At 59.9% G+C, this 57671-nt stretch carries 46 protein-coding genes and 1 pseudogene (2 of these 47 only partly in view); 25 read left to right on the top strand and 22 right to left on the bottom strand.

The annotated features are described in order from the left end of the window. From ACP7D9_RS19580 to ACP7D9_RS19530, 11 genes are all read left to right on the top strand, one after another. Positions 1 to 741, top strand: the final stretch of a protein-coding gene (locus tag ACP7D9_RS19580) for an alginate export family protein (RefSeq protein ID WP_426159226.1). Its footprint begins 741 nt before the window's first position; the window shows 741 of its 1482 coding nt (coding positions 742–1482); the start codon falls outside the window, past its left edge; the stop codon is at positions 739 to 741. A 26-nt stretch (positions 742 to 767) separates the two neighbouring features. After that, positions 768 to 2339, top strand: a complete 1572-nt coding sequence (gene algG / locus ACP7D9_RS19575) for a mannuronan 5-epimerase AlgG (protein ID WP_101159386.1) — start codon at positions 768 to 770, stop codon at positions 2337 to 2339. Positions 2340 to 2350: 11 nt separating this feature from the next. Then, on the top strand, positions 2351 to 3817 hold the full coding sequence (locus tag ACP7D9_RS19570; protein ID WP_312995313.1) for an alginate O-acetyltransferase: 1467 nt from the start codon (positions 2351 to 2353) through the stop codon (positions 3815 to 3817). A gap of 8 nt (positions 3818 to 3825) precedes the next feature. Further along, entirely contained in the window at positions 3826 to 4950 is a 1125-nt protein-coding gene (locus tag ACP7D9_RS19565; protein ID WP_101159310.1) for a mannuronate-specific alginate lyase, read from the top strand. 209 nt (positions 4951 to 5159) lie between these two features. Then, complete coding sequence (locus ACP7D9_RS19560; protein WP_101159309.1) at positions 5160 to 6725, top strand: MBOAT family O-acyltransferase; 1566 nt, start codon at positions 5160 to 5162, stop codon at positions 6723 to 6725. A gap of 10 nt (positions 6726 to 6735) precedes the next feature. Beyond that, positions 6736 to 7908: an alginate O-acetyltransferase gene (locus ACP7D9_RS19555; RefSeq protein WP_426159223.1), complete on the top strand. Its 1173-nt coding sequence runs from the start codon at positions 6736 to 6738 to the stop codon at positions 7906 to 7908. 14 nt (positions 7909 to 7922) lie between these two features. Then, entirely contained in the window at positions 7923 to 8579 is a 657-nt protein-coding gene (locus ACP7D9_RS19550; RefSeq protein ID WP_016771605.1) for an alginate O-acetyltransferase AlgF, read from the top strand. A gap of 210 nt (positions 8580 to 8789) precedes the next feature. Continuing rightward, positions 8790 to 10241 (top strand): mannose-1-phosphate guanylyltransferase/mannose-6-phosphate isomerase, encoded by a 1452-nt coding sequence (locus ACP7D9_RS19545; protein WP_101159306.1) that lies wholly within the window; start codon positions 8790 to 8792, stop codon positions 10239 to 10241. Between the two features lie 209 nt (positions 10242 to 10450). After that, positions 10451 to 10915 (top strand): multidrug transporter, encoded by a 465-nt coding sequence (locus ACP7D9_RS19540; protein WP_426159220.1) that lies wholly within the window; start codon positions 10451 to 10453, stop codon positions 10913 to 10915. A gap of 35 nt (positions 10916 to 10950) precedes the next feature. Then, positions 10951 to 11775, top strand: a complete 825-nt coding sequence (locus tag ACP7D9_RS19535) for an SDR family oxidoreductase (protein WP_426159218.1) — start codon at positions 10951 to 10953, stop codon at positions 11773 to 11775. 235 nt (positions 11776 to 12010) lie between these two features. After that, positions 12011 to 13009, top strand: coding sequence for a sel1 repeat family protein (locus ACP7D9_RS19530; protein ID WP_426159216.1), 999 nt, complete (start codon positions 12011 to 12013; stop codon positions 13007 to 13009). Between the two features lie 123 nt (positions 13010 to 13132). On the opposite strand, the gene ACP7D9_RS19525 is transcribed toward ACP7D9_RS19530, so the two are convergent. From ACP7D9_RS19525 to ACP7D9_RS19510, 4 genes are all read right to left on the bottom strand, one after another. After that, positions 13133 to 13996 (bottom strand): efflux RND transporter periplasmic adaptor subunit, encoded by an 864-nt coding sequence (locus ACP7D9_RS19525; protein WP_426159214.1) that lies wholly within the window; start codon positions 13994 to 13996, stop codon positions 13133 to 13135. A 25-nt stretch (positions 13997 to 14021) separates the two neighbouring features. Continuing rightward, positions 14022 to 14222 (bottom strand): DUF1656 domain-containing protein, encoded by a 201-nt coding sequence (locus ACP7D9_RS19520; protein WP_041479478.1) that lies wholly within the window; start codon positions 14220 to 14222, stop codon positions 14022 to 14024. After that, positions 14212 to 16404, bottom strand: coding sequence for an FUSC family protein (locus ACP7D9_RS19515; RefSeq protein WP_312995291.1), 2193 nt, complete (start codon positions 16402 to 16404; stop codon positions 14212 to 14214). Before ACP7D9_RS19515 ends, ACP7D9_RS19520 begins: the two co-directional genes overlap by 11 nt. Positions 16405 to 16543: 139 nt before the next feature. Then, positions 16544 to 18043: an efflux transporter outer membrane subunit gene (locus ACP7D9_RS19510; RefSeq protein WP_426159211.1), complete on the bottom strand. Its 1500-nt coding sequence runs from the start codon at positions 18041 to 18043 to the stop codon at positions 16544 to 16546. 275 nt (positions 18044 to 18318) lie between these two features. Between ACP7D9_RS19510 and ACP7D9_RS19505 the strand changes: the two genes are divergently transcribed. The 4 genes from ACP7D9_RS19505 (at position 18319) to ACP7D9_RS19490 (ending at position 22367) form a co-directional block, all read left to right on the top strand. Continuing rightward, positions 18319 to 19287: a LysR family transcriptional regulator gene (locus ACP7D9_RS19505; protein ID WP_039759257.1), complete on the top strand. Its 969-nt coding sequence runs from the start codon at positions 18319 to 18321 to the stop codon at positions 19285 to 19287. A 391-nt stretch (positions 19288 to 19678) separates the two neighbouring features. Further along, positions 19679 to 20053 (top strand): DUF6124 family protein, encoded by a 375-nt coding sequence (locus ACP7D9_RS19500; protein WP_312995283.1) that lies wholly within the window; start codon positions 19679 to 19681, stop codon positions 20051 to 20053. Positions 20054 to 20734: 681 nt separating this feature from the next. Further along, complete coding sequence (locus ACP7D9_RS19495; protein ID WP_426159208.1) at positions 20735 to 21709, top strand: 2-hydroxyacid dehydrogenase; 975 nt, start codon at positions 20735 to 20737, stop codon at positions 21707 to 21709. A gap of 148 nt (positions 21710 to 21857) precedes the next feature. Next, positions 21858 to 22367 carry a DUF2165 domain-containing protein gene (locus tag ACP7D9_RS19490; protein ID WP_426159206.1) on the top strand — a complete coding sequence of 170 codons (510 nt, stop codon included), beginning with the start codon at positions 21858 to 21860 and terminating at the stop codon, positions 22365 to 22367. A 17-nt stretch (positions 22368 to 22384) separates the two neighbouring features. On the opposite strand, the gene ACP7D9_RS19485 is transcribed toward ACP7D9_RS19490, so the two are convergent. After that, positions 22385 to 23287: a DMT family transporter gene (locus ACP7D9_RS19485; protein ID WP_426159203.1), complete on the bottom strand. Its 903-nt coding sequence runs from the start codon at positions 23285 to 23287 to the stop codon at positions 22385 to 22387. Positions 23288 to 23423: 136 nt separating this feature from the next. Here ACP7D9_RS19485 and ACP7D9_RS19480 point away from each other — a divergent pair, with 136 nt between their 5' ends. Next, entirely contained in the window at positions 23424 to 24299 is an 876-nt protein-coding gene (locus ACP7D9_RS19480) for a helix-turn-helix domain-containing protein (protein WP_101159295.1), read from the top strand. Between the two features lie 117 nt (positions 24300 to 24416). Here the strand turns inward: ACP7D9_RS19480 and ACP7D9_RS19475 are convergent, their stop codons facing one another. The 6 genes from ACP7D9_RS19475 to ACP7D9_RS19450 all read right to left on the bottom strand — a co-directional run bounded on the left by ACP7D9_RS19475 (position 24417) and on the right by ACP7D9_RS19450 (position 30777). Further along, on the bottom strand, positions 24417 to 26846 hold the full coding sequence (locus ACP7D9_RS19475; RefSeq protein WP_426159200.1) for a TonB-dependent siderophore receptor: 2430 nt from the start codon (positions 26844 to 26846) through the stop codon (positions 24417 to 24419). 165 nt (positions 26847 to 27011) lie between these two features. Further along, on the bottom strand, positions 27012 to 28001 hold the full coding sequence (locus tag ACP7D9_RS19470; RefSeq protein ID WP_426159198.1) for a FecR family protein: 990 nt from the start codon (positions 27999 to 28001) through the stop codon (positions 27012 to 27014). Then, positions 27998 to 28564: an RNA polymerase sigma factor gene (locus ACP7D9_RS19465; protein WP_371918388.1), complete on the bottom strand. Its 567-nt coding sequence runs from the start codon at positions 28562 to 28564 to the stop codon at positions 27998 to 28000. The genes ACP7D9_RS19470 and ACP7D9_RS19465 overlap by 4 nt, the downstream gene beginning before the upstream one ends. Position 28565: 1 nt before the next feature. Continuing rightward, positions 28566 to 28892 (bottom strand): DUF3325 domain-containing protein, encoded by a 327-nt coding sequence (locus ACP7D9_RS19460; RefSeq protein WP_426159195.1) that lies wholly within the window; start codon positions 28890 to 28892, stop codon positions 28566 to 28568. After that, positions 28892 to 30475 (bottom strand): PepSY-associated TM helix domain-containing protein, encoded by a 1584-nt coding sequence (locus tag ACP7D9_RS19455; RefSeq protein ID WP_426159193.1) that lies wholly within the window; start codon positions 30473 to 30475, stop codon positions 28892 to 28894. Before ACP7D9_RS19455 ends, ACP7D9_RS19460 begins: the two co-directional genes overlap by 1 nt. Next, complete coding sequence (locus ACP7D9_RS19450) at positions 30472 to 30777, bottom strand: DUF3649 domain-containing protein (RefSeq protein ID WP_101159384.1); 306 nt, start codon at positions 30775 to 30777, stop codon at positions 30472 to 30474. Before ACP7D9_RS19450 ends, ACP7D9_RS19455 begins: the two co-directional genes overlap by 4 nt. Positions 30778 to 30965: 188 nt before the next feature. Here ACP7D9_RS19450 and ACP7D9_RS19445 point away from each other — a divergent pair, with 188 nt between their 5' ends. The 3 genes from ACP7D9_RS19445 to fecA all read left to right on the top strand — a co-directional run bounded on the left by ACP7D9_RS19445 (position 30966) and on the right by fecA (position 34895). Next, a complete protein-coding gene (locus ACP7D9_RS19445) occupies positions 30966 to 31454 on the top strand; it encodes a sigma-70 family RNA polymerase sigma factor (protein ID WP_426159191.1) in 489 nt (162 codons plus the stop codon). Continuing rightward, positions 31451 to 32383: a FecR domain-containing protein gene (locus ACP7D9_RS19440; protein WP_426159189.1), complete on the top strand. Its 933-nt coding sequence runs from the start codon at positions 31451 to 31453 to the stop codon at positions 32381 to 32383. Before ACP7D9_RS19445 ends, ACP7D9_RS19440 begins: the two co-directional genes overlap by 4 nt. A gap of 178 nt (positions 32384 to 32561) precedes the next feature. Then, positions 32562 to 34895, top strand: coding sequence for a TonB-dependent Fe(3+) dicitrate receptor FecA (fecA, locus tag ACP7D9_RS19435; protein ID WP_426159187.1), 2334 nt, complete (start codon positions 32562 to 32564; stop codon positions 34893 to 34895). A gap of 88 nt (positions 34896 to 34983) precedes the next feature. On the opposite strand, the gene ACP7D9_RS19430 is transcribed toward fecA, so the two are convergent. Together ACP7D9_RS19430 and ACP7D9_RS19425 are read right to left on the bottom strand one after the other, a co-directional pair. Beyond that, a complete protein-coding gene (locus ACP7D9_RS19430) occupies positions 34984 to 35391 on the bottom strand; it encodes an HPF/RaiA family ribosome-associated protein (RefSeq protein ID WP_016771629.1) in 408 nt (135 codons plus the stop codon). 200 nt (positions 35392 to 35591) lie between these two features. Continuing rightward, complete coding sequence (locus ACP7D9_RS19425) at positions 35592 to 36539, bottom strand: LysR substrate-binding domain-containing protein (RefSeq protein ID WP_101159287.1); 948 nt, start codon at positions 36537 to 36539, stop codon at positions 35592 to 35594. 135 nt (positions 36540 to 36674) lie between these two features. Between ACP7D9_RS19425 and ACP7D9_RS19420 the strand changes: the two genes are divergently transcribed. Beyond that, complete coding sequence (locus tag ACP7D9_RS19420; RefSeq protein ID WP_426159184.1) at positions 36675 to 38051, top strand: L-serine ammonia-lyase; 1377 nt, start codon at positions 36675 to 36677, stop codon at positions 38049 to 38051. Between the two features lie 263 nt (positions 38052 to 38314). Next, positions 38315 to 38632 carry a DUF3509 domain-containing protein gene (locus ACP7D9_RS19415; RefSeq protein WP_016771632.1) on the top strand — a complete coding sequence of 106 codons (318 nt, stop codon included), beginning with the start codon at positions 38315 to 38317 and terminating at the stop codon, positions 38630 to 38632. On the opposite strand, the gene ACP7D9_RS19410 is transcribed toward ACP7D9_RS19415, so the two are convergent. Next, positions 38629 to 39129 carry a phosphate-starvation-inducible protein PsiE gene (locus tag ACP7D9_RS19410; RefSeq protein WP_101159285.1) on the bottom strand — a complete coding sequence of 167 codons (501 nt, stop codon included), beginning with the start codon at positions 39127 to 39129 and terminating at the stop codon, positions 38629 to 38631. The genes ACP7D9_RS19415 and ACP7D9_RS19410 overlap by 4 nt on opposite strands. Before the next feature lie 347 nt (positions 39130 to 39476). On the opposite strand from ACP7D9_RS19410, the pseudogene ACP7D9_RS19405 reads away from it, so the two are divergent. Next, positions 39477 to 39716: pseudogene (locus ACP7D9_RS19405) on the top strand (YebG family protein); the annotation flags it as partial. Positions 39717 to 39888: 172 nt separating this feature from the next. Here the strand turns inward: ACP7D9_RS19405 and ACP7D9_RS19400 are convergent. Next, entirely contained in the window at positions 39889 to 40908 is a 1020-nt protein-coding gene (locus tag ACP7D9_RS19400) for a Glu/Leu/Phe/Val dehydrogenase dimerization domain-containing protein (RefSeq protein ID WP_426159181.1), read from the bottom strand. Positions 40909 to 41093: 185 nt separating this feature from the next. Between ACP7D9_RS19400 and ACP7D9_RS19395 the strand changes: the two genes are divergently transcribed. Beyond that, positions 41094 to 41897, top strand: coding sequence for a SirB1 family protein (locus ACP7D9_RS19395; RefSeq protein WP_101159283.1), 804 nt, complete (start codon positions 41094 to 41096; stop codon positions 41895 to 41897). 75 nt (positions 41898 to 41972) lie between these two features. Here ACP7D9_RS19395 and maiA read toward each other — a convergent pair whose 3' ends face one another. From maiA to hmgA, 3 genes are read right to left on the bottom strand one after another with little or no spacing between them, the layout of a single operon-like run. Then, positions 41973 to 42608, bottom strand: coding sequence for a maleylacetoacetate isomerase (gene maiA, locus ACP7D9_RS19390; RefSeq protein WP_426159179.1), 636 nt, complete (start codon positions 42606 to 42608; stop codon positions 41973 to 41975). A gap of 12 nt (positions 42609 to 42620) precedes the next feature. Continuing rightward, positions 42621 to 43925 (bottom strand): fumarylacetoacetase, encoded by a 1305-nt coding sequence (gene fahA, locus ACP7D9_RS19385; protein ID WP_426159177.1) that lies wholly within the window; start codon positions 43923 to 43925, stop codon positions 42621 to 42623. A gap of 3 nt (positions 43926 to 43928) precedes the next feature. Further along, the gene (gene hmgA, locus ACP7D9_RS19380) at positions 43929 to 45233 is read right to left on the bottom strand and encodes a homogentisate 1,2-dioxygenase (RefSeq protein ID WP_426159175.1); all 1305 of its coding nucleotides are present in this window, start codon (positions 45231 to 45233) and stop codon (positions 43929 to 43931) included. A 164-nt stretch (positions 45234 to 45397) separates the two neighbouring features. Here hmgA and ACP7D9_RS19375 point away from each other — a divergent pair, with 164 nt between their 5' ends. Then, positions 45398 to 46177 (top strand): IclR family transcriptional regulator, encoded by a 780-nt coding sequence (locus ACP7D9_RS19375; protein WP_426159174.1) that lies wholly within the window; start codon positions 45398 to 45400, stop codon positions 46175 to 46177. 27 nt (positions 46178 to 46204) lie between these two features. Here the strand turns inward: ACP7D9_RS19375 and ACP7D9_RS19370 are convergent, their stop codons facing one another. The 4 genes from ACP7D9_RS19370 to ACP7D9_RS19355 all read right to left on the bottom strand — a co-directional run bounded on the left by ACP7D9_RS19370 (position 46205) and on the right by ACP7D9_RS19355 (position 55717). Beyond that, positions 46205 to 49669, bottom strand: a complete 3465-nt coding sequence (locus ACP7D9_RS19370) for a dermonecrotic toxin domain-containing protein (protein ID WP_426159172.1) — start codon at positions 49667 to 49669, stop codon at positions 46205 to 46207. Between the two features lie 169 nt (positions 49670 to 49838). Then, positions 49839 to 52394: a LuxR C-terminal-related transcriptional regulator gene (locus ACP7D9_RS19365; RefSeq protein ID WP_426159170.1), complete on the bottom strand. Its 2556-nt coding sequence runs from the start codon at positions 52392 to 52394 to the stop codon at positions 49839 to 49841. 138 nt (positions 52395 to 52532) lie between these two features. After that, positions 52533 to 53900 (bottom strand): DUF1329 domain-containing protein, encoded by a 1368-nt coding sequence (locus tag ACP7D9_RS19360; RefSeq protein ID WP_426159169.1) that lies wholly within the window; start codon positions 53898 to 53900, stop codon positions 52533 to 52535. Between the two features lie 23 nt (positions 53901 to 53923). After that, entirely contained in the window at positions 53924 to 55717 is a 1794-nt protein-coding gene (locus ACP7D9_RS19355) for a DUF1302 domain-containing protein (RefSeq protein ID WP_426159167.1), read from the bottom strand. Positions 55718 to 56326: 609 nt separating this feature from the next. Here ACP7D9_RS19355 and ACP7D9_RS19350 point away from each other — a divergent pair. Then, positions 56327 to 57671, top strand: the 5' portion of a protein-coding gene (locus ACP7D9_RS19350) for an S-type pyocin domain-containing protein (RefSeq protein ID WP_426159165.1). It continues 836 nt past the right edge of the window; only the first 1345 of its 2181 coding nucleotides appear in the window; its start codon is at positions 56327 to 56329; the stop codon falls past the right edge of the window.

Genomic DNA, 57671 nt, shown 5'->3' with positions numbered 1-57671 from the left:
GGCCTGACCGCCGACAGCGACGCCTACAACTGGCGCAACACCAACACCGTCAACTACTGGGGCAGCATCACCGGCATGAGCGGCGACCGCGACACGGTCAACGCGCTGAATGCCGATGGCACGCGCCCGACACAAGCCAAACGCAGCGATGACATCAGCGGCTGGGCAGCCGATATCGGCGTGCGTCTGCGCCTCGATCCGCAATGGCAGGTCGGCGGTGCCTACGCCCGCGCCAGTGCCGATTACGAGCAGAACGGTCTGGAGAGCAACCGCTCCAACTACACCGGTACCCGCTCGCGCGTGCACCGTTTCGGTGAAGCGTTCCGTGGCGAAATGAACAACATGCAGACCGCCACCCTCTTCGGCTCATGGATGGTCAACGACGAGTACGACGCCAGCCTGATCTACCACAAGTTCTGGCGTGTCGACGGCAACAAGCCGGTCGGCAGCAACGGTATCAACGCGGTGGAAAACAACACCGACGACGTCACCGGCGCCATCCTCTCCAGCACCTCACTGCCGCTTGAAGATGGCAACAAGGACCTGGGTCAGGAAATGGACCTGGTCGTCACCAAGTACTTCAAGCAAGGCCTGTTGCCGGCGGCATTGAGCCAGTCGATCGACGAGCCTTCGGCACTGGTGCGTTTCCGTGGCGGTGTGTTCAAACCGGGCGATGCCTATGGCAGCCAGGTTGATTCGTACATGCACCGCGCATTCATCGACGTGATCTGGCGCTTCTGATGCAAACCGCCAAGGGAGTGCCCGACATGATCAGCACCAGAACAGGCTCACTCAGCCTGCTGGCCGGCGCGATGCTGCTGGCCAGCGCCGGCGCCTTCGCCAATGTTGAACCGGCGAAACCTGCGACCGTAGCCAAGGAACTGCAACAGGCCAAGACCTACACCGTCAGCAGCGCGCCAACCGACGCGCTGCAACTGGCCAAGCCGACACTGCCCGACCTTTCCGGCTTCACCGCCGAAGCCGCTGCCGCGAAGATCGTGCGCAGCAAGCCGGGCAAGATCAGCGTGCGCCGGATGATGCAGGAAAACGCCCTGAAGGACTTCATCGGCGGCGATAACAAGATGGCCGAATGGGTGGTGCGTCAGCACGGCATTCCGCAGGCGATCTTCATCGACGACGGCTACATGAACCTCAAGGATCTGGCGAAGAAACTGCCCAAGCAGTACTTCAGCGAGACCGCTCCGGGCGTGTACCTGGCTAAATTGCCGATCGTGGTCGGCGAGAAAGGCACCCTCGAAATCGACGGTCAGACCCAGGAACTGCGCCTGTCGCAAGAGGCCGGTTCGTTCCTGGTCAACGACGGCAAACTGTTCGTGCGTGACACCAAAGTCACTGGCTGGCGCGAGAAGGACAACGGCCCGGCAACCTTCCGTTCGCCGAAGGAATTCCGTCCGTTCCTGCTCGCCTGGGGTGGCACCGAGACCTACATCGTCAACAGCAAAATGGCCAGTTTCGGTTACGCCAACAGTAAGTCGTACGGGGTGAGTATTTCCCAGTACACGCCGAACATGGCGAAGGTGCTCAAGCGCCCGGAGCCGACCGGCTGGATCGTCGGCTCCGAGTTCTCGGACATGTGGTACGGCTTCTACTGCTACGAAACCAGCGACTTTGTGGTCAAGGGCAACACCTACAAAGACAACATCGTCTACGGCATCGACCCGCATGACCGTTCGCATCGGCTGATCATTGCCGAGAACACCGTGTACGGCACGAAGAAGAAGCACGGGATCATTATTTCCCGTGAGGTCAACGACAGCTTCATCTTCAACAACAAGAGTTTCGACAACAAGTTGTCGGGCCTGGTGATCGACCGGAACAGCATCAACAACATCATTGCCTACAACGAGATCTACAAGAACCACACCGACGGCATCACGCTCTATGAGTCTGCCGACAACCTGTTGTGGGGCAACAAGGTCATCAGCAACCGGCGCCACGGCATTCGTATTCGTAACAGCGTAAACATCCGCCTCTACGAAAACGTTGCCATGACCAACGGCCTGACCGGCATTTACGGCCACATCAAAGACCTGACCGACACCGACCGCGACATCAAGCTCGACCCGTTCGACGCGCAGGTCTCGCTGATCGTCGTCGGCGGCGAACTGGCGGCCAATGGCAGCGGCCCGCTGTCGATCGACTCGCCGTTGAGTGTCGAGCTGTATCGCGTGTCGATGCTGGCGCCGACCAAGTCCAGCGGCATCAGCTTCAACGGCATCCTCGGCGAGCGCCAGGATGAAATTCTCGATCTGTTGGTGCGCCAGCAGAAAGCCGTGCTGATCGACCCTGTCGAACGCCAGACCGAAATGCAGGACTGAGGATAATTTTTATGCACCCACACATGATCAAACTGCTCAGCCTCTCGGCCCTGACCCTCGGCATTCTCGCTGCCGGCAACGCCCGCGCCGACGCTGAAGGCGCAAGCGCCACGCCACCGAAGTTCACCGCCGAGCCATGCTGCAACCTGTGCCCGGCTGCCCATGACGCGAAGAACTACACCACGCGTTATCAGCAGAACTTCACCACGCTGGTGCAGGCTCAGGGCGACTGGCTGTTCCGTACCCAGGAAGACCTGCGCACCGAGTTCAACACCACACCGGCCGGCTACAAGCGCTTGCAGCAGTTGCACGATGCGTTCAAGAGCAAAGGCGTGGAACTTGTGATCGTTTACCAGCCGACCCGTGGCCTGGTGAACCGCAACAAGCTCAACCCGCAGGAAAAAGCCGCGTTCGATTACGAGAAAGCGCTGGGCAACTACAAGACCATGCTCGGCCGTTTCGCCAAGATGGGTTACGTGGTCCCGGATCTGTCGCCACTGACCAACGAATCGCTGCCGGACACCCTGCCCGCCCACGATTTCTACTTCCGTGGCGACCAGCACTGGACGCCGTACGGTGCCCAGCGCACGGCCAAAATTGTTGCCGAGAAGGTCAAGCAGATCCCGGCCTTTGCCGACATTCCCAAGCGTGAATTCGAGACCAAGCGCTCCGGACGCATGGGCAAGACCGGCACCCTGCACAACATGGCCGGGCAGCTGTGCGGCACCAGCTACGCGATCCAGTACATGGACCAGTTCACCACCGAGCCGAAAGGCGAAGCTGGCGACGGCGACCTGTTCGGCGACTCCGGCAATCCGCAGATCACTCTGGTCGGCACCTCGCACAGCGGCAAGAACTACAACTTCGCCGGTTTCCTCGAAGAAGCCATCGGCGCCGACATTCTCAACGTGGCCTTCCCCGGCGGCGGTTTCGAAGGTTCGATGCTGCAATATCTGGGCAGCGAAGAATTCCAGAAGACCCCGCCGAAGATTCTCATCTGGGAATTCTCGCCGCTGTATCGCCTCGACCAGGAAACCATCTATCGCCAGATGATGGCGCTGCTCGATAACGGCTGCGAAGGCAAAGACGCGCAGATGACCGGCAGCGCCACGCTGAAGCCGGGCAGCAAACAGGAACTGCTGGTCAACAGCAAGAACCTGAACCTGCAGAACGCCAACCATCAAGTCGACATCCGCTTCGCCGACACCTCGGTGAAAACCCTGCAAGCCACCCTCTGGTACATGAACGGTCGCCACGAGGACATCAAGATAGAGAAACCGGAAACCTCCGACACCGACGGTCGTTTCGCCTTTGAGCTGCGCACGGACGAAGACTGGGCCTCGCAAAATCTGCTGGCCGTTGAAGTCCAGGGCCCCGAAGCCGGTCCTGGCGCCGCGCCACAAAAAGTCGAAGCGAAAATCTGCAAACGCAACGTATTCCCGGGCGCCGGTCAACAGACCGCGCAGCTTGGGCAATGAGGTCTGCTATGCGAAATCGAACGATCAAACACCTGCTCGCGCCTTCCCTGCTGACCCTGGCGATGTTCGCCGGGGCGACTCAGGCCGCCGCGCCACTGCGTCCGCCACAGGGCTACTTCGCCCCGGTGGATAAATTCAAGAGCGGCGACAAAAGCGACGGTTGCGATGCGATGCCGGCGCCGTACACCGGCCCGCTGCAATTTCGCAGCAAATACGAAGGTTCGGACAAGGCCCGCGCGACACTGAACGTCAAGTCGGAACAAGCCTTTCGCGACACCACCAAAGACATCACCACGCTGGAACGCGGCACCGCCAAGCGCGTCATGCAGTTCATGCGCGACGGTCGTGCGGAGCAGCTCGAATGCACGCTCAACTGGCTGACCGCGTGGGCCAAGGCTGATGCGTTGATGTCCAAAGACTTCAACCACACCGGCAAGTCGATGCGCAAATGGGCGCTGGGCAGCATGGCGTCTTCGTACATTCGCCTGAAGTTCTCCGACTCGCATCCACTCGCGCAGCATCAGCAGGAAGCACAGTTGATCGAGGCGTGGTTCAGCAAAATGGCCGATCAGGTGGTCAGCGACTGGGACAACCTGCCGCTGGAAAAAACCAACAACCACTCGTACTGGGCCGCCTGGTCGGTGATGGCCACCGCCGTCGCCACCAACCGCCGCGACCTGTTCGACTGGGCCGTGAAGGAATACAAGGTCGGCGTCAATCAGGTCGATGCCGACGGTTTCCTGCCTAACGAACTCAAGCGCCAGCAACGCGCCCTCGCCTATCACAACTACGCCCTGCCGCCGCTGGCGATGATCGCCAGTTTCGCCCAGGTCAACGGTGTCGATCTGCGTCAGGAAAACAACGGCGCGCTCAAGCGTCTCGGTGATCGTGTGTTGTCCGGGGTGAAAGACCCGGATGAATTCGAGGAAAAGAACGGCAAAGAGCAGGACATGACCGATCTGAAAGAGGACATGAAATTCGCCTGGCTCGAACCGTTTTGCACGCTCTACACCTGCGCTCCTGATGTGATTGAGAAGAAGCGCGACATGCAACCGTTCAAGACTTTCCGTCTTGGCGGCGACCTGACCAAGGTCTACGACCCGTCGCATGAAAAGGGCAACAAAGGTTCGTAAGGCCAGACGCAAAACCCTGTAGGAGCTGCCGGAGGCTGCGATCTTTTGATCTGGCTTTTGAAGATCAGGATCAAAAGATCGCAGCCTCCCGCAGCTCCTACAGGGATCGGTGTCAGGTTTGAGATTTTTGAGTTGAACCTCCGGTTTTACGTGGGGGGTTTGGGGGGGCTTTGGCCCTTGACTGTTGGTTCAAACATGGAGAGATCGGGATGGTATTTTCATCCAACGTGTTCCTGTTTCTGTTCTTGCCGATCTTTCTCGGCTTGTACTACTTGAGCGGGCAACGCTATCGCAACCTGCTGCTGCTGATCGCCAGCTACGTGTTCTACGCCTGGTGGCGTGTGGACTTCCTCGCGCTGTTCGCAGCCGTCACGCTGTGGAACTACTGGATCGGCCTGAAAGTCGGTGCCGCCGGCGTCAGGACCAAACCGGCGCAACGCTGGCTGCTGCTCGGCGTGGCCGTCGACCTGTGCATCCTGGGCTACTTCAAGTACGCCAACTTCGGTGTCGACAGCATCAACGCGATGATGACGTCGGTGGGTCTTGAGCCGTTCATCCTCACGCACGTGCTGTTGCCGATCGGTATTTCGTTCTACATCTTCGAATCGATCAGCTACATCATCGACGTGTACCGTGGTGACACTCCGGCGACGCGCAACCTGATCGACTTCGCAGCGTTCGTGGCGATCTTCCCGCACCTGATTGCCGGCCCGGTGCTGCGCTTCCGCGACCTGGCCGACCAGTTCAACAACCGCACGCACACCCTCGACAAGTTCTCCGAGGGCTGCACGCGGTTCATGCAGGGTTTCATCAAGAAAGTCTTCATCGCCGACACCCTCGCGGTTGTTGCGGACCACTGCTTCGCCCTGCAAAACCCGACCACGGGTGATGCCTGGCTCGGTGCGCTGGCGTACACCGCGCAGCTGTACTTCGACTTCTCCGGTTACAGCGACATGGCCATCGGCCTGGGCTTGATGATGGGTTTCCGTTTCATGGAAAACTTCAAGCAGCCGTACATCAGCCAGTCGATCACCGAGTTCTGGCGCCGCTGGCACATCAGCCTGTCGACCTGGCTGCGTGACTACCTGTACATCACCCTCGGCGGTAACCGTAAAGGCACGCTGATGACCTATCGCAACCTGTTCCTGACCATGCTGCTCGGTGGTCTGTGGCACGGCGCGAACATCACCTACATCGTCTGGGGCGCCTGGCACGGCATGTGGCTGGCGATCGAAAAAGCGCTGGGCCTGAACACCTCACCGCGCAGCCTCAACCCGATCCGCTGGGCACTGACCTTCCTGCTGGTGGTAATGGGCTGGGTGATCTTCCGTGCCGAGAACCTGCACGTTGCCGGGCGTATGTATGGCGCAATGTTCAGCTTCGGTGACTGGTCGCTGTCGGAACTCAATCAGGCCAGCCTGACCGGTCTGCAAGTGGCGACTCTGGTGGTGGCTTACGTGACGCTGGCGTTCTTCGGCCTGCGTGACCTGTACACCAATCAGCCGCCAGCCAAGACCAAACCTGCGGTCAACGTCGAGGCCGATGGTCCTGCGACTGCGACGCCTGGAATGATCAAGGCAGCGCCTGGCGAAAACCCGGCGAGCATCCATGAACCTGGCTACACCGTCGGCGTCGAAGCCCAGGTGCAACCGGCCTACTGGACCGCGGACTGGTCGCGCTACGTGATGCGCGGGCTGATCCTGCTGCTGTTCATTGCCTCGATTCTCAAACTCTCGGCGCAAAGCTTCTCGCCGTTCCTTTACTTCCAGTTCTGAGGGATCTGACATGACCCGCTCATTACGCATCTTCTACATCGCCCTGTTCCTGGTGACACTGTTGGTCCTGGGTCTGTGGTCGATTCGCAGCTTCTTCGGCTTCAGCACCAACGCCGATGCGACGGTGCTCAACGGCCGCTGGACCAAGGCTGTGGAAACCCACTACGACGATGAATTTCCGATCAAGCGCCTGGGCACCAACCTTTGGGCCGCGCTGGATTTCAAACTGTTCAACGAAGGTCGTCCGGGCGTCGTGCTCGGCCGCGACCAGTGGCTGTACAGCGACGAGGAATTCAACCCGATCGTCAATGAAGAGCAGAACCTGCAAGGCAACTACGCGCTGGTCGAAGGCGTTCGCCAGACCCTGAAAGAAAAAGGCGTGAAACTGGTCATGGCGATCGTTCCAGCCAAGGTGCGTCTGTACCCGGAGCATCTGGATGAAGTGAAGCCTTCGAGCATTCACCAGAACCTGTATCAGGATTTCCACGCCCGTGTCGCGGCCGACAAGATCCTCGCCCCTGACCTGCTCGGCCCGTTGCAACAGGCCAAGCAGAACGGTGAGCAAGTGTTCCTGCGCACCGACACCCACTGGACTCCGGAAGGTGCCGAAATCGCCGCCAACACCCTGGCCAAAACCATTGCCGAGAAATTCCCGCTCAGCGGTGAGCCGCAGCGCTTCGTCACCACGCCAGCAGAGAAGGTCACGCACAAGGGCGATCTGCGTCTGTTCCTGCCGCTCGATCCGCTGTTCGAAAACATGATGCCGGCGCCTGAGCCACTGCTCAAACGCAACACCGTGGCCGCCGAGCAACCTGCCGGTGACGACGCCCTGTTCGCCAACAGCGAAGTACCGGTCGCACTGATCGGCACCAGCTACAGCGCCAACCCGAACTGGAACTTCGTTGGTGCGCTCAAACAAGCGCTGCACAGCGACGTGGTCAATTACGCCGAAGACGGCCATGGCCCGATTCTGCCGATGCTCAGCTACCTGAAAAGCGATGACTTCAAGAACAGCCCGCCACAAGTGCTGATCTGGGAGTTTCCTGAACGATATCTGCCTGTGAACAACGAAATCGGCGACGCCGACCCGCAGTGGGTCGCAGAGCTCAAACAAGCCGGCGCCCGCCAACAAAACGTAGCCATCAACACTAAATCCGAGACGCCCGATCGGGCGCAAAACTGAAAGAGAGGTACACCATGACTTTCACTACTACTCCTCGTCGTCTCGCTAAAAGCTTCGCTCTGGTCGCTGGCCTCAGCGTGCTTTCCGTCCCAGCCTTCGCCGGTGGCGACGCCGCGCTGTACGGCCCGACCGCACCGAAAGGCTCGACCTTCGTGCGTGTCTACAACGCCAGCAACGCTGAAGTCAGCGCCACTGTCGGCAGCACCAACCTGAGCGACATCGCGCCACTGGCCAGCAGCGATTTCAGCTTCATGCCGGGCGGCGACTACAGCGCCAAAGTCGGCAGCCAGACCCTGCCGGTGAAACTGGCTGGTGACCACTACTACACCCTGGTCAACAACGCTTCCGGCGCGCCACAACTGATCGAAGAGCCGCCGTTCAAGAACAAGCAGAAGTCCCTGGTTCGTGTACAGAACCTCAGCGACAAACCGCTGACCCTGAAGACCGCTGACGGCAAGACCGAAGTGGTGCCGAACGTGGCCGCCAAGGGCCGTGGCGAACGTGAAATCAACCCGGTGAAAGTCAGCCTGGCACTGTACGAAGGCGACAAGAAAGTCGGCGACGTGAAACCAGTCGCCCTGGAGCGCGGTGAGGCAGCGGTGCTGTACGTCACCGGCAACGGCAGCAACCTGTCGCCAGTCTGGGTGAAACGCCCAGTGTCGACTCGCTAACCAATTTTCCACAGAGACGCTGATCCCTGTAGGAGCTGTCGAGTGAAACGTGGCTGCGATCTTTTGATTTTGAAGATCAAGATCAACAGATCGCAGCCTTCGGCAGCTCCTACAGGTGACCCCACCCGCCTCTGGGTACGAGACAAAAACAAGAGTGAAACGACACAACGTTCGTTGCTCTAACCAAATTGATTTTATGGAGTAAACATTATGATTCCGGTGATCTTGTCAGGTGGTAGCGGTTCGCGTCTGTGGCCTCTTTCGCGCAAGCAATTCCCCAAGCAATTCCTCGCTCTGACCGGCGAACACACCCTGTTCCAACAAACCCTCGAACGCCTGGTGTTCGAAGGCATGGACACGCCGATCGTGGTCTGCAACAAAGAGCACCGTTTCATCGTCAACGAGCAACTGGCCGCTCGCAAACTCGAATGCCAGCGCATCCTGATGGAACCTTTTGGTCGCAACACCGCGCCGGCCGTGGCGCTGACCGCGATGATGCTGGTCAATGAAGGCCGTGACGAGTTGATGCTGGTGCTGCCGGCCGACCACGTGCTGGAAGATCAGAAAGCCCTGCAACGCGCCCTCGCCCTGGCCACCGTTGCCGCTGAAAATGGCGAAATGGTGCTGTTCGGCGTGCCGGCGACCAAACCGGAAACCGGTTACGGCTACATCAAATCCACGGGCGATTCGCTGCTGCCGGAAGGCGTCAGCCGCGTCTCGCACTTCGTCGAAAAACCTGACGTCAAGCGCGCCACCGAATACGTCGAGTCCGGCGGTTACTACTGGAACAGCGGCATGTTCCTGTTCCGCGCCAGCCGCTTCCTCGAAGAGCTGAAAAAGCACGATCCGGACATCTATGACACTTGCCTGTTGACCCTTGAGCGCAGCCAGCAGGATGCCGACACCGTCACTCTGGACGAAGCCACTTTCGCCTGCTGCCCGGACAACTCCATCGATTACTCGGTGATGGAAAAAACCCAGCGCGCCTGCGTCGTGCCACTGAGCGCCGGCTGGAGCGATGTCGGCTGCTGGTCGTCGCTGTGGGAAGTCAACGAGAAAGACGCCAACGGCAACGTCAGCAAAGGCGACGTGGTCATTCAGGACAGCAAGAACTGCATGATCCACGGCAACGGCAAACTGGTCTCGGTGATCGGTCTGGAAAACATCGTCGTGGTCGAAACCAAAGACGCCATGATGATCGCTCACAAGGACAAGGTTCAGGGCGTCAAGCAGATGGTCAACACGCTCAACGAGCAGGGCCGCAGCGAAACCCAGAACCATTGCGAAGTCTATCGTCCGTGGGGCTCCTACGATTCGGTGGACATGGGCGGGCGCTTCCAGGTCAAGCACATCTCGGTGAAGCCGGGCGCATGCCTGTCGCTGCAGATGCACCACCACCGCGCCGAACACTGGATCGTGGTCAGCGGCACCGCTGAAGTGACCTGCGACGAGAACGTGTTCCTGCTCACCGAAAACCAGTCGACCTACATCCCGATCGCCTCGGTGCATCGCCTGCGCAACCCGGGCAAGATCCCGCTGGAAATCATCGAAGTGCAATCGGGTTCGTACCTGGGTGAAGACGATATCGAACGCTTTGAAGATATCTACGGCCGCTCCACCCCGATCGAACGCGGCGTATCGGTGAAAACCATCGCGCAGTGATCGCTCGCTGAAACAAGAAGCCCTCGTCCAGCCCGTTGCGTCCCCTATCCGCAGCGGGTTGGGCGGGGGCTTTTTTTGTCCTGATTCTGTGTCGCCTGTAATGGCCTGCTCGCGAAAAGGCCGGGTCAGCTCCCCAAGTCCCGATGCCCATCGCCAACCTCCCCCACGCTTAGGTAGGATGCCTCTCTGTCTCTGCGAGGTTATCCGACATGTTCATCGGCATTCTGCTGGTCATCACCTGGCTGATCCTGCTGCTGCGCTACCCGGCCAAAGCGCTGCCGGTATCGGTGGCCGCTGCCATCGGCCTGGGCTTCGTGGCCATGTGGGTGGTGTGGCTGGACAATCGCGAGATCAAGCAACTGGCGCGTCTGGAACTGCGCATTGCCTACGCTCCCCAACACTGCCCGGCCGATCGTCCGCTGCAATTGAAAATGAACAACGGCAACGATGTGCCGCTGACCGAGCTGCGCTGGCGCATCGCCGCCTACGCGCCGGGCGATACGGTCAACCTGGCCGACAATCAATACACTACCCCTCGCTATCGTGGCCCCGGCGAACTGCAGGCCGGCGCGACCTGGGAAGATTGCCTGCCACTGCCGCCGCTGCGCCCCGGTTATCGCCCGCAAACCCTGGAGTTTCGCGCCGAGCACTTGCAGGGCAGTTTCTCTGACTGATCCCCTCCCCCTACTTTTTGCACAAGGAATGCGCCATGCCCGTTGCGTTGATTACCGGTTGTTCCAGCGGCATCGGCCGCGCCCTCGCCGATGCGTTCAAAGCAGCCGGCTACGAAGTCTGGGCCAGCGCACGCAAAACTGAAGACGTCGCTGCGCTCAGCGCCGCCGGTTTCACCGCGATTCAGCTGGACGTCAACAATGGCGCCGCGCTAGAGCAACTCGCCGAGCGCCTGAACCAGCAACACGGCGGCCTCGATGTGCTGATCAACAACGCCGGTTACGGCGCGATGGGGCCGTTGCTCGATGGCGGTGTCGCGGCCATGCAGCGCCAGTTCGAAACCAATGTGTTTTCGATCGTCGGTGTCACCCGCGCGCTGTTCCCGGTGCTGCGGCGGGCCAAAGGACTGGTCGTGAATATTGGCAGCGTGTCCGGTGTTTTGGTCACGCCCTTTGCCGGTGCCTATTGCGCGTCGAAAGCGGCGGTGCATGCCTTGAGCGATGCACTGCGCATGGAACTGGCACCGTTTGGCATTCGTGTGATGGAAGTGCAGCCGGGGGCGATTCAATCGAGTTTCGCCAGGAATGCCGGCCACGAGGCCGAGCAATTGATCAACGAGCAGTCGCCGTGGTTTGCGCTGCGTGAGGGCATTCGCGCACGGGCCAAGGCGTCGCAGGACAAACCGACGCCGGCAGTCGATTTTGCGGCTGTGTTGTTGAAGGCCGTACAGCAGAGCAAGCCGCCGCGGTTGATCCGCATTGGTAATGGCAGCCGGGCGTTGCCGTTGTTGGCGACATTGTTGCCCAAGGGTTTGCTGGAATCGACGTTGATGAAGCGCTTCGGTTTGCGTGGAAATCTTTGATTACAACCGATCAAATTGCCAAACGGATCAGTACCCGTAGAATGCGCGTCACTTGAAGCCTCCGATGCTTGAAGTAACCCCAATAGCGCAAGGAGTCGCTTGGGCAAGCATCGAAGCAAGGGAATTGCTGATCCTCTCCTCTCGCGACTGTTGCCGCCTGGAACAGTCGCTGCTTTGTTGACCTGCCTGACGCGAGCCCTGCATACACGCTTCAACTCAGATCAGGAAACAGCTTTTGAAACTCCTCCACGTATTGCCACTGGCACTGTTCACCTTGCTGGCTGGCTGCGCAACCAAAGAACCTTCCCTCAATGACACACTGCCCAGACTGACCCTGCAAAACGTGCTGCCGGTCGTTACCGCCAACGAGCACTGCAATGCGCAGATGGACAGCGATATTCTGTATGGCGTGGGCTACCAGCTATACGAAAACGGCGAGTACAAGGATGCCAAAACCTGCATGGTCATGGCCGCACCAAAGCACACTCGCGCGTTCTGCTACCTGTCGATGACTACCCGTTACGACAGCACCCTGAGCGCCAACCAACGTAACACTGAAGCCTTCAACTATATGGCATACGCGGCGATGCAGAACGACTGGTGTGCTGAGTATGGTATGTACGAGAGCTACAAATTCGGCACAGTCGGGGCCAAGAAAGATGTTGCGCTCGCCACTCGTTGGCTCGAGCGCTCCTCGCTGCACGGCTATGCCGAATCCCAACAGATATTGATCGAGCAATATGAGGAGCAGGGCAATCTGAGCGCCGCCTACGCCTGGACCAGAATCATGGCCAATGCCGAAGACACCACGGCTGGCGATGATCTGAAGGCCAAGATGAACGCCGCTCAGATCGCAGAAGGCGACAAGCTCTACAGCGAGCTCCTCACCCAGGTCACCAGCAAGAAAGCGTTGACCGAAGAAGCGCGTGAAGAAGACGTCGGCCGATACTCCGCCGATATCTACCAGAACTATCCGGATACCTTCAAAGGAATGTCGTCAGTCGAGCGTTACGACTATGTGAAGCAAACCATGCTGACGGCTATCAAACAGCCGTTCACCAAAAGCCGTGGCGACGTAATGAGCTACATCGTGATCAATCGCGCCGCTCAGCTGAAATTGCCTGACGCGAACATCGCGAATGACAAGCGAATCGTCTCGCTAATGGAAGATCAAGAGCTGTCGGTCGACGAAACCATCGAATCCGGATTACGGGTGGTCAGCAAGTTCTACTGATACATACCCAGCTGTGGTGAGGGAGCTTGTTCCCGCCGGGCGGCGCGGCGGCCCGCAAAAAGTGAGCGCTGCGCACTCAAGCGCGAGCAAGCGCCCTCGCCACAATAGCCTTATTGATACTCGCTATTGGATGTCGTCCTGCTTTACGACGACCGTACAAGTAATCCCCGCCGCCAGCAAAACGCCCTCTGGCACTTCATCAATGTGAATCCTTACCGGCACCCGCTGGGCCAACCGCACCCAGTTGAACGTCGGGTTCACATCGGCGATCAGCTCGCGGCTTTGCGGGTTGTCGCGGTCGTAAATACCGCGCGAAATACTTTCGACATGGCCCCTGAGCACTTCGCCGCTCATCAATTGCATGTCGGCTTTGTCACCGACTTTGACGTGAGGCAGTTTGGTCTCTTCGAAGAAGCCATATACCCAGAACGAGTTCATGTCGACCACCGCCATTTTGGCCTCGCCGATGCGCGCGTAGTCGCCGCGATGCACGTTGAGGTTGGTCACATAACCGTCTACCGCGGCGCGCACTTCGGTGCGTTTGAGGTTGAGCTCGGCCGCTTCCAGTTGCGCCTGGGCATGTTGGTAGTCGGCCAGCGCGGCGTCGGCGATGTTGCTGGCGTCGTCGCGGTTTTCCCTGGAGATCACCAGATTGTCGAGGTCGGCGCGGCGATGGGCGTTGAGCTTGCGCATCTCCCAGGTCGACTTGCGCGAAGCCACCAGCGACTGCGCCTGTTTGACCGCAATGCGATAGTGCTCGGGGTCAATGCGCATCAGCAGATCGCCCCTCTTGACCAACTGATTGTCACGCACCGGCACTTCGACCACTTCGCCGGTGACGTCGGCGGCGACGTTGATGATGTCGGCACGCACGCGGCCATCGCGGGTCCAGGGCGTGTTCATGTAGTGCTCCCACAAGGTGCGGCCGATCCACAGCGCCAGAGCCAGTACCAGCAGGGTCGCGAGCAGGCTGAAAAACTTTTTCATCAGAGCCTTCTATAGAGACAGAGAGTCAACGGTAGACAGTCAGCGCCATGGCGCCGAACAGACAGGTAAACAGGCTCAGACGCAGCAGCGCCGGGTGCCAGAAAAAGCGGTACAGATCGAACCCCGAGAGAAAACGGTCCAGCGCCCAGGCCAACCCCGCAGCGACAAAGAACATCAGGGTCATGGTCGGCATGTACACGCCGTGGAAGGCGATTTCACGAGGCATGGGCAAGTCCTTCGGAGCTGGCAGAAGCGAATTCGGCGAGCGGTGATTGCGGGTCGAGCAGCGAGGTGCGGATGAAGTGCAAATAGCTTTTCACCCGCCGCAACGCAGAGGTATCGAAGTGCGGCGCGAACGGCTCATCGGTGGCGGCGACGCGGCTGATCGCGTGATCGACCGCGACCAGTGCGCGCTCCAGATTGCTCGCGTTCGGCTGCAGGAACAGGCGCACCAGCGCGCGGCCCATCACCCGAATGGCCTGGCGCCACGGCTGCGATTCGGCATACGCCGGGTGTACCGGCAGGATCGCCTGCTCCTTGCGCAATTCGATGATCGCGTGGCCGACCTCAAGCACCACAAACATCCAGCGCAACAAGCGCTTCTGCACTTTGGGTTGTCCGGCGGCGAGGCCGTACGCCTGATGCAGCAGATCGCGGGTGCGGCTCTCGAAACGCGAGGCCAGGCCTTTGAGCTTGCCGCTGATCGCATAGACCACTTGCCCGCGCAGATCCTGCTCCAGCCGCTGCCATAACCAGCGGCTGTTCGGCGGCAGAATGATCGCCCCCGCCGCAGCACACACAAGCATGCCCATGACCATTGCGATGTAGTCGTTGATGAAGGTGTAGGGGTTGTAGATCGTGAGGTTGTCCGGCACTGAACCGGTACTGAAAAAAATCAGCAGGCCCAGACCCACCCCAGCGTATTGCGGCCGCGAAGCGAGGAACGAACCGAGCACGATCACTGGCGCAAGCATCACACAGAGCAAGGGGAAACCGTCGATCCACGGGAAGATGAAAAACATCTCGACGAAGCCGATCAACGCACCGAGAAAGGTCCCGCAGGCCATTTGGAATGCCATGCGTTTCGGGTTCGGCGTGGCGGCGGACAGGCCGACGGTGGCGGCGGCGATCAGGGTCATGGTCGCTCCGCTCGGCCACGCGGTGGCGACCCAGTAACTGCCCAGCACGACGAGGATGAACGAGGCGCGAATCCCCGAGGCTGCGGCCGCCCACCAGTTGGTTTGCGGCGTGAACGGCTCGTCCCAGCGTTCGCGTTCGTGGCGGTGATCGGCCAGGGACGCGTGAGTCTGCGCGTAGCTGTGCAGGTCATCGACGAAGCGATAGAGCAGTTCGTAAGCGGTGTGAAAATCCAGTTGTTCGGCGTCGCTTGGACCGGTTTCCTGAAAGATCCCGCGCAGGGTGCGCACCCGCGTCGGCAAGCCTTCCTTGTAGGTCGCGAGCGCGCTGGCCAAACGTGCAGCGTCGGGGCTGGTCAAGGCGCGACCGCTGAAGCCGTCGAGCACTTCGGCGAGGTCCTGCAAACCCGGTTTGATCGCTGCCACGACATGTTCTTCGCCATTGCCGCGCAGGCGTTCAAGCAACTGATGCAAGGCGTTGAAGCGCGTGGTGATGCCCATGAACTCACTGTTCAAACGACTCAGACGACCGTTGCGCCGGCGCATGTGCGGATCTTCGAACACGGTCACGCTGCGCAAGCCTTCCAGACCGACGGCTTCGGCAATGAAGCGCACGTTGCTGGCTTCGAACGCCTCGGCTTTGCTGCGCCCGCGCAGGCCGTCGGTGACGAACAGGGCGAACACACCGAAGCGCTGATACAAGGCGTTGCGCATCGCCGCACTGGCGGTCTGCGGCAGGATCGCGGCGCTGATCAGCGTCGAACAGACAATCCCCAGCGAGATCTCCAGCACTCGCCAGACTGCCGCCATAAAGGCGCCGTCGGGATGGGCCAGCGCCGGTAATCCGACCATCGCAGCGGTGTAACCGGCGAGGACAAAACCGTAGGCGCGAAAGTTGCGGCAACGCGCGGCACCGGCCGAGCAGATGCCGACCCAGATCGCCAGCGAGCCGAGAAACAGTTCAGTGTTCTGCGCGAACAAGGCGATCAGCGTGACCATCATCGCCGACCCGGCCAGCGTGCCAAGGAAACGATAGAAGCTCTTGGCAAACACCTGGCCGCTCTGCGGCTGCATGACGATGAACACGGTGATCATCGCCGTGCGCGGTTGCGGCAGTTCCAGACGCATGGCCAGCCACAGCGTGAGGAATGCGGCGAGCAACACCTTGAAGATATACACCCAGGTCACGCCATCGCTGCGTGCCCAGTCGAAAAAACCGCGACGCCATTCCAGGGAGTGGAGCCAGCGTATTGGGGCGGGCAAGGGAGTCATGAATTTTGCTCAGAAAAGTCGGCGTGACCCGGATCCTGTGGGAGCGGGCTTGCTCGCGAAGGCGTTTTCATAGTCAACATTGACGTCGACTGATCCGCCGCTTTCGCGGGCAAGCCCCCTCCCACATTGGGTCTTGCGTTCACCGTAAAAGGGCCGGGGTTTTCGGGACTGCGGTCTGTTCAGAAGTCGGCACGTCATCACCCGCACCGAGGCCACCGCCCAATGCCGTCACCAGCTCGGCATGCGCACTCAACCGCGCTGCCTGCACCTGCTGTTGCACTTGCTGTTGCTTGAACAGCAACGTCTGCGCATTCAGTACGTTGAGGTAATCGGTGAGCCCGCGTTGATAGGCGATCATTGCGATGTCGTAAGTCCTTTGCGCTGCGGCCACGGATTCGGCGGCGAAGTCCTGCTGCTTGTCCATCGACTCGCGGCGGATCAACTGATCGGAGATGTTCTTCAGTGCGTTGATCAGGGTCTGGTTGTAGTGCGCCACGGCGATGTCATAACCGGCCGCCGCTTCGCCCAATTCGCCACGCAGTCGACCGCCGTCGAAGATCGGCAACGAGATCGCCGGGCCGACGTTGTAGTTGAGTTTCTTGCCGGTCAAAAACTCCAGCGCCCCGCCGCCGGTAGCCATGTAGCCGAGGCTGCCGACCAGATCGACATTGGGGTAAAACCCGGCGTGGGCGACATCAATACCGCGCGCCTGCGCCGCCACCTGCCAGCGACTGGCGACCACGTCCGGGCGCTGGCCGAGCAGTTCGGCAGGCAACGCCGAGGGCAACTTCAACGGCGCCGCGAGGGACAACGTCGGCCGTCGCAGTTGCGCAGCCGCGCCCGGGCCTTTGCCGGCCAGCGCAGCGATCTGGTTACGGCTCAGGGCGATCTCTTCGTCCAGCGCATCGAGTTGGCGATGAGTCTCCGGCAGCGGCGTTTCGGCCTGGCTGACTTCGAAATGCGTGCCGATGCCGCCGCTCAGGCGTTTCTGCGCCAGATCAAGAATCTGCTGTTGCTGCTGGAGCGTCGCCGCGACGATGTCGCGCTGGGCGTAATGCAGCGACAACTCGATGTAGGCGCGGACCATGTTGTTCTGCAGTTCCAGTTGCGCCAGCCGTGCCTCGGCCACGCTCACATGCGCCATATCCACCGCCCGTTCGCTGGCATTGCGCTCGCGGCCCCAGAGGTCGAGGGCGTAGCTGAAGCCAAGCGCAGCGTTGTTGTCCCACGTGGTGGTGTTGGCCAGTTCGCCGGGGCCGTAGAACTGATCGGTCGGCCAATTGTGGCGCTTGAGGCTCGATTCGCCGCTTACCTGTAATGATTCGGCAGCTTCGGCTACACCTGCCATCGCCCTGGCCTGGCGCACCCGCGCGGCGGCCATGGCCATGCTCGGGCTGCCTTGCACGGCGAGGTCGATCCAGCGATCGAGTTGCGCATCGCCAAACGCCCGCCACCATTGTGCGCTGGGCCAGTGCGCGTCTTTGGCGGCCTCGGCAATGGCTGCATCGGTGGTCAGTGAATCGGCCGCAAGCGTCTCGCCGTAAGGGGCAATGCCTTGAGTAGAGATGCAGCCGCCGAGAGCCAGGGTTAAAGCCAGAACACTGAGCGGCAAAAGCGCTCTGTTGATGCGACGCGGCACAGCTGCGAATTCCTGAGAGAGGGATAGATCGAGGACCGTGTAGGTACTGCCGCAGGCTGCGATTTTTTGATCTTGATTCCCTTAAAACAAAATCAAAAGATCGCAGCCTTCGGCAGCTCCTACAGGGAACGGCGCAATTCTATGGAGCTGCCTTGACGGCGATAAGCTGGGATTTCTGTGAATCTTTGTTACGGTTAACGAGATAATCCCTTGGTCGGGGGTCTCAGCCCCTGAAACTTCGTGTCACAATTTGCCATCTCCCTTGAGAGCACCCCATGGACACTTTGCAAAACATGCGCGCCTTCAGTTGTGTTGCCGAAGCGGGCAGCTTTACCGCCGCCGCCGTGCAACTCGACACCACTACCGCGAACGTCTCGCGCGCGGTTTCCAACCTCGAAGCCCATCTGCAAACCCGTCTGCTCAATCGCACGACCCGGCGCATCGCCCTGACCGAGGCTGGCAAGCGCTACCTGTTGCGCTGTGAACAGATCCTCGCCTATGTCGAAGAAGCCGAAGCGGAAGCCAGCGATGCCCATGCACGCCCGGCCGGCCAGTTGAAAGTGCACACCATGACCGGCATCGGTCAGCATTTCGTCATCGACGCCATCGCCCGCTACCGCAAGACCCACCCCGACGTGACCTTCGACCTGACCCTGGCCAACCGCGTGCCGGACCTGCTCGATGAGGGCTATGACGTCTCGATCGTGCTGGCCAGCGAACTGCCCGATTCCGGCTTCGTCTCGCAACGCCTGGGCATCACCTACAGCATCGTCTGCGCCTCGCCGGCCTACGTGAAAGCCAACGGCGCCGCACAGAAACCCAGCGACCTGCTCAACCACGCCTGCCTGCGTCTGGTCAGCCCGGTGATCCCGCTGGAGAAATGGGCCTTCGACGGCCCGGACGGCCAGGAGACGGTCACCATCAACAGTTCGCCATTTCTGGTGAACTCCGCCGACGCCATGAAAACCGCGATCACCAGCGGCATGGGCGTCGGCGTGCTGCCGGTGTACGCCGCCATCGAAGGCCTGCGCAACGGCACCCTGGTGCGCGTGATGCCGAACTACCGCTCGCAGGAACTCAACCTCTACGCGATCTACCCGTCGCGCCAATATCTGGATGCGAAGATCAAGACCTGGGTGGAATATTTGCGCGGATCGTTGCCGGAGATACTGGCAGCGCATCAGGCGGAATTGGTCGCGTATGAATTGACCGGAAGCCTGGCCGGCGTTCGCGTTGCCACCTAAGTTTTAAACACTCGAAGGTTTCGTGTAGGAGCTGACGAGTGCAACGAGGCTGCGATCTTTTGATCCTGCTGTTTAAAAATCAAAAGATCGCAGCCTACGGCAGCTCCTACATGGTGGTGTTTTCACGGAAGTTTCCGACAGGTTTTGCAGGTTGTCCGTCGGACGTGCGCTGGCTAGGATCTGGCGGTTGCTGACGAATCAGCGACCGGGCTTGGTCGTCCGGGTTTAGAATGGCGCACATTTTTAAGCATGCTTAATGGCGAGCTGTGCGTGGGAGGGCCTCGGCCCTGCCGGGTTTCCATTCCCTGGTCGACCAACCCGCGTACGGTTCGCCACCCGATTGCTTGGTCGCAATCAGTGGCGAACTCCACTTCCCGAATGGAGTTTCACCATGTTCAAACCCACACCCAATCCCCCCGGATCAGAAAGCACCTCCCCCTACCAATCCCCCGACTCGAAAAAACTCCACGACGCCGCCGAGCGCGCGCTGGATCACTACCTCAAACCGTCCGCCACCGCGCAGCAAAGCCACAGACCCAGCACCATGTTCCAGGTAGCACCGGACCAGGACAACGAAAGCCTGCTGGCCCACGCCTGCGAATCGCTCGCGTCGGCGAGCATCATGAGCAGCGACATCGCCGCCTACATCGACAGCCCACAGCGGCACACGATATTGGCCATCCAGCAGGTGATCATGCTGGCGGAACTGGCAGTGAATCGGGTATTGGACAATTACGAAATCCACCAGCCCCCGACACGCAGCTGACCTTCCGGGAGCGAGCCCGACCGCGAGGGCTTCGGCACATTCAACATTCGAGGTGTCAGATAAACCGCTTTCGCGAGCAGGCTCGCTCCCACAGAAAAGCAAAAGCAAAAATCAAAAGATCGCAGCCTTCGGCAGCTCCTACAGTTGGATCGCGTGAATTCGATAGTAATTTGTTGACTAGCGGGCCGCCTTCGCGAGCCCGCTCCCACAGAAAGGCCAAGCAGCGCAGCTGCCCGCGGCGAAGCCGCCCCACTCAACAATGAGCGCAAGCTCGAGTGCTTTTGATCTTGATCCACGGGCGACGTCGGAAGGCTGAGTGGAGGGATTGATCCGGGTGTGGGAGCGCAGCGACCGTTCGACGAAGTCGAACACAGCGCAAGGAGGTGCAGCGGAGCAAGCCGTAGCCGCTACGCCCGGATCAATCCCGCAGCGAAGGAACCCGAGCCTGCGAGGGCCGAATGCAGGAGCTAGCGTTTTTTGCTTACTTTTTTACTGGGCCGGCATTCCGGGCGCTTGTAAAAAAGTAAGTCGCCGTCAGGGGAAACCGCCAGCCGCCGCACCGATACCATCGGATATGCACACCAGACAAACCAAGGCATGGTCGGCCCAGAGGCCGCCAAGACAACCTGAGCGAGAAAATGTTAGCGTGCTTGCAATCAAGCCCCGACGAGCTCAAATCCAATGAAAAAAACAGTCCTGGCCTTCAGCCGCATCACCCCGCCCATGATCGAGCGCCTGCAAGAAGAATTCGACGTCATCGTCCCCAACCCCAAGACCGGTGACATCAACGCCCAGTTCAACGAAGCCCTGCCCCACGCCCACGGCTTGATCGGCGTCGGTCGCAAACTCGGCAAAGCCCAACTGGAAAACGCAACAAAACTCGAAGTGGTCTCGAGCGTCTCGGTCGGCTACGACAACTACGACCTGGACTACTTCAACGAGCGCGGGATCATGCTCACCAACACCCCCGACGTGCTCACCGAAAGCACCGCCGACCTCGCCTTCGCCCTGATCATGAGCAGCGCCCGCCGCGTTGCCGAACTCGACGCCTGGACCAAGGCCGGCCAATGGCAAGCCAGCGTCGGGGCCCCGCTGTTCGGCAGTGATGTGCATGGCAAGACCCTGGGCATCGTCGGCATGGGCAACATCGGCGCCGCCGTTGCCCGCCGTGGCCGCTTCGGCTTCAACATGCCGATCATCTACAGCGGCAACAGCCGCAAGACCGAACTGGAAAAAGAACTCGGCGCGCAATTTCGCAGCCTTGAGCAACTGCTCGCCGAGGCCGACTTCGTCTGCCTGGTGGTGCCGCTCAGCGACAAGACCCGCCACCTCATCAGCCATCGCGAACTGGCACTGATGAAGCCTGGCGCCATCCTCGTCAATATCTCGCGCGGCCCGGTCGTCGACGAACCGGCGCTGATAGACGCCCTGCAAAACAACCGCATCCGTGGCGCCGGGCTGGACGTCTATGAGAAGGAACCGCTGGCCGAATCGCCGCTGTTCCAGTTGAAGAACGCCGTCACCCTGCCGCACATCGGCTCAGCCACCACCGAGACCCGCGAAGCCATGGCCAATCGCGCACTGGCCAACCTGCGCAGTGCCCTGCTTGGCGAACGGCCGCAGGATCTGGTCAACCCGCAAGTCTGGCGCGGCTGAAAAAAAGGGCCAGCGCACGGTTGCGCTGGCCCTTGATTACTCCTGATACATAACTCGCAACTGAACAACCCATCCCAACCCAGTAATTGCACTATAAGCTCTCGCCACCTATCAACTCATTGATGGGTTGCCATGGAGAGCATATTTTTTGAACACCCTGACCACCGATAAACTCATTCGTTACAGCAAAGTCATCCTGATGGCTTATATAAGTTTCTTCGGCGTGCTGGTGATAATTCATAACATCATCGACTATGAATCCAACTATAACTATGTCGCGCATATCCTGAGCATGGATACCACCACGGCCGGCGAAAACATCCTGTACCGCGCCATTGAATCGCCGATGATCCACCACCGGATCTACTGGTTCATCATCACCCTGGAAGTCATCTACACAGTGCTCTGCCTGATCGGCACGTACCAGTTATATCGCTACATTGATGCTTCGGCAGCGGCATTTCACGAAGCCAAGAAGTTTTCGATCATGGGCATACTGGTCGCCATCTTCATTTATTACGTGTGCCTGCAAACTGTCGGTGTCGAATGGTTTGACATGGACACTTCGCAATCATGGAATGCCAAAGACTGGGCAAGACATATTGTCGACTTCATTTTCCCGGTGATGATTTACATCAGCTTGAAAGTGGAGGGTTGAACAGCAGCGCTCGTTTATCAAGCCAACGTCCTTTGCCCGCCAGACAACAGCTTTTTCGGTTTACGGAACACCAATACGTTGCCCAGCATCACCAACACCAGCCCCACCAGTGCCGGCGTGGTCCATTGATAACCTTCGGCAAACGCCGACACGTTCAGCGCCACCACCGGGAACAGCACCGTGCAGTAAGCCGCGCGCTCCGGGCCCATGCGCCCGACCAGCGTCAGGTACGCGGTGAAGCCGATCACCGAGCCGGGAATCACCAGATACAGCAAAGCGCCGACATAACGCGGCGACCAGTCCATGTCGAAGGGTATGCCGTTGAGCAGACACCACACCGACAGCATCACCGCGCCATAAGCCATGCCCCAGGCATTGGTCGTCAGCGGCTTCAATCCCGCTTTCTGTTGCAGGCTTGAGAGCATATTGCCCGCCGAAAAACACAAGGTGCCGCACAACGCCAGACCAAGCCCCAGCAGCGTTTGCGGGCTGGCCTGATGCCCGGCCAATTGCGGCCAGAACAGCAGCCCCAGACCGAACAGCCCCAGCGCGCCGCCCATCAGCACATTGCGTGCGATGCGCTGGCCGAAGAACACCCGCGCATTGAGCGCGTTCCACAGCGTTGCAGTGGAAAACACCACCGCCACCAGTCCGCTGGGAATCCATTGGCTGGCCGTCAGAAAGCACATGAAGTTGACACAGAACAGGCACACCCCCTGAGCCACACAGATCAAGTGCCCACGGCGGTTCATCGGTTGCAGGCGCCGGCTGAGCAACAGCAGCGCAAACAACACCAATGCAGCCAGGCCGAAGCGGTAGACGATCGACACTGGAATTTCGACCACGCCCAATTGCCATTTCAAGGCAATCCAGGTGGTGCCCCAAATCAGCACGGTCAGCAGGTACAACGACAGGTTCATGGCAGGCACTCCTCAAACAGGTCTTGAGTGTCTGCCCGTGCGTCCTTCGACGCTTGCACAATCTTGCGCTTTTGTCTGGCTGCGGCTGGCAGCGCGCGGTCTACGGAGTAGGATGCAAGGCGTTGGAGAACCGCACATGGCCGCTATCGATACCCTGCAAGTGTTTCAAGCCCTCAATCGCTCGCCGAATGCACGTCTGGTGCACAGCGCCGAGCTCGGTGACGGCTTGTCTGCGGCTTTGTGGACCAACCACCACGATGCCCAGGAATATGAAGCGCCAAGTCATCACACGCTGTCCTGCTACATCGCCGGCGGCACCGGCACTTTTCGTCGTGGCCAGCCGGGCCGCAAGGGCGGGCCGGACAAGCTGTGCATCCTGCCGGCGGAACATGAGTCGGGCTGGGTGATCAACGGCGATATCCGTCTGGCGCACCTGTATCTCAGCGCCGAACAGTTCGCCCTCGGTTGCGTCACTTTGCTGGATCGCGAGCCGCGCGAGATGCAATTACGCGAACAGACCTTTCTTGAAGATCCTCAGCAGGCGCAGCGCTTCAGGCAATTGCTGAACCTGAACTGGCAAGAGCCGGCCGAGCGCTTGCTGACCAGCAGCCTCGCCCATGAGTTGATCAGCCACACGTTGCTCAGTCAGGTCGGTGCGCGTCAGGGCTTGCGCTTGAAGGGCGGACTGGCGCCGCATCAGCGGCGGCAACTGGTTGAGTACATCGACAACCAGTTGGCCGAACCGATCAGCCTGGGTCAACTGGCGGGGTTGTGTGCGCTCTCTGAATATCACTTTGCGCGGATGTTTCGCGCAAGCTTCGGACTGCCGCCGCACCAATATGTGCTGGCGCGGCGCTTGAACCGCGCACGGGAGCTGCTGCGCGGGACGGCGTTGCCGCTGGGCGAGATTGCGCTGGCCTGCGGGTTTGCCAGCGCCAGTCATTTCACTAATCGCTTCAAGCAGGTTCTGGGCGGGACACCGGGCGAATATCGACAGGCATTTTTGCGTTAGAGCCAAAATCTGTTTCACCGATACGGGCCTCTTCGCGAGCAAGCCCGCTCCCACATTTGCAATGCAGTCCCCTGTGGGAGCGGGCTTGCTCGCGAAGAACGATGACGCGGTTTGCGATCAGAACTCCAACGTGCTGGAGAAAGAAACCTGCCGCGAATCCCCCATCGACACAAAGAAGCGGCTCGCCGACGAGGTGTAATAGGTGCGATCAAACAGGTTCTTTACGTTCAACTGAAACTTGACCTTCTGCCCCTCGACCGTGGTGTCGTAAGTGGCAAACGCATCCGCCACGGTATAGCTCGGCAGATCAAAATCATTCACCGCGTTGCCGGCACGCTCGCCGACATAACGCGCGCCCGCCCCGACACGCAATTGGTCGCCGCCAAACACATTGCCGAAGTCATAGACCGCCGACAGCGAGCCGGAATTCTTCGCTACGTTCTGCAGGCGCTTGCCCTTGTATTGCGGGTCTTCGGTGACTTCGGCATCGGTGTAGGCGTAACTGCCGATCAGGTTCCAGTGCTCGCTGAGTTGCCCGCTCAGGTCAACTTCCAGCCCGCGTGAACGCACCTCGCCCGCCGCGCTGTAAATCGTCGTCGGGCCTTCGGAGTTGGCCACCAGCACGTTGCGTTTCTTGATGTCGAACAAGGCGATATTGCCGGTGATGCTGCCGGGCATATCCAGTCGCGCCCCCAACTCCCACGACTTGGCTTCTTCCGGCGCAATACTGCCGTCGAGCACGGTGCTGCTGCCGCTCAGCGGGGCGATGGTCGAATTGGGTTTGAAGGATTCGGTGTAGCTGCCGTAGAACGACACGGCGTTGGTGTAGCGATACACAAGCCCTGCGCGTGGCACCCACTTCTGGCCGTTGCTGTCGGTGTTGGCCTTGAACGGCACGCCTTTGCCAGCGTACTGGTCGTACTCCTGAAAACGTCCACCGGCGACGAGAATCCATTGCTCGTTGAGGTGAATCGAGTCCTGCAGGAACAGCGAATCGCTGCGCAGTTTATCGGTCTGTGCGCTGTCGGGCGCACTCACGGTGGTGCCCATCACTTCGCGGCCATACACCGGAGTGAGATAGCTGAAAGTGCTCAGGCTTTTCTGCCGGATCAGGTCCTCGCGGTAGATCTTGCGGTATTCGTCATCAACGCCGAACACCAGATCATGCTGCAGGCCCAGCACATTCATTTTGTCTTCGAGGCTGGCGGTGGTGAAACGATCGGTGCTGATCGCGTTCCGGGTGCCGTCCATGCTGCGGGTCAGTGTGCCTTTTTTCGTGTCGATCGCAGTCACGCGCACCTGGCTGGCGTCATAGGTTTCACGGTTCCAGCTGTAGCCGAAATGAGCCTTCCAGTCGTCGTTGAGTTCGTGATCGGCTTCAAAATGATAAAGATCCGAGCGCCCTTCCATGTCGTTGAACGGCTCGTCGAGACGCTCCTTGCGCGAGATATCCAGCGGATGGTTGGTGCGTGGATCAATCAAGGTGCCACGGTCGAACGGGGTGAGAAATTCGCGATGTTCGTAGGCGAACAACAGCTTGGTGCGCTCGCCGTACCAGGCCAGCGACGGTGCGATCAGCGTCTCGCGGTGGGTGCCGAAGTTGCGCCAGTAATCTTCGTCTTCATGATCGACAACCATGCGATAGGCGAAGCCGGAATCGCCCAGCGCGCCGGTGCTATCGAAGGCGCCACCGCTGCCGTTCTTGCCGTCTCCGTAGGTCGAACCGCGCACGGTCACGGCGTTGTACTGGGTCAGTTCGGGCTTCTTGCTGACCAGGTTGACCACACCGCCCGGGTCCTGAATCCCGTAGAGCAACGAGGCCGGGCCCTTGAGCACTTCGACGCGATCCACGGTCGCGTTCATGCCGCGGCCCTGCACCAGCGGCATGCCGTCGCGCATGATCGAGCCGTTGCGGTTGTCGCCGAAACCGCGAGTCATCACCGAATCCTGTGTACTGCCCAAGGTGTTGCCCTGGGTGATGCCGCTGACATTGGCCAGCGCATCATCGAGATTGCGCGGCGCCTGATCGCGAATGACCTGCGCCGGGATGACATTGACGGTCTGTGGAATCTCTTGCAGCGATGCCGATGAGCGCATCACCGAACTGGTGGCCGGCGGCTGATAACTCATTGATTCGTCGCGCGTGGACGTGATGGTGGTGGCGCCGAGATTGAGCGCGCCTTCGGTCGGCATCGGCTCCAGAGCCAACGTGTGGCTGTCAGTGCGGCGAAAGCTCAGGCCGGAGCTGCCGAGCAGGCGTTGCAGAGCCTGTTCGGCGCTCATCTGGCCGTTGACTGCCGGAGCATTGAGGCCGTAGGGCGCCTCATCGGTGTAGACCACGCTTTGCCCGGTCACGCGGCTGAAGTCGCTCAGGGCTTGCGGCAACGGTTTGGCGACGAGGGCAAATTTGAACTGCTGTTGCGCCTGAGTACTCACCGCTTCTGCCGCCAGCGCGATACTCATAGGCAGCGATGCCAAGGCGCAAACACTCAACGCCGACACGCTTAACCACTGTTTGACCGAACCGGATTTTGCCCTGGACTTCATTGCTCAATGACCTGTGTAGAACCGCAACGGATGCGAATGGCTCGCAGTTTCAGTCACTACACGGATGGGGCTCGGGGTTACCTCACCACAGAAACGAAAATAATTTTGAAGATCAAAACTTCGTCCGAAGGCTCGGGCCGCGTTCGGATGATCTTTTGCTTTGCCTCAGCGCAAAATAATCAACTGCCCCAACACCCGATGCTGCTCAAACCCCATCACCCCTTGCAGCGAATTGAGCACCGCTTGTGGATCCTTGCTCGGAAAACTGCCGCTGACCTTGCGCGCCGCAAGCGTATCGTTGAGCAGCAAAATTCGCCCCGGGTAATAGCGGCGCAGATCCTCGACGACATCGGCCAGCGTGGTCTTGTAGTAAGTCAGCCAACCCTGACGCCAGGCCAGTTGCGCCTCACTGTCCACGGCATGCAGTTTTTCCGCCGTGCCGTCGGCATAAGCAACCTGCTGGCCGGCCGTGAGAATCTGCTGTTGACCATGCTCGTGCGCCGTCACCGCGACACGTCCGGACAACACCGTCACTCGTGCGCCGTGAGGTTGCCGGCGCACTTCGAACTGCGTACCCAGCACCCGCGCCTCGCCCTGCTCCGCCGCCACCACAAACGGATCGCCAGTGTGGGTGACGCTGAAGAAAGCAGCGCCACGGATCAATTGCACGCGGCGTTGACCGTGGCTGAATTCAACAGCAATCGCGCTGTCGGCATCCAGCGTGACTTGCGACTGATCGGCCAGTTTCACCGTGCGGATTTCACCGGGCGCCGAGACATGATCGGCGCGCAGATCGTCGAGCCAGCGCTGCGCTTGCCAGCCCGTGCCAAGGCTGACCATCAGCAGCAGACACGCGGCCATCGCCAACGCTCCAGACCAACGCAACAACCGCGAACGACGCGGGGTATCCATCGCCTGCAAATACCCTTGCAACGCGAGGGCATCTTCACCGGCCAACGTGCGCGCCGGGGCTTCACTGAGTTCCCAGATCACCTGCGCCTGCGCATACGCCTGGGCATGAGCGGCGTCAGCGCGCAGCCATTCGCTGAAGGTCAGTTGATCGCCAGTACTCGGGCGATCGTGCAACAGGCTCAGCCAGGCCAGCGCGGCCTGCTCCTGGGCCGGTGTCGGTGTGATCGGATTGGATGGCTTCACGGTGCTTTCCCTGGCAGACGTGGCGCGGGATCGCGCAGGCTGGCCTTGCAGGCCTCGAGGGCGCGCATCATATGTTTTTCCACGGCACTTTGGGACAGCCCCATGGCCTTGGCGATGTCGGCGTACTTGCGCCCGTGAATGCGATTAAGCAGAAAAATCTGCCGGGTACGCTCGGGCAACGCGCGCAATGCCGCTTCGACATGGCGCAGATCATTGCCGGCTTCGAGTGCGGCCTGGGGTTCAGTGCCGTGGCTGTCGGGTTCGTCCGGCTGCCAGCCTTCGTTGACCCGCGCGCGCGTTCCTTCGCTGCGCAAATGATCGATGGCAATGTTGCCGGCGCAGCGCAGCAGATAAGTGCTGAGTTCTTCGACCTGCACCAGCGGCCTGCGCCAGAAGCGCAAAAACAGATCCTGAACCAGATCCGCCGCCGTCGCCCGGCAACCGACGCGCCGGTTCACCAGTGCTTCCATCTGCGCACGCTGGGACAGAAACACCTGGAGAAAATGCGCCCGCGCGCCACGTGCTTCGTCATCGCCCGATTCCGGCGGCAGACCGATCAACACTTCAGCACTGCGCCCATGCGGCAACCGGGCTGGCCAGCAGGCTCAACCCGGCCAATGCCAAGGCCAGACGCGGGCGATACGGCAGCAACAGCACCAGTGCCAAAGCGCTAAGCATCAGCACCGCGAACCAATCGACCAGACCGAAACTCCAGCCATTGGCCGCAACTGCCGCCCACAGCGACAGCGCCAGCAACAGCCATCCCGCCAACGCCGAACCGTGACGGCGGCGAGCCGACGGTTTGGCGCCGAGCAATTCGGCGTGATGGCGTGGCATCGACAGGCACAAAGCGCTGAAGCCGGCATAGCTGAGTAACAGCGCCAGCAGCATCAGCTGGCACCTTGTTCGACAGTGATCGGCCGAGGCGAAGAACTTGCTTTGCGAACGCTCACGCAATTGCCCGTACGCTGCATCTTGCGCGCAGCCCAGCCGAGGAAAATCCCTGTCGCAAGGCACGTCAGATCGAATCCGGCCAGTGCCCAGTCGCGCTGCATCAGGCTGGTGACAAGATTCCACGGCGTGGTCAGCGCATTGATCAGCGGCACCGCGATAAACAGCGCTGCGCCAAGCGTCAGCTGTTCGATCCAGGCCTTGCGTCCCCGACGCAACAGCGCGTGCACCACGGTCAGCGCCCAGGCCATGAAGAACGCATTCACTTCCCAATCGGCCCGCCCCGCCAGACTCACCGGCAACAGTCGATTGGCCAGAAAGAACACCGCCACCGCCGACACCAGCCCGGCCATGCTGGCGATATTCAGCACCTCGACCAGGCGCAATTCGAAGGGCAGCGCTGCGCTTTTTGCGTGCCTGAGCTGCCGTTTGCCCAGCCAGATCACCAGCCCGGTGCCGATCATTGCCGTGCCGGCCAGACCGCACATGAAATACAGCCAGCGCAACAGCGGTCCGGCGAAATGGCCCATGTGCAAGCCATAGAACGCGCCACCCACGGCCATCGCTGCTGGCTGTTCAGGTGTGCTGCCGACGAGATCTCCGGTGACACCATTGAAAGTCACCGCCCGGCCGAAATCATGCACCACGCGATCACCCGCGCGGGACAGCACCACCGTGGCACCGGCATCGCCCGGATTGCTCACCGACAGGCGCGCGGTGTGGCCGCCCGACCATTGCGCGCTGGCCTTGGCCAGCAAAGGCGCCATGGCAGTCAGCGGCGCGGCGAGATTAGCGCGCTCGGGTGTTTTAGAGGCGGGGAAGACTTCATCGTAGAACTTGCGCACGTCGCTCCCGTAAGAGGCGACGATGCTGGCGGGCATGACCATCGACATGAAAATCACCAGGCTGCTGTAGGTGATCATCAAGTGAAACGGCAGCACCAGCACGCCCACGGCGTTATGCCCGTCGAGCCAGGAACGCTGGCCCTTGCGCGGGCGGAAGGTGAAGAAGTCCTTGAAGATTTTCTTGTGGGTGATGATGCCGCTGATCAAAGCGACGAACATCACCATCGCAGCGATGGTCGCCAGCCAGCGCCCCCATGGATAAGGCATCTGCAACTGGAAGTGGAAACGGTAAAAGAACTCGCCGCCCATGCTTTCGCGGCCCTGTACTTCGGCGCCGGTCTGAGCGTCGAGGGTTCTGGATTCGAAACGACCGCGCTCGCCGGGTTTGCCCGGCGCCTGCTGCCAGCGCACCGTCAGGCCCGGATCGCGGGCATCGGGCAAATCGATCAGCCAGCGCGAGGCACCGGCGGCGTGTTGCTGCAGATAGTTTTGCGCCTGCGTCAGGCTCGCTTCGGCATCCAGCGGATGCGCAGCAATTTCCGGCTGCATCCAGTGGCTGATTTCATCTTTGAAGTAAGCAAGCGTTCCCGTGAGGAAAATCGCGAACAGCAACCAGCCGAACACCAGCCCGGCCCAGGTGTGCAGCCAGGCCATCGCCTGGCGAAAGCCCTCTTTCATGCCAGCCCCAGACCGCGTGCGGCACCGGAAATCGTGGCGAGAATCACGCTCGGCACCAGCAAGCCGACCCACGCCGACCACGCGCTGCGGCAGGCGAAACACCAGAGCACCGCGACCAGATAGACCACAAAGGACACCGTCATGCCGGTGACCACCGCTTCTGCGCGGTTCAGCGGCAGCCACAACGTCAGGGTGACACTGGCCAGCGCCGCGACCAGATAGCCGCCGAAAACCGCCGCCAGCACTCGGGAAGTGACGGCCAGACGATAGGACATGGGAAGGGTTGCGAGTTTGCCTTTCATGTTTCGACCCTGAAACGAAAAACGTTCGGCCGACAAGCCGAATCTACAGGCGAGCAATATTAATGATAAATATTCTCATACGCAAAAGCATCTGATTGCCGGGCACCGCCTCCAGCCCCTACAATGCGAACCGTTCTTGTTCTCTAACGCACGTTCTCTACGCAAGCATTGCGTCCGGAGTCATTTCGTTGCCGCCCGCCCATCCTGTAGAATCGCTCTATCACGCTCATCACAGCTGGCTCACCGGCTGGCTGCGGCGCAAGCTCGGCTGCCCGGACAGCGCGGCGGACCTGGCTCAGGACACGTTCATCAAGGTGCTGACCGCCCGCGAGCCACCGCTGATCATCGAACCGCGTGCCTTTCTCACCACGCTGGCCAAGCGCGTGCTGTTCAACCATTACCGGCGTCAGGATGTGGAACGCGCCTACCTCGAGACGCTGGCGCAAATGCCCGAGATGGTCGTGCCGTCGGAAGAGCACAAAGCGATCATCCTGCAGACGTTGATCGAACTCGATGAGCTGCTCGACGGCTTGCCGCGCCAGATCAAACGCGCTTTCCTGCTCGCCCAGGTCGATGGCCTGACTTATCCACAGATCGCCGCAGAACTGGGTATTTCGGTGGCTACGGTCAAACGCCATTTGAACAAGGCGGCCATGCGCTGCTATTTCGCTTTATGAATCGTGTGCCGGAATTCTCCGCGCAGGTCGCCGAACAGGCGGTGCACTGGCTGCTGGAAATGCAGCAGGGCACGCTGACGCAGCGCCAGCAACAGGCCTGGCAACAATGGCTGGATGCGCACAGCGAACACCGTAGGGCGTGGGAACACATGCAACGGGTCAACCAACGCTTGCGTGGTGTGTCATCGCCGTTAGCCCACGCGGCGTTGAACGGACCGAAGTCCGGCAGCCGCCGTCAGGCGCTGAAAATGTTGCTGATTCTCGGTGCCGGCTCAGCGGCGACCTGGGGCCTGCGCGAGCACACGCCGCTGCCGTCGCTGCTCGCCGACTACCGCACGCCGGTCGGGCAGCGGCGCGAGATCGCCTTGGGCGGTGCCGATTCGGTGCAGCTCAATACCGCCAGCTCGGTCGATGTCGATCGTGCGCAGCGGTTGATTCGCCTGCTCGAGGGCGAAATGCTGCTGAGCGCTGCGAGTCCGTTCGAAATACGCACGGCGCAAGGGCTGCTGAAAACCCACGGCGCACGCCTCAATGTGCGGCAGTTTGCCGATCGCACGCAGATCGCGCTGTTCGAAGGACGAGTCGAACTCACCGCCGAGCACCGCGCGCCTCTGCTACTGCCGGTCGCGCGGCAGCTGAGTTTCACTGCGAGCTCCGTCAGCGAGGCAACATCGCTGGATGCCAACAGCGGCGCCTGGACTGACGGCATGCTGGTCGCCGCGCACATGCGCTTGGGCGATTTCCTCCAAGAGCTTGGTCGCTACCGGCGCGGGCAGTTGAGGTGCGACAGCCAGGTCGCCGATCTGCTGATTTCCGGGACGTATCCGCTGGATGACAGCGAGCGAATTCTCGACCTGCTGCAGATCAGTCTGCCGGTCAGAGTGAAGCGTTTTACCCGTTATTGGGTGAGCGTCGAAGCGCGGGTTTAGAAAGCAAGATCAAAAAATCGCAGCCTTCGGCGGCTCCTGCATTTGCAATGCATTTTTTCTGTAGGAGCTGCCGAAGGCTGCGATCTTTTGATTCTGAAAAAATAAATGAGCCGTTTTTCAGATCTGGCGTGACAGAGAAGGAAAGCCACCTTGATTCCACCTTCTCAGGATCATCCCCATGCAGCCCACCCGTCTCACGCCACTGGCCCGCAGCCTGCGCAATCTGCTGCTCGGCGCCAGCCTGAGTTTCACCGCCCTGCCCGCCGCGCTGGGCGCCGAAGCCAGGGTTTATCACATCGCCCCGGCGTCACTTGAAACCGCGCTCAACCAGTTTGGCCGTGAAGCCGGCGTGCTGATCTCCTTCGGCTCGCAAGTCACCAGCGGTGTGCAGAGCCGGGGGCTGGAAGGCAACTACACCGCGCAACAAGGCCTCGATGCCTTGCTTGAAGGCACCGGCCTGCAGGCCCGCGCCGAAGGTGACAATGCCTTCAGCCTGCAACCACTGGGTGATGCGGCGCTGGAGTTGGGCACGTCGACCGTGGTCGGTGACTGGCTCGGCGATGCTGCGCAGATCAACGTTTTCGAACACCCCGGCGCGCGTGATGTGATCCGCCGCGAAGAGTTTGAACGCCAAGGCGCAACGCAGGCCCGCGATGTGCTCAACCGCATCCCCGGCGTCAATGCGCCGGAAAACAATGGCACCGGCAGCCATGACATGGCGCTGAATTTCGGCATTCGTGGTTTGAATCCGCGCCTGGCCGCGCGCTCGACCGTGCTGATGGACGGCATCCCGGTACCGTTTGCGCCGTATGGCCAGCCGCAGTTGTCGTTCGCGCCGATCAGCATGGGCAACATGGATGCCGTGGATGTGGTGCGCGGCGGCGGCGCGGTGCGTTACGGCCCGCAGAACGTCGGAGGTGTAGTCAACTTCGTGACTCGGGCGATTCCCGACGAGCCAACGGTCAAGGGTGGCTTGCAGACTGAAACCAGCCCATCGTCGAGCCACGACGGCTTCAAGACCAGCGCCAATCTGCTGGCCGGCGGTACCAACGCCAACGGTCTGGGCGGCGCTCTGTTGTACTCCGGCACCCGTGGTGGTGACTGGCGTGAACACAGCGATAGCGAAATCGACGACCTGATCCTTAAAGGCAAATACCAGCTCGACGAAGCCAACAGCTTCAACGCCATGGCCCAGTATTACGAAGGCAAGGCCGACATGCCCGGTGGTCTGAACGTCGCCGACTATGATGCCGATCCTTATCAGTCAACGCGGCCGAAAGACCAGTTCTGGGGGCGCCGGACGATGTTCAACTTCGGCTATCGCTATCAGGAGGATCGCCGCGAGTTCACCGCCAACACCTTCTTCACCAAGACCCTGCGCAGCGGTTATCTGGATCAGGGCACCTTCCTTTCGCTGTCGCCGCGCGAGTACTGGGTACGTGGGCTGGAAACCCGTTTCGCCCAAGGCTTCGACCTGGGCTCGAGCAGCCACGAAGTCGGCGTCGGCTACCGTTACATCAATGAGGCCGGCCACGAACTGCGCTATCGCACGCCGATCAGCGCCAACGAATATCCGACCACCAGCAGCCGCAACGACCGTGACACCCGAGGCGGCACCGAGGCCAACGCGTTCTTCGTCGACGACCGCATCGACATCGGCAAATGGACCGTCACCCCGGGCATACGCTACGAGATGATCGAGTCGCAGCAGACCAACAATTTGACCAACGTCAAATACAAGGGCGACTACAACACCGCACTGCCGGCGCTCAACGTGCTCTATCACCTGACCGACAGCTGGAATCTGTACGCCAACACCGAGGGCTCGTTCGGCAGCGTGCAATACAGTCAGATGCCCAACCGGGTGAGCAGCGGCGAAGTAAAACCGGAAAAGGCCCGCACCTGGGAGCTCGGCACGCGATATGACAGCGGCGCCCTGCGCGCGGAAATCGGCGCGTTCCTGATCAACTTCGACAACCAGTACGAAAGCAACCAGACCAATGACTCGGTGATTGCCCGCGGCGAAACCCGTCACCAGGGCATCGAGACCCGCGTCAACTACGCTTTGGATGACCTGAATCCAGCGCTCGCCGGTTTCGATGTTTACGCCAGTTATGCGTATGTGGACGCAACCATCCGCGAGGACGGGCCGAACAAAGGCAACCGCGTGCCGTTTTCTTCCAAACACAAAGGCACGATTGGCGTCGGTTATACCGAAGGGCCATGGAAGCTGAATCTGGACAGCAGCTTCCAGAGCGACCAGTTTGCCGACAACGCCAATACCTCGAAGGAAAGTGCCGATGGCAGCACCGGCAAGATCCCCGGTTACATGCTGTTCAGCAGCCGCGCCGGTTATGACTTCGGGCCGCAACTGTCGGATTTGAATGTAGCGGTGGGGATAAAGAACATTTTCAACACGCAGTACTTCACGCGCTCGTTCGATGACAACAACAAGGGCAAGTACGTGGGAGAGCCGCGGACGGTTTACCTGCAGACTTCGGTGGCGTTTTGAAGAAGTTTTGAAATCCCCCCACGTCGCGTAAAAAAAACGGGCCTGCATCAGCAGGCCCGTTCTCCTTGTGACTTGTGAAATCAGCGCATCAACTGTTGATCGCTGCCTGTTCGTTCTCGTCGAATTCCTCTGCCAACAGTTTGTCATTGGCTTTGCCGGTAAATGGCACTACGGCGGCGCGTGGTTTACCTCGCAGTTTGCCGAACAGGTGATCCAGTTTGTGCTCGAGTTTCTCGGCAGCACCGTCGATCGCCTGTTCCAGCGAATCGGCTTTGTGGGTCACGGAAATCGGTTGGTGGCCTTTTGGCCGCGCTTCCAGTTGGCAGCGCAAGTCATGGGGACCTGGTTTCTCGCCGTTCTCGTCGCTCAGGTGGACTTCGACACGGGTCAGGTCTTCTTCATAACGGTCGAGCGTGCTCTCAATAGTTGTACGTACCCACTCCTCCAGTCGCTTACTGCTTTGAATATGGTTATCGCTGTTGACTTGGATTTGCATAGTTCATCCCTTATTTCAGCTAGCTCGCTGGAGGCCGTGAGTTGAATTTCCTGACCTCCTGGTTACAACAATCGGCCCGACCGTCGAACATTTCAACCCCTGAAAAAAGAAAAATATTCATTCGCAAAAAAAGCCGGACAACCAAGCGAAGCGCTGTTAATGTCGGGAGTTGATTCGCCTCGCCTGTTGGCAAAATCTGCTCACAATTGCCCGTCGTTCAGCGGGTGCAGACCGCGAAAAATCCCCGCCTCCTCCACCAGCCAATCATGCACAGCGCGCACGCCCGGATGGCTCAATGCCCCCGGCGCATAGAGCAGCACGTAGCGTTTATGGTTGGGCACCGACAAGCCGAACGGCACAATCAACGTGCCGCGCTCCAGCTCATCGTTGAGCAACGTGCGCCGGGCAATCGCCACGCCCATGCCGGCAATCGCCGCTTCGATGGTCAGGTGATTGCGATTGAAGGTATGTCCGCGTCGCACATCGGCGCCTTCGAAGCCGATCGCATTCAAATAAAACTCCCATTCCGCGTATTCGTAACTGCCACGCCAGGCGGTGATGTCGTGCAGCAGCGGGAAATGCACCAGATCCGCCGGCCCGTGCAGTGGCGGCCGCCCGCGCAGCAAGCCTGGTGCGCACACCGGGAAAATCTGCTCGTCGAGCAAGGCTGTGGATAACAATCCAGGGTAGCTGCCATCGTTGAGGTCGATGGCCAGATCGAAATCGCCCTCATGCAGCGGCACGCTGCTGTCCTCGGCCACCAGGCGCAACTGGATGTCCGGAAAGCGTTGCTGCAAGCGCGGCAGGCGCGGAGTCAGCCACTTGCCGAGAAACGAGGGGATCGAGCGCAACCGTAACGTCCCGCTGATCATCCCGGCGTCCAGTCGGCGCAATTCGGCGTCGATGCTGCCATACGCTTCATTGACGGTAATCGCCAGCCGCTGCCCTTCTGCGCTCAACTCAACGCCGCGCGCGCGCCGATGAAACAGGCGAAAGCCGAGGCGCTCTTCCAGTTGGCGAATCTGCTGGCTGACCGCGCCTGGGGTGATGTGCAGCTCTTCGGCACAACGGGTGAACGACAAGTGCCGCGCGGCACAGGCAAATACCTGCAGCCAGACGTAGGTCTGAGCATGCAATTGACGATTCATTGTTTAGTCCTGCTAAAGGCTTTCTTAGGAGGTTTCGTTGGTCACCTCGAACGGAGGCAGGCAGTATCGCCGACATTGCGCTTGTCCGACAAAAAATGGCAGCGATTCCTACTCCATTGCTTGTAAGGGTTTAGCATGGCTATCAGTGTTTTCGATCTATTCAAAGTGGGCATCGGCCCGTCCAGTTCCCATACCGTCGGTCCGATGCGTGCAGCGGCGACATTTGCCCAGGCCCTGATCGATCAGCATCTGCTCAATGACGTGCGACGAGTGGAAATCCGTCTATACGGCTCGCTGTCGGCCACCGGTGTTGGCCACGCCACCGACCGCGCGACGGTCATGGGCCTGATGGGCGAGTGGCCGGACAGCATCGATCCTTCGACCATCGATCCACGCATCCAGCAATTACGCGAAACCGGGCAATTGTCGCTTGCCGGTCAGCGTTCGATCGCTTTCGACTGGCAGAACGATCTGCTGCTGCTCGACGAAAGCCTGCCCTATCACCCCAACGCCATGTCGCTGACGGCCTTTGGCGAAAGCGCCGAGCTGTTCGCGCAAACCTATTACTCGGTGGGGGGCGGTTTCATCGTCGAAGCGGCTGAAGCCGAATCTGGCGCGGCGCCGGCGAGCGACGTGGTGTTGCCGTACGATTTTTCCAGCGCCGCCGAACTGCTCGCCCTGTGCAAACAACACAATCTGCGCGTATCCGAACTGATGATGGCCAACGAGCGCGCCTGGCGCAGCGACGCCGAGATCCGTCAGGGCCTGTTGCACATCTGGTCGGTGATGCGCGAGTGCGTCGAACAAGGCCTGCGCCACGAAGGCATCCTGCCCGGCGGGCTGAAAGTGCCACGCCGCGCAGCGAAACTGCACCGCAGTCTGCTCGAAATCGGCAAACCGAATGTGATCAGTTCAACCCTGTCGGCAATGGAGTGGGTCAACCTGTTCGCTCTCGCCGTCAACGAAGAAAACGCCGCCGGCGGGCGCATGGTCACCGCGCCGACCAACGGTGCCGCCGGAATCATTCCGGCCGTTTTGCATTACTACATGAAATTCAATCCGGACGCGTCTGACGATGACGTCGTCGCGTTCTTTCTCGGCGCAGCCGCCGTCGGCATTCTGTGCAAGAAAAACGCCTCCATCTCCGGCGCCGAAGTTGGCTGTCAGGGCGAAGTTGGTTCGGCTTGCGCAATGGCCGCCGCCGGCCTGGCCGACGTCCTCGGCGCGACACCTGAGCAACTGGAAAACGCCGCTGAGATAGGCCTGGAACACAACCTCGGCCTGACCTGCGATCCGGTCGGCGGTCTGGTGCAAGTGCCGTGCATCGAGCGCAACGCCATCGCTGCGGTGAAGGCGATCAACGCCACACAAATGGCCCTGCGCGGCGACGGCAACCACTTCATTTCCCTTGACCGGGTGATCCGCACCATGCGTGACACCGGCGCCGACATGCATGACAAATACAAGGAAACGTCGCGGGGCGGGCTGGCGGTGAATTGGGTGGAATGCTGATCCGCCTGATTGCACCGTCCGCGATCATCGACTCATTCCTGCCCTGAAAACGCGCCATAAAAAACGGCGAGCCCGAAAGCTCGCCGTTTTTTATGGCGTGTTTATTGTTCGACAATTTTTCCGGCATGTCCCTTGCTACATCGCCCTTGAGGCAAACGGAGATTGCGAACCTCAGCGAACGAGATGCCAGTGGTCTGGTGTTGCGAACCAAATCGGATCATGGCCGGTCAACAACTGCACGTTCAATCAGGCGGTGACGCATCATGGACAACCCATTTCAAATCATTACCGATGCCTTCGCGCCGGACTATCAGATCAATCTGAGCATTCAGGGGCTGGACGGCAGCATCATGCTGACCCTGTCCAACGCCGGCCGCATTGTGGCCAAACGCATGATCAGCGCCGAACAGCGCAACGATCCCGAGCGTTTGAAACGCCTGGTGCAAAGCATCCAGTTCGGCATCGCCATCGAACAGGGCCACAGCGCCATGTCGATCCTCGAAGCCATGACCAGCGGCGCCGGGCTGACCCCGCCACCGCCACGCGTCAAAGGCCAGCCCGGCCAGGCGGCGGGCCTTTAAAGCTCGCCCTTTTCCACTTCTGGATGCTCGCCGGAACCCGTGCCGATCTTGCGCTGCGGGTTCTCGATCTTCACCGAGGGGAATTGCGACGAAGCGTAACGCACCACCAGAATCGCGAACGCCAGCAACAGGATGCCGCCGCACAGGTAGATGATGCCCATGTCCGGCGGGTTGTGGTGTGAGACATTGGAAATCAGCAGCCGCGTCAGCGCAGTGATCGCCACGTAGATCAGAAAGCGCACCGGCATGTGGTTGGTCTTGAAATAAATCCCGACCATCGCGCCCAGTTCCAGATAGATGAACAGCAACAGGATGTCATCAATCTTGATGTGCCCGACTTCGAGCATCCCGAGAAACTCCATCACCGCCGCCCACGCCGTCACCGCGCCAATGGCGAAAAGCGCCAGGTAGTGAAAGGTCTCGACGAACAGGTTGCCCAGGGACTCGGCCAGTTGATGCACGTTACGCCGCAGTTTCTCGGCCCAGTTGATTTTCACGATGAGTTTCCTTAGCCCGTTTCGGGCGGATGATGCGTATCGCACGTGACGTTTTTGCGCGCGCGCCTTGTTGCAATGAGTTTCATGCAGGTTCAGGGCCACGCATCATGGCGATCCGCCGCAAATCCCGCGCCGTGGCGTTTGGTCGCAGGCTCGCCGCTTTGCACACATAGCTGTGGGAGCACATCTGCTCGCGAATGGCAGCGACAAGGCCCCCTGACAAACGCCAAATCCGGTCTACATTGAAAAGCCACTACCCATGGCGCAGGGATTCGCTTATCCTTTTCGCTGTATATGGATACAGTAGTCGTCAAGACAACTTAACGTGAAGGCATGTGAGGTGGTGAATGGCCGTCGAAGTGGTATACCGCAGCAGCCGAGATCTGGAGCGCTTGTTCATGGATAAAGCCGAAGCTGATCGTCATGACAAAATGCTCGAACTGGCCGAATATCTGGCCGATGTGCTGCAAAAAGCCGTTCCGTCCCTGACCGAACAGCAAGTCGAAGAAGCCGGGATCTACATGGCGAAGAATCGCGATGTGTTCGCCCGGGCGTTCAAGAGCCAGCCCGATGCGTTGGCGGAGCTGATCAACGCGCCGACCGAGCCCGTCGAAAAAGCTGAAGCGGCAGAGCCTGACGAGGCACCGGCGAAGCCCGCCAAAGCAGCGAAAGCGCAGAAGTAATCAGAAAGATCGCAGCCTTCGGCAGCTCCTACACTCGGAATGTAGGTGCTGCCGAAGGCTGCGATCTTTTGCTTTTTCAGCGATACAAAACCTTCTCCGCCAGCTCATCCGCCACCCGCGCCGGCGAGCGTTTTTCCGCCTGGGCGTGAGCAAAGACTTCGGTCAGCCGCGAACTGATTTTCGACAGATGCGCCGTGATGATCGGCAATTCCTCGCCACGATGCTTCAGCGAAACGTAGATCAGCCCGCCGGCATTGATCACATAATCGGGCGCATAAAGAATCCCGCGCCGTTCCAGTTGATCCGCCACATCAAGGTGCGAAAGTTGATTGTTCGCCGAGCCGGCAACTGCCGAACAACGTAGCTGTGACACCGAATGACTGTTGAGCACACCGCCCAATCCGCAAGGCGCAAGAATATCGCAAGGCGTGCTGAGCAATGCATCGTTGGCGATCGGGTGGGCATTGAGTTGTTCCATCGCCAGTTGCACCTTGCCGTGATCGATGTCACTGACCAGCAATTCGGCGCCCGCAGCATGCAGTTGCTCGGCCAGCGCAAAGCCGACATTGCCAAGCCCCTGGATGGCGATGCGCAGGCCTTCCAGGTTGTCGCTACCCAGACGCGCCATCGCCGTCGCGCGAATGCCGGTGAACACGCCCATGGCCGCGTGCGGCGCCGGGTCGCCTGCTGAAGTCGTGCTGGTGACATGCCGGGTCTGCTGGGCGATGCAGTCCATATCCGCCACTGAGGTGCCGCTGTCGATGGCGGTGATGTAGCGGCCGTCGAGTTGCTCGATACAGCGGCCGAAAGCCTCGAACAACGCACCGCGATTTTCTACGTGGACCGGACGCACGATCACCGCCACCCCGCCACCCTGCGCAAGGCCGGCCAGTGCTGCTTTGTAGCTCATGTTTTGTGCCAGGCGAATGGCGTCCTCGACCGCAGATTCGTCGTTGGGATAGGCAAGGTAACGGCAACCGCCCAAGGCTGGACCCAGGCGGCTGTTATGAATGGCAATGACCGCCTTCAACCCGGTGACCGGGTCAACGCTCAGATGCAGCGATTCCAGGCGAGTGCTTTGCATGAGAGCGAACATCGACAGGCTCCCGAATCACTTCTGGTAGAACGCCAGTATAGGCTTGCCCTTGGAAATTGCTGCCGCGCGCTGGCATCAGCCGCCGAGCGGACACTGTCAGGCTGCTATAACTTGCGCTCAAGGAGCCAGCCACTGGACGAACCACCCGGACGGGGCTAAAACGAGGCATTGGAGGAAGTTTTTTGATGAGTCCGCGCCAACGCTTTTTCGACTGCCTGCACCGCTCGCCCCCAGCCCTGCTGGAAGCTGCGCTGTGGATAAGCGCTGAGCACGACAAAACTCTCGAACCCGAGGCGCTGCTGCGCTCCTTCAATGATCTGCAACAACGAATCAGCTACGGCTTGCCGATGCTGCCGGTCAGCGAACTGGCGCAACCGCTGTTGCGCCGCATGGTCGACCTGGGTTTTGCGCAGGATGATTTCCTGCCGCTGCGCCCGCAAGCGGCACTGCTGCATCGTGTATTACAGACCCAACGCGGTCAGCCGCTGGCACTGGCGTTGATCGCGCTGGAACTCGCGCATGGGCTCGAGATTCCTTTGGTCGGGGTCAACTTCCCCGGACATTTTCTGCTGCGGGTTCCCGGCGCCGACCACTTGCTGGACCCATGCGGCGGGCGACGGCTGTATCCCAATGACTGTCGCGAACTGTTACAACGACAATACGGGCCGAACATGCAGCTCAGCGCCGAGCATCTGCTGACGGCAACGCCGGTGCAGATGCTGCAGCGCCTGTCACGCAACCTGCGTCAATTGCACCTGACCCACGACGACTTTATCGCCGCGCTCATTGACGCTGAGCGGGTACTCGAACTGGGTGGCGCCAAGGCCGCCGACTACATGGCTCGCGCCAGCCTGTATCAACGGCTGGATTGCCCGAACGCAGAACGATTCGACCTTGAGCATGCGTTATTGCTCAGCGAAGACCCGATACAGCGCCTGCGCCTGACCGAACGCCTCGGGCATCTGCCGCCCAACTCCGTCGTTCATTGACCGCTTTGTGCAGGCTCGCTCCCCTTGAACCCGATACAAACCTCTGTGGGAGCGGGCAAGCCCGCCCCTACAAGGTTACGGTGTGTCCGGCTGATTGGCCGGATGCGCTGTGATAAACGCCGGATGTTCAGCCGCCAATGCAGCCACGCGGCGGATTTTCGGATACGCCTCGAGGCTGACGCTGAACCGCTCTGCTGCATACAACTGCGGAATCAGATACACATCCGCCACACACGGCCATTCGCCAAAACAGAATCCGCTGTCGCCGATCAACTGCTCCACCGTGGCCAGCCCTTGGGTGATCCAGTGACTGATCCACTCCATCACCTGCGCCTCATCCTGCCCCGACTGGCGCAGGCGATTGAGTACGCTGACGTTATGCAACGGATGCACATCGCAGCCGATCACCGCCGCAACACCGCGCACCTGTGCGCGCGCCACCAGATCATCCGGCAGCAACGGCACCTGTGGATAACGCTCCTCCAGAAACTCGATGATCGCCGGCGACTGAATCAGCACCGCGCCGTCGTCAGTGCGCAAGGCAGGCACCCGGCCCTGGGGATTGATCGCCAGAAACGCTGCTTGCCGGTGTTCACCACCCGACGGTGCGATGAGGTTGACCGGCAGCGCCTGGTAATCAAGACCCTTCAACGCCAGCGCAATTCGCACCCGGTACGACGAAGTGGAGCGGTAATAGCCATAGAGATCCATGAGCCGCTCCTGTCAGCGTGCAGCGATCACGGTGCCGCGGCACTCGCCGAAGCCGATCGAGGCAAAACCTTCGCGGGCGCAGCGGGCGCGCAGGATGATTTCGTCACCGTCCTCAAGGAACTTGCGCACTTCGCCGGAGGCCAGTTCGATCGGTTTCTTACCGCCCTCAGTGATCTCCAGCAGACTGCCGAACTGACCGTTTTCCGGGCCGGACAATGTGCCCGAACCGAACAGGTCACCGGCCTGCAACTGGCAACCGTTGACGCTGTGGTGCGCAACCATTTGCGCAACAGTCCAATACATGTAGCGAGTGTTGCTCAGGGTCAGGCGATGGGCCGGCAGGTTCTGCTCGCGCATGGCTTCGGTACGCAGCAGCACTTGCAGTTCGATGTCGAAGGCGCCGCCGTCCTGATCACGCTTGTCGAGCAGATACGGCAGCGGCTGCGGATCACCTTCAGGGCGAGCCGGTTGCGCCGTGCGGAACGGCGCCAATGCTTCGGCCGTCACTACCCAGGGCGAGACACTGGTGATGAAGCTTTTCGACAGAAATGGCCCTAACGGCTGGTATTCCCAAGCCTGGATATCCCGTGCCGACCAGTCGTTGAGCAGGCAGAACCCGGCGATGTGCTCGGCGGCGTCACCAATGGCAATCGGCTCGCCCATCTCGTTGCCCTGCCCGATCCAGATACCCAATTCCAGTTCGTAATCCAGACGCGCGCATGGGCCGAATACCGGTTCGGTCTGCCCGGCCGGCGGCGTCTGGCCTTTTGGCCGGCGTACGTCGGTGCCGGACGCTCGCACCGTGGAAGCGCGACCGTGATAGCCGATCGGCACATGCTTGTAGTTCGGCAGCAGCGGGTTATCGGGGCGGAACAGTTTGCCGACATTCTGCGCGTGCTCGATGCCGACATAGAAATCGGTGTAATCGCTGATCCGGGCCGGCAGATGCATCTGGCAATCGGCAGCCAACGGCAAGACTTTCGCGCCTTGCGCTTCGATGTTGCCGCGCAGGGTGCTGCCTTCACTGAACAGCTCGATCAGGCGTTCGCGCAGAGCAACCCGCGCCTCACGGCCGAGCTCAAAGAACGCGTTCAACTGCCCGCCGTGCATGGCTTGCACCGCACTGCGTGCGAGACCATCAAACAGCCCCCCCTCAAGCGCGACTTGCAAATCGAAGATGTGCTCGCCGATCGCCACGCCTGCGCGAGGCGTCGAACCGTTCAGGCTGAACACGCCCAGCGGCAGATTCTGCAACGGGAAATCGCTGTGACCGTTGGCCGAAGCGACCCAGCTGCGGGGGTTGGAATTCTGTGTCATGGGTTATCTCCGGGTCGGGTCGAATGTGGCGGGCAGCGTCGCCCAGCAGGCGTCGTAACTCGATTGCAATTGTGGGCAGTCGAGGGCAAAGCGGGTTGGACGCAGCACCTGGCTGGTCTCGAACATGAAGGCCATGGTGTTGTCGATTTTCGCCGGTGCCAGCTGGGCGTTGATCGCCCTGGTGCAGGTCTCGCCGTCCGGGCCATGGGCGCTCATGCAGCTGTGCAGCGACGCGCCGCCGGGCACGAAGCCTTCGGCTTTGGCGTCGTATTCGCCCTGGATCAGACCCATGAATTCATTCATCAGGTTGCGGTGGAACCACGGTGGCCGAAAGGTGTTTTCGGCAACCATCCAGCGCGGCGGGAAGATCACGAAATCAAGGTTGGCCAGACCGTGCACACTGGTCGGAGAGGTCAACACGGTGAAAATCGACGGATCGGGGTGATCAAAGCTCACCGTGCCGATGGTGTTGAAACGGCGCAGGTCATATTTGTACGGCACGTTGTTGCCGTGCCAGGCGACCACGTTCAGGGGTGAATGATTGAGTTCGGTGGCCCACAACTGGCCAAGAAATTTCTGCACCAGAGTGGTCGGTTGCTGCAGATTTTCGTAGGCAGCGACGGGGGTAAGGAAGTCCCGTGGATTGGCCAGACCGTTGCTGCCGATCGGCCCCAGATCTGGCAGGCGCAGTGGCGCGCCATGGTTCTCGGCGAGGTAACCACGCGCCTGCGGGTCGATCAGCTCTACGCGAAATTTCAGGCCACGCGGCAGTACGACAATTTCCAGCGGCGCCACATCAAGCACGCCCAGTTCGGTGGCGATGCGCAGGCGACCGAGTTGCGGCACCAGCAGCATCTCCCCATCGGCGTTGAAGAACACGCGCTCCATCGAACGGTTGGCGACGTAGTTATAAATGCTGATGCCGGACGGTTTCTCAGCGCCAGCGTTGGCGGCCATGCTGATCAGTCCGTCGATGAAATCGGTCGGTTCGGCCGGAATATCCAGCGGGTTCCAGCGCAGACGATTGGGTGTCACTTCACCCAACGATCCGCCTGCCAGTTGCCGTTCCAGTTTGACGAACGCCGGGTGATTGGCCGATGGCTGAATCCGGTACATCCAGGTACGCCGCGCTTCACTGCGCGGCATGGTGAAGGCGGTGCCGGAGAACAGTTCGGTATACAGGCCGTACGGGGCTTTTTGGGGGGAATTCTGGCCAACAGGCAGCGCGCCGGACAAAGCTTCTGTGCTGAATTCGTTGCCGAACCCGGACTGATACGCCAAGGCCTGAGCGGTTGAATCGGAGTTCATGGAGCCTCCTGAACAGGGAGTCGGCAGTGGCCCATCGCTCTGGTTCAGAGGTCTCGGCACGCCGGGGTTGTTATTATCGTAATCTGATTACGCATAACGTAATTTGCTCGCTATCCAGCGTCAAGCTATAAAGACGCCCATTCGAACCGGAACCGCCAGCCCCCATGGAAAAAACCAGCGACAGCAACGGCAAACAGAAAGTCCGCTCCGCCGAGGTCGGCACCGACATCCTCAAGGCCCTGGCCGAGTTGTCGCCGTCGACTTCGCTGTCGCGTCTGGCCGAACACGTGCAAATGCCGGCGAGCAAGGTGCATCGCTATCTGCAGGCGTTGATTGCCTCCGGATTTGCCGAACAGAATGCCGCGACCAACCATTACGGCCTCGGTCGCGAAGCGCTGCGCGTGGGCCTGGCCGCACTCAACAGCATGGACGTATTGAAAGTCGCCGCCCTGCCGCTGTCCGAGTTGCGCGATGAACTCAATGAAACCTGCTTCCTCGCGGTATGGGGCAATCAGGGCGCAACCGTGGTGCACATCGAACCGGCCGTGCGCGCAGTGACAGTCGTGACTCAATTGGGTTCGGTGCTGCCGCTACTCAGCTCGTCCACCGGGCTGGTGTTCAGCGCCTACCTGCCGCACCGGGAAACCGCTGAGTTGCGCCAACAGGAAATCGCTGTCGCCGAGCATCCACTCAAGGACGAAGCAGTTTATGCAGCGCTGTGCGAACAGATCCGCGAACGCGGTCTGCATCATGTGCACGGTTTGTTGATGCCGGGCGTGGACGCGCTCTCAGCGCCAGTATTCAACGCAGTCGGGCAAATCGCTGCGGTGCTGACCATCGTCGGTCCGACTTCGTTGTTTCACGCCGACGAAAACGGCCCGGCGGCGCAGCGGTTGTTGGCTGCGACGCGGGCCGTGAGTTGGCGGATGGGGTATGAAAGATAAGGGCGAACCATGAGCGTTCGAAACAGCTCAACGAACCGTGGTCTTGCTCGACGCGGCGTCAGCCTCTTTCATCAGTGACTTGAAGAAACCGATCAGCTCATTTTCCGGGTCTTTGTGGCCGGTGTAATACGTCACTAGTTCAGCGACCCTGCGGGCGTCTTCAAACAGACTGAGAAACGAGCGTTGCGCATGGGTAAGTTTTTTAGCAGGGGCCCCTGCCGCGGCAGCCTGGCCCAAGGTCAGCAGGTCGCTCAATACGCCCCGTATATGCCCGAGCGCAGCGGAATAATGACCCCGACGGTCCGCCTGCGATGCGTCGTAGATGCCTTTCATCATCTGCACAGCCACCACGACAGTGCCCACGGGAGGCACAAGCAGGCTCACGATATGCGCAGCCTTCAATAAATTGCCGTAAACAAGGCCGGCGATTATTTCATTGAGGCTGATGGTGCGTTCATCGATATCACTCAATACACGGCGCACGCGCTCGTCATGAAAAGTGAACAGATCAGGCAGTAGCGCACGGCGCTGCGTGCAAATGACCGGTCTGATATCAACCGTTGCGACCAGCCTGTCGAAGTAGTCATCGATCACTTTTTGGTCGACCAGCAGAATACGCTCGCTGTAGTAGCTCCTGAAAGGGCCGTATCGGAAACGAATCGAAGGAATGAACTCGGCGATGGGCCGGAAACTGACAAGATCGGGTGCGTCAGGCGTGTAGAGCAGATCGTAAAAACCGGATAGGAGTTTCAAGCGGAATATATAAGCGCCGCCCACCGTGCGGTCCCAAGCCGCTGTCAAACCCAGTGAACCTAAGTTCAGCTTGTAGACTCCCTCGTCACCCTCAAAGATTTCATTAGCGATGAAGTGATAGCCGCCACTTTCCTTCAGATTATCAATGACGCGTTGCACTGCCGAAAAAACCTCCGATGACAACCGTCCACTCACAAAGTCGGACAATGCATTGCAGTTCATATCACATCGTATTTTCCGAGCGTGCACGGCACGTTTGAACGCGTAATCTGGATGGGCCTTGTTCAAATAGCGCTCTTTCAGCATCGCGGTATATCTGTCACCGGGACGGAATGTTTTCGACAACGAGGACAGGTCGCGAATATCCAGTTTTTCAACGCTGGGGTGGCCATTCACCAAATAGTATTTCGGACTGAATTTCGTTTCGTAGGCCGGATGGACCGCTTCAAAGGCGAGCCCCTCAAGCAGGACGTCGGTCACACTCTTACGATAATGTTCGGTCTGCACAACAATATCGTCGGGATTGACTGAAATGTGACTCCCGCGAATACGCAAGATCTCTTCTATCTGTGCTTTTACCGCATCATAAGTGAACTGCTCGAACGTCGGAAATCCATTCTCCCGCGCATCAACCGTGGACAGCGCCTTGAGTTCGGTCGTCAAACGGGCGTAACGCTTGCGTCCTTCGAAACCAAGCGCCCGATAGGCTGGCGGTGCAATGGCTTTATGCAGGGCCACTTCAGCGCTGTAAGCGACATTGACGTAGTCCGCCAACGGGGCTTCAGGATTCAGGCCCAGATCGACTGTTCGTGCATCCAGCGTATAGCGATATTCCAGCTGCGAGCGAACATTTACGCGCAAGCTACCCGAATCGTGCAGGTAGTCCGGATGGATCAACAACGCCGCGTGTTCACGATTTGCCGACAGCGCCGACTCCAGCCATCGGTTCGCCGTGAAAATATCGGAGAACTTCTGCAATTCGAACTCACCTTCAGGCGTTCTGATAAACATCAGCGCGGGTAAGTATCCTTTGGCCGAAATCATCAGAACATCTTTCAACGCCGGCCCCTGTGACCTGACTTTCAATCCCCGAATAATCACCGTCGGATCATTGGCCATGACCCGGGCGATAATATCCGCGTCGGTGGAGTCCAGCCGTCCAGCGTGGCGCGCGACAAAAACTGCAAACTCCATCTGGCTGAACAGGTAGTTACGATAAGCCTCTTGGTATTCGGCAGAAGGTGTCGATGCGAGGTCGCTCGAATACTGCAATCGAAGATTGCGGTTTGCCAACCACTGCTCAAGCGCCTCGGCCGTCAATCGGCTTGCGCTGGGCGCGCCAATAATGGTGAGGGTGGCTTTGCGATCGTTGTCATGCAGACCGAAAACAATAAACTCTGTCAGCGTGCGGGTGTCTTCCTGCTCAATAGTGCGACCGGCAATGTGCAGACTGTACGAGCTATGTACGCTGATCGTTTCTGGATCCAGCTGTTCACCGAGCACCCTGGCTGCCCATTCAGCGAAGGTACGCAGTACATAGTCCTTGAACGAAAAGCAGGCATCGAACGCGCTTGAAAAATCAGTCTGGTATTGATCCCTGGAATCCTCAAGTTCGGTATATCGCTGTTGAACATGGCGGCTGGCGGCCTTCAGCCAGCTTGGCCACTGGGTCCGTTTCAGTTCACGCCAAAGCAGGTAGAAACGGCTGTTAATGCCGTAGCGCAGCACATGCATTTGCTGATTTTCCTGAAGGGCAGATGTCAGTGTGCTGTCCAACTGCTCACGGCCATTGAACAATGTCGACACGCTTTCAAGTTGGCCCTTGAGATGAGCCTCGACACAAAACCGATGAGCGCTCCGACTGGCTTTCACATATCTGATCTGGCCGTCGTCTAAAGACAGTCGAGCCTGCACATGCCTGTGTAAATCGATGTTTTGCTCAAAAAACTCGAAGCCGTATTCCAGTGTATGCAACAGATAGCCGGTCGACTCGTTGGCCAGCGGCATTTCCGCCTCCGGACGCTCGGCGTTGTCGAGCACGAAACAGGGCTGCAATGACAGCAGATAATCCTGCGCAGGCTGGAGGTTGACTTCAAATGTTCCCCGGCCCATGCCGGAGTCCAGGAGAGAAGCGAATCTCTCACCCAGATTGACATCGATATTATTGGCCATGACCGAGAGCGAAAGCTCTGCACTCGTGACCAACGCATAAGCCTCGATGAATGCCTGCTTATTGGACAACGGCTCATCGTCGGGACGGGTGGATGGCACCGAGGCCGCCCAGAACTTTTCGATTTCGCTTCGCAGTTTTTTTTCCAGCCCGGCAGACACTGCGGCGATCAGATCTTCGACAATAAAAGTATTAAGGGTACTGACCCTGAACTGCTGACTCAGTGTATCCGGCAGAAGAAAAACCCCATCGCCGCCGTTAACGTAGACAGGGCTGACATTGTTATTTATGCAATAAAGAGTTACTTCCCAAAGCGTGCCCGACGGTCGATGCTCATCAGCTGGTAAAGCAGGATCCGTATTAATATAGACCTTATCGATATCAATGTTTTTGCGCAGACGTTTCAGTTCAGCTGCAAGCAGATTCCGCATAATGTCTGCCACGGACGGCATTGCATCAAGAATCGCCAAAAGGCTGGATTGTGCTCGACTTGCCTTGTCCCACTCTTCAGCCCACGTAACTTGCTCGCCAAGCGAATGACGCATCAAGCTTCTAAATAACTTACTCACAAATCACCCTTTCCTTATAACTATCCAGAGGCGCAATGGCAGCCACTGCAGATAGTTGCAAGGTAGATGCTTTTCTCACTTACACAAAGACCAAACCATTAACAAGAAATGCACAACAAAAAGAAATAAACAATACAGATAAACACACTTCCAGCAACCAGCAATATGACTAAACAAGTATCCCCATTACTTTGGCTTTTGCCACAGCCTGGGTTCTACGTTCCACACCCAGTTTGCCATTGATGCGCCGTGCGTGAGTCTTGACCGTATGTAGCGAAATAAACAGTTGTTCAGCAACTTGCCGATTCGACGCTCCTTGAGCAATCAGCATCAGCACTTCGCGTTCACGCCGACTCAACCCCGGCGCAGGGTCGCCCGGCTCGGAGTGCAAGGCCGGCACTTGCGTGCCGATCAACCTGCCCGAACCTCCTCGGCGCAATTCCCATTCGCGCAGCGCCTGCTGTAGCTGGCAGCGTTCCACCAGCACACCGGCTCGCTGGAAAGCTTGATGTGCCGCTGCCGTGTCACCGTTTGATTCGGCCAACTCGGCGCAGGCCAGCAGCAGCTCCGTTTGCGCCGTCAACATGCCCCGGGCCTGAGCCTGTTCCAGCAACTGCTCGATGGCTGCAAGACAGCTTCCATCTGGATGCAATCGCGCGTGCGCGCAGGCCAGCAAATATTCCACGCGGATAATCAGCTCGAACGTTGCGGGCGGCGCCTGCAGCGCAGAGGGACCGCGATAATGCCGCAACAGCCGGCCCAACGCTTCTTGCGCCAGTTGCGGTCGGCCCTGCTGCAACCAGAACTGACTGCTGACCTGCAGCACGACACCGCGATAGACCGTATCGGGAATCTGGCGCTGCTGCATGACTCTTTCGGCCTCGCGCAAACGCTCAAAGGCGCAAGCATAATCACCGCGATTGCCGGCCAGTTGCGCTTGCCCCAGGTAGCCGTACAAGACCCGTTTGTCGGCACTGCGCAAGCAATCTTCAAGGCCCCGGCCGAACAGATCCGCAGCCTGCTCTTCAAGACCCATGCACAGCGCGAGCCGTCCGCGTCGCAGGGCAATCCGGCCCAGCAGCGGCACGGGCACCATGGCGCGCTGGCGCAGCAAGTGCTCGATGTCCACCAGCAGTTGCTCTGCACGCAGCGGCGCTCCTCGCTGTTCGAGCCATTGTGCATGGTCAAGCTCAAGCAACCCTTCGAACAGCAACGAGCCGTGGGCGCGCGCCAGGCACAACGCCTCCCGATTGAGGGCATGAGCCTGATCGAGTTCACCGCCCAGTAACGCTTGCTGGGTCAGTCCCGACAGGCACATCAATCGCGCCTGCCAGGCATCGCCAGCCAGCCCTGACAACGCCTCCTGAAAGCTGGCGCGCGCGGACTCCATCTGCCCCTGCAGATGGCTGAGCCAACCTTGATGCGCCTGCCAACGTGCCAGCAGTTGCTGCTCCTGATGGGCTGTCGGCTGCGGCATGAAGCGGGCGAGATGGGCCAGGCATTGCCCGGCCTGTTCGAATCGACCGGCGAACATCAAGGCCCCGGTGACCAGCCCGATGACCTGCGGTGTCATCAGGGTCAGCTCCTGAGTGTGTTGCTCATGCAAGCGCAACAGCAGGACGACGATCTGGTCTTCGAGCAAATCCTCGAAAGTCAAATACTGCAACAGGCTGACGGCAGTTTCGTACTCATCGGCCATCAACGCTTGCTCGAACGCTGCTCGCCAATCCTGCGTCGCGGTGTACCACTGGCAGGCGCGCCGGTGCCAGGAGCGCGCGCACGGCCAATGCGACGCCTGCACGATTCGCGACAGCGGTGGGAAGACCTGTAGCCAGTCAGCGGAGTGCTGCCACGGCTCGATAAAGCAGCCCAGCACTTGCAGATCATGCAGCAGTTGTGCGCCTTCGCCGGGGCCGAACAAATGCTCACATAACAGCGCGTTGAACCGTGGCAGGTGAGCCAGAACACGCCATGCCTCGTCCTGTTCCGGCGTCAGGTGGCTGAAGAGTTCGTGCTGCAGGTAGTCGAGCAAAGTGTCGACGCGCTGCTGCGGCTGCGGGTTTTGCGACCAGTCGCACTTTTGCAGAATCACCATGCGCGCCCCCGCGCACCACCCACCGGTACGCTGCATGATACGGGCGGCGACACGGTCCGCCTGGTCTGGCGGCAAATGGCGCAACACCGATACAACCTCACCGTGAGTCAGCGCCAGGCTGGCGCGCTCGGATTCGTAGAGTTCGTCATCGAGCAACAGGCGCGGCCAGTTGCACTGCGGTCGACGGCGAGTACTGATCCACCAGGTCAGCGCCGGGCTGCTGACTGCCAGCAATCGATCCAGCAGAGCATCCAGCGCCGGGTCCGGCAAACGGCTGTAGTCGTCGATAAACAGCGAAGTCGGCCTCGACCAGTGAGCCAATTCTGCCAACAACTGCGAAACGTCAAGGCCTTCGACCAGCCCGAGCGCCCGAGTCAGACGCAGGCAAAAGGCCTCGGGGCTGAGCGCTGCGCCCGCCAGCGGCAACCAGATTGCCTCGCAGTCTGCGCGCACCTGCAAAAGGCATTCGGTCAGCAGTGCGGTTTTGCCGCTACCTGCGGGCGCACACAACAGCCTGACCCGCGCACTCGATGCCAGCAGCGGTTCACTCAAGCGAGGGCGAGGCTGATGATGTGAAGAAAGCCTGGGCAAAAATCCGGGTCGGTCCAGGCAGGCTGTCATGGCGGTCATCGGGTGAGCCTTCTTATCGTTGTGCGCTCACCCTAGCCCTCTCCTGCGCGCTTGTTGACGAGTATTCAGCGCGCTGATCGATAGCCATAAAAAAGGCGACCATGCGGTCGCCTTTTGTCCAGCTATGGCACACAACCGTTACCGCACGCCTTCAGCACGCAGAGCCGATGGGGTGTAATCGGCGGCCTTGGCTTCGAAGCCGAATTCGAAGCTGTGCTTCTCTTCGTTTTTCATGCCCAAGGCAATATAGCGGCCGGCGATGATGTCGTAGAGCGCTTCCAGCGTGTAGGCCTGCGCCTGGTGATCGTAATAGTACTGCGCGTGACCTTCGGCGACGCGCCACAGTTGCCCGCGACCGTCATAGTGATCAGCCAGCGCCACTTGCCAGCTGTCCTCGTCGATGTACATGTGGCGTTTGGCGTAAATGTGTCGCTCGTTCGGTTTCACCGTGCCGATGACTTCCCAGACGCGATGCAGTTCGTAACGGGTCAGGTCCTGATTGATGTGCCCGGCCTTGACGATGTCGTCGTACTTGAGCTTCGGCGAGTCGAGTTTGTAGCTGTTGTAGGGAATGTACATTTCCTTCTTGCCGACCAGTTTCCAGTCGTAGCGATCCGGGGCGCCGGAGAACATGTCGAAGTTGTCGGACGTGCGCAGGCCATCGGCCGCTGTACCCGGCCCGTCATAGGCCACTTGCGGGGCACGCCGCACACGGCGCTGACCGGCGTTGTAGATCCACGCCAGGCGCGGCTCCTTCACCTGATCAAGAGTCTCGTGCACCAGCAGCACGTTACCCGCCAACCGCGCCGGGGCGGTCACCGATTGCTTGAAAAAGGTCAGCACGTTGGCGGCTTTTTCCGGGTCGATGTCTTTCATCAGTTGCGGCACGGCGATCTCTTCTTCGAAGCGGATCGGCGTGTAGCTGCCGTTGGTTTGTGGCGTGACCTGGGTGATGATCCGCCGCAGATTGCCACCGTGATAACGGGTGATGTGGTTCCACAGCACCTCGACGCCGTTCTTCGGAATCGGGAACGCGTAGTAGCGGTTGCCGGTGAAATTGGCCAGGCCGTTGCCATCGTTGATCGCGTTGACGTTCAGCGCGCTGCGCTTGGCCGACTCGTAGATTTCCGCTGGCGCCCCCACGGTGCGGTGGGTCGGGTAGACCGGGATCTTGTAGGTTTGCGGGTAACGTTTGAACATCGCCACCTGGCCATCGGAGAGCTTGCTTTTGTACTGCTCGACGTTCGCGGCGGTGATGGTGAACAGCGGTTTTTCGTTGGCGAAGGGGTCGGCAAGGAAACCCTTGCTGTCCACCGCGCCGGCATTTTTCGCGATGCCGCCGGTCCATGCCGGGATCGAACCGTCCGCATTGCCGGCCTTCTCGGCGCCGAGCGGGGTCAGGCTGGTGCCGAGTTTGTTCGCTTCGTCCGGCGACACCGCCGCCATCACGTTGGCGGCCAGCAGACTCAAGGCCAGCACGCCACATTGCAGAATTGTTTTGCGCATTGCAGTCATCCTTCTCGGGCAGATCAGAAGTTCACGCCGAAGCTCAGCGCCACGAAGTCACGGTCTTCGAGGACGTTGTAATCGCCACCGAAAAAGTCGGTGTAACTCAGGCTCGCGGTGTAGGTGTTGCGGTAGTCGGCATCGACGCCAACGCTGATGGCTTTCGCGCCTTCGTTGAACAGGCCGTTGGGGCCGTACCCCGCGACGTCATGCGACCACGAGAGGTTGGGCTTGAGGTTGATCCCGCCAATGACGTTGGCGTAATCGAGAATCGCCCGGGCGCGATAGCCCCACGAAGTCGAGGTGACGAAACCGTCGGTATCGCCGCTGAATCCGTACTGGCCGTAGACCGAATCACGGCCGTAACGCAGCTCACTGCGCGACTCCAGACCACCGACATGCACAACTGCCGCTTCGCCGACCACTGTCAGGCGCTCGGCGCCCAGTACCTGATCAAAAAAGTGCGTGAGGGTGCTCTGAACCTGTGTGACTTCCTTGCGTCGGTAGCCTTTGTTGTCCGCGCCCGGCGAGGTGGCGAGTGGCGATGCGGTACCGCCGGCAATCGGGTTGACCAGGGCCAGGGTCAAGTCGTTGGTATTGACCTGCACCGGCGCGTTCGGCCGATAGCTGATCTCGCCGGTCCATGCGGTGCCGGTGGGCAGAGTGGTGGAGAAACTGGCGCCGTACAGGCGAATGTCTTCCGGATATTCGAGGTAGTACTGACCGCGTCCGAGCATCACGCTTTGCGCCAGCCCCGCACCGCTGCCAGGCGCCAGGCCATTGGCGATGCCGACCATGCCTGGCAATGCCGCCAGTGTCGACAGCCCCGCCGTGGTGGTGCCGACCGTCGGCGTACGGCTGTGGTAATTCATGAAGTACAGGCCATATTCGGTGTCTTCGCCGAGCCAGCGCAGCGCCGTACCCCACTGCCCCGAATCGCGCGCATCACGATCGCCACCGCGGGGGATCACCACGCCTTCGCGGGTCACTTGTATACCTTGGCCGAACGCAGTGGTCAGCGGCACCAGCGGCGCCACCGCCGGACTGCCGACGGTGTAGCCGTTGGTGCAACCGTCCGCCGCTACGTCGATGCCGAAAAACGTGCCGCAGTTGTCGAGAACGGTCTGATCCCACTCCAGTTGGTAGAAGCCTTCGACCGAGAGTTTGTCGGTCAGACTTTGTGAACCGAACAGCATGTTCACCGGGATCAGGCCTTCCTTGATCTCGGCACCGGGACGCCGAAATGCCGAAACGTCGACCGGGTTGATGCTGTTGATCGAGTTGCCGATGAAGGTACTTTCGCCCCAGCTCACCACCTGCTTGCCGGCGCGCACGGTGCCCGGCAAATCGGCGATGGCGTAGTTGTGATAGACGAAGGCATCGAGGATCTGCGCGCCGGAAGACTTGGCGCCTTCCTTGCGGCCGCTGTCGCTGATCTGTTTGAACTCGCGATCTTCGTCCTTGAGCTCGAAGTCGTACCAGTATTTGCCCCGCACGAACACGCCAGTGTCGCCGTACTTCAGCTCGAGGTCGTGGATGCCCTTGAAGATCTTCGAGAAGGTTTCGCCCTTCTTGAAATTCAGACGCCCGTCATCACCCGTGGAAGATTGTCCGCTGCCTCCATTGACCGTGCCCACCAGCGAGTTGTCGGCATCACGAAGGCCCCAGCTCGCGCCGATCGATAGGGACGAGTCGAAGGTGCCTTCGATTTCGCCGATGTTGAACGCAACCGCTTGCGCCTGGGCGCAGCAACCCAAAGCCACCGCTGCGGCCAGCGCGTGCGGCGTGAAGATGGCGCGCATTGTTGTTTTTGTCATGCGTCTTCCCCGGTGAGTGACAGAAGGCCCCACCCTACTGTCGGGTGAAGCGGTCGATAAGCGCACCAAGGAGGTATTTGCGTTGTCGCCCGAAAGGATGAATCGCCTTGCACGGCGGTGCCTGGAGCAGTTCATGGACTGGCTGGATGGCCCATCATCAGCGCCATCCATGTGCACGCCACTGTTGCGCGCCCCGTAACAGTGCATGTCCGGAATCGGTATTTTTCCTACAGTCTCAAGCCCGTATTCTGAGACCGCTTTCCCGCAAACGTGAAAGCGCCGAGCTCGCTGCGCTGAACGCGCGAGCAATTGGCTTCAGATTTCGGATGAATCGATTTTCGGTTTATCGCCCCGCTGTTCACTGACGTTGATTTGTAGCTCCTTGATCCAACGTCTTACCTTGGCCGCTGCGTCTGCAGCGGCCTTTTTTATGGGCGTTCAAAAAGGCTGGATAGCGGTTCGGCAACGCTTCCGATCAGCGCGTCAGACATTTCTTCGAAGCCTGGACGAATTCCTTCTGCATCGATGAAAACCAGCGAAAACCCTTTCGACATAACGCCCTGTTACTGACGGGCTTCTCGGATTTGATTACCGCCACTCTGAGGTAACTTGAAACACCTCAACCATTCGCTGGTGACACGGATGTCATCGCCACCCGTGCGCACTTTCGATCGAGTGAACACGCACATTCAAAAGGATATGAATATGCCAAAGCCTCCACCGTTGGAACTGGATCCAGTACATATCAGGGAGTTCGGTCCTGATGGCTTCGAACCATTCAAAGAACGCGACATGAAATACTCCTACAGCGGCATGTTCGGCCCTGCCGGCGCCAATCCGCAGACGCGTGAATTGATGCATGAAACGCAAGTCGCCGTGGAACAGGAATTCAACGCAAGAACCGCCTCGATTCCACAAACCATTGAGGTCGAACTGGCGGCGACCAGGCTGGAAGGGCCGACGAATCCTCTGCCACCTGCCGCAGCACTGGCCCGCGAAGTGGGCGTCAGGAACACGTTGATTCAACGCAAGAGCGCCGAGTTTCAACGGCAGACCGCGATTGCCAATCGCTTTTATGGCAGCGATCCACTGGGAAAAACCTTCAAGGATTACCTGAATCAGGCATCGGCCAATCGGCGCGCGCATGGCGCAGCGGTCCGCAGCAGAGCGTGGTGGAGCGAGTCGTTTCGGGCCGCCCACGAAGCGCGGCTGCTGGGCCAGACATTGGCCCTGCTCAACCAGCAACAGGCTGGCGTACTCAATTGGCTGGCCACCGTACAAGCCCAGGATCAGGCACAGGCGGCAGCGGCAGAGGCGCAACGCCAAGCTGCAGAACGTGCCCGCATTGCCGCAGAGCAACAGCGCCAGCGTGACATTGCCGAAGCGGTGCGCCGGGAGCAGGAAGAAGCCCGCGTACGCGAACAGGCGCGTCTGGCCGCGTTGGCGGAGAAACAGCGTCGGGATGCCGAACAGGCTCGATTGGCGGCTGAGACCGCGCGCCTGAATGCCGAGGCTGAAGCTCGGGAGAAAGAGCGGCTGGCTGAGTTGAAAATCGCCCGGGCCGAGGCACAAGCCAAAGCTGAAGCAGCGGCGCTGGCCCATGCGGCAGATCAGGCTCGGTTACAGGAGGACAGGAAGCATGTCTTTCCGGCCTCTGGAGCAATGGCCAGCAACGGCCCGGCCGTTTCTTTCGCTTCGACAGCCGTCCCGCTCAGCCCGGCTACCTCGGCGGGAATACTCAATGCGCTACGTACGGCAAAAGCGACCCTGACAGCGACGGGCACGGCGCTGTTCGGCAGTCCGGTATTGATGGGGTTCGCAGCGCTATTGATGCCGTCACCTCTGGGCAACGGGGAACGCTTTGCGATGAGCGTTCCACTGGCCGAGTTGTCGTCCGAGCCGGCCGAGACACTGCGTGAAATCGCAGACCGGCAAGGTACTTTGGAGATGCAGG

Source organism: Pseudomonas sp. TSRC2-2 (genome assembly GCF_049897785.1).
GTDB lineage: Bacteria > Pseudomonadota > Gammaproteobacteria > Pseudomonadales > Pseudomonadaceae > Aquipseudomonas.
Note: the sequence above shows the minus strand (reverse complement) of the source record. Positions and strands in the feature narration are given on the sequence as shown.

Excerpts from the sequence above, each read along its gene's own strand:
- ACP7D9_RS19565 (WP_101159310.1), top strand. The coding sequence starts at position 3,826 with ATGCGAAATCGAACGATCAAACACCTGCTCGCGCCTTCCCTGCTGACC.
- ACP7D9_RS19450 (WP_101159384.1), bottom strand. The coding sequence starts at position 30,777 with ATGAAAGGCAAACTCGCAACCCTTCCCATGTCCTATCGTCTGGCCGTC.
- ACP7D9_RS19570 (WP_312995313.1), top strand. The coding sequence starts at position 2,351 with ATGCACCCACACATGATCAAACTGCTCAGCCTCTCGGCCCTGACCCTC.
- ACP7D9_RS19425 (WP_101159287.1), bottom strand. The coding sequence starts at position 36,539 with ATGAATCGTCAATTGCATGCTCAGACCTACGTCTGGCTGCAGGTATTT.
- ACP7D9_RS19475 (WP_426159200.1), bottom strand. The coding sequence starts at position 26,846 with ATGAAGTCCAGGGCAAAATCCGGTTCGGTCAAACAGTGGTTAAGCGTG.
- ACP7D9_RS19520 (WP_041479478.1), bottom strand. The coding sequence starts at position 14,222 with ATGCCTCGTGAAATCGCCTTCCACGGCGTGTACATGCCGACCATGACC.
- ACP7D9_RS19360 (WP_426159169.1), bottom strand. The coding sequence starts at position 53,900 with ATGCGCAAAACAATTCTGCAATGTGGCGTGCTGGCCTTGAGTCTGCTG.
- fahA (WP_426159177.1), bottom strand. The coding sequence starts at position 43,925 with ATGACACAGAATTCCAACCCCCGCAGCTGGGTCGCTTCGGCCAACGGT.
- ACP7D9_RS19550 (WP_016771605.1), top strand. The coding sequence starts at position 7,923 with ATGACTTTCACTACTACTCCTCGTCGTCTCGCTAAAAGCTTCGCTCTG.
- ACP7D9_RS19395 (WP_101159283.1), top strand. The coding sequence starts at position 41,094 with ATGAGTCCGCGCCAACGCTTTTTCGACTGCCTGCACCGCTCGCCCCCA.
- ACP7D9_RS19525 (WP_426159214.1), bottom strand. The coding sequence starts at position 13,996 with ATGAAAAAGTTTTTCAGCCTGCTCGCGACCCTGCTGGTACTGGCTCTG.
- ACP7D9_RS19515 (WP_312995291.1), bottom strand. The coding sequence starts at position 16,404 with ATGACTCCCTTGCCCGCCCCAATACGCTGGCTCCACTCCCTGGAATGG.
- ACP7D9_RS19375 (WP_426159174.1), top strand. The coding sequence starts at position 45,398 with ATGGAAAAAACCAGCGACAGCAACGGCAAACAGAAAGTCCGCTCCGCC.
- ACP7D9_RS19540 (WP_426159220.1), top strand. The coding sequence starts at position 10,451 with ATGTTCATCGGCATTCTGCTGGTCATCACCTGGCTGATCCTGCTGCTG.
- maiA (WP_426159179.1), bottom strand. The coding sequence starts at position 42,608 with ATGGATCTCTATGGCTATTACCGCTCCACTTCGTCGTACCGGGTGCGA.
- hmgA (WP_426159175.1), bottom strand. The coding sequence starts at position 45,233 with ATGAACTCCGATTCAACCGCTCAGGCCTTGGCGTATCAGTCCGGGTTC.
- ACP7D9_RS19460 (WP_426159195.1), bottom strand. The coding sequence starts at position 28,892 with ATGCTGCTGGCGCTGTTACTCAGCTATGCCGGCTTCAGCGCTTTGTGC.
- ACP7D9_RS19365 (WP_426159170.1), bottom strand. The coding sequence starts at position 52,394 with ATGACCGCCATGACAGCCTGCCTGGACCGACCCGGATTTTTGCCCAGG.
- ACP7D9_RS19535 (WP_426159218.1), top strand. The coding sequence starts at position 10,951 with ATGCCCGTTGCGTTGATTACCGGTTGTTCCAGCGGCATCGGCCGCGCC.
- algG (WP_101159386.1), top strand. The coding sequence starts at position 768 with ATGATCAGCACCAGAACAGGCTCACTCAGCCTGCTGGCCGGCGCGATG.
- ACP7D9_RS19430 (WP_016771629.1), bottom strand. The coding sequence starts at position 35,391 with ATGCAAATCCAAGTCAACAGCGATAACCATATTCAAAGCAGTAAGCGA.
- ACP7D9_RS19415 (WP_016771632.1), top strand. The coding sequence starts at position 38,315 with ATGGACAACCCATTTCAAATCATTACCGATGCCTTCGCGCCGGACTAT.
- ACP7D9_RS19480 (WP_101159295.1), top strand. The coding sequence starts at position 23,424 with ATGGCCGCTATCGATACCCTGCAAGTGTTTCAAGCCCTCAATCGCTCG.
- ACP7D9_RS19505 (WP_039759257.1), top strand. The coding sequence starts at position 18,319 with ATGGACACTTTGCAAAACATGCGCGCCTTCAGTTGTGTTGCCGAAGCG.
- ACP7D9_RS19560 (WP_101159309.1), top strand. The coding sequence starts at position 5,160 with ATGGTATTTTCATCCAACGTGTTCCTGTTTCTGTTCTTGCCGATCTTT.
- ACP7D9_RS19555 (WP_426159223.1), top strand. The coding sequence starts at position 6,736 with ATGACCCGCTCATTACGCATCTTCTACATCGCCCTGTTCCTGGTGACA.
- ACP7D9_RS19440 (WP_426159189.1), top strand. The coding sequence starts at position 31,451 with ATGAATCGTGTGCCGGAATTCTCCGCGCAGGTCGCCGAACAGGCGGTG.
- ACP7D9_RS19495 (WP_426159208.1), top strand. The coding sequence starts at position 20,735 with ATGAAAAAAACAGTCCTGGCCTTCAGCCGCATCACCCCGCCCATGATC.
- ACP7D9_RS19355 (WP_426159167.1), bottom strand. The coding sequence starts at position 55,717 with ATGACAAAAACAACAATGCGCGCCATCTTCACGCCGCACGCGCTGGCC.
- ACP7D9_RS19420 (WP_426159184.1), top strand. The coding sequence starts at position 36,675 with ATGGCTATCAGTGTTTTCGATCTATTCAAAGTGGGCATCGGCCCGTCC.
- ACP7D9_RS19485 (WP_426159203.1), bottom strand. The coding sequence starts at position 23,287 with ATGAACCTGTCGTTGTACCTGCTGACCGTGCTGATTTGGGGCACCACC.
- ACP7D9_RS19500 (WP_312995283.1), top strand. The coding sequence starts at position 19,679 with ATGTTCAAACCCACACCCAATCCCCCCGGATCAGAAAGCACCTCCCCC.
- fecA (WP_426159187.1), top strand. The coding sequence starts at position 32,562 with ATGCAGCCCACCCGTCTCACGCCACTGGCCCGCAGCCTGCGCAATCTG.
- ACP7D9_RS19455 (WP_426159193.1), bottom strand. The coding sequence starts at position 30,475 with ATGAAAGAGGGCTTTCGCCAGGCGATGGCCTGGCTGCACACCTGGGCC.
- ACP7D9_RS19545 (WP_101159306.1), top strand. The coding sequence starts at position 8,790 with ATGATTCCGGTGATCTTGTCAGGTGGTAGCGGTTCGCGTCTGTGGCCT.
- ACP7D9_RS19400 (WP_426159181.1), bottom strand. The coding sequence starts at position 40,908 with ATGTTCGCTCTCATGCAAAGCACTCGCCTGGAATCGCTGCATCTGAGC.